The 56,573-nt window shown below is 65.3% G+C and carries 54 protein-coding genes and 3 rRNA genes (2 of these 57 running past the window's edge); 21 read left to right on the top strand and 36 right to left on the bottom strand.

Annotated elements, in window-relative coordinates; translation table 11 throughout:
• On the top strand, positions 1 to 233 hold the 3' end of the coding sequence (locus LH390_RS10955) for a septum formation family protein (RefSeq protein ID WP_227281289.1). Its footprint begins 805 nt before the window's first position; 233 of the gene's 1,038 nt are visible here — the last part of the coding sequence; its start codon lies off the left edge, out of view; it ends in the stop codon at positions 231 to 233.
• Between the two features lie 30 nt (positions 234 to 263).
• Positions 264 to 611: a metallopeptidase family protein gene (locus LH390_RS10960; protein ID WP_227281288.1), complete on the top strand. Its 348-nt coding sequence runs from the start codon at positions 264 to 266 to the stop codon at positions 609 to 611.
• 86 nt (positions 612 to 697) lie between these two features.
• Here the strand turns inward: LH390_RS10960 and LH390_RS10965 are convergent, their stop codons facing one another.
• The 3 genes from LH390_RS10965 to pheA form a co-directional block, all read right to left on the bottom strand.
• A complete protein-coding gene (locus LH390_RS10965) occupies positions 698 to 1,018 on the bottom strand; it encodes a DUF2853 family protein (RefSeq protein ID WP_227281287.1) in 321 nt (106 codons plus the stop codon).
• A 106-nt stretch (positions 1,019 to 1,124) separates the two neighbouring features.
• Positions 1,125 to 1,805, bottom strand: a complete 681-nt coding sequence (locus tag LH390_RS10970; protein ID WP_227281286.1) for a histidine phosphatase family protein — start codon at positions 1,803 to 1,805, stop codon at positions 1,125 to 1,127.
• The gene (pheA, locus tag LH390_RS10975; RefSeq protein ID WP_227281285.1) at positions 1,805 to 2,674 is read right to left on the bottom strand and encodes a prephenate dehydratase; all 870 of its coding nucleotides are present in this window, start codon (positions 2,672 to 2,674) and stop codon (positions 1,805 to 1,807) included. Before pheA ends, LH390_RS10970 begins: the two co-directional genes overlap by 1 nt.
• 24 nt (positions 2,675 to 2,698) lie before the next feature.
• Here pheA and LH390_RS11600 point away from each other — a divergent pair, with 24 nt between their 5' ends.
• The 3 genes from LH390_RS11600 to LH390_RS10990 are packed head-to-tail and all read left to right on the top strand — an operon-like array spanning position 2,699 to position 6,210.
• The gene (locus tag LH390_RS11600) at positions 2,699 to 4,021 is read left to right on the top strand and encodes an amidase family protein (protein ID WP_283095032.1); all 1,323 of its coding nucleotides are present in this window, start codon (positions 2,699 to 2,701) and stop codon (positions 4,019 to 4,021) included.
• Positions 4,021 to 4,761, top strand: coding sequence for a CPBP family intramembrane glutamic endopeptidase (locus LH390_RS10985; RefSeq protein ID WP_227281284.1), 741 nt, complete (start codon positions 4,021 to 4,023; stop codon positions 4,759 to 4,761). Before LH390_RS11600 ends, LH390_RS10985 begins: the two co-directional genes overlap by 1 nt.
• Before the next feature lie 30 nt (positions 4,762 to 4,791).
• Positions 4,792 to 6,210 carry an LCP family protein gene (locus LH390_RS10990; protein WP_399524867.1) on the top strand — a complete coding sequence of 473 codons (1,419 nt, stop codon included), beginning with the start codon at positions 4,792 to 4,794 and terminating at the stop codon, positions 6,208 to 6,210.
• On the opposite strand, the gene LH390_RS10995 is transcribed toward LH390_RS10990, so the two are convergent.
• The 3 genes from LH390_RS10995 to LH390_RS11005 form a co-directional block, all read right to left on the bottom strand.
• Positions 6,207 to 7,133 (bottom strand): DUF5926 family protein, encoded by a 927-nt coding sequence (locus LH390_RS10995; protein WP_227281283.1) that lies wholly within the window; start codon positions 7,131 to 7,133, stop codon positions 6,207 to 6,209. The two genes, LH390_RS10990 and LH390_RS10995, sit on opposite strands and share 4 nt — an antisense overlap.
• A gap of 23 nt (positions 7,134 to 7,156) precedes the next feature.
• The gene (locus tag LH390_RS11000; protein ID WP_311516940.1) at positions 7,157 to 7,897 is read right to left on the bottom strand and encodes a glycerophosphodiester phosphodiesterase family protein; all 741 of its coding nucleotides are present in this window, start codon (positions 7,895 to 7,897) and stop codon (positions 7,157 to 7,159) included.
• Positions 7,898 to 8,099: 202 nt separating this feature from the next.
• Positions 8,100 to 9,044 (bottom strand): L-lactate dehydrogenase, encoded by a 945-nt coding sequence (locus LH390_RS11005; RefSeq protein WP_227281282.1) that lies wholly within the window; start codon positions 9,042 to 9,044, stop codon positions 8,100 to 8,102.
• 242 nt (positions 9,045 to 9,286) lie between these two features.
• Between LH390_RS11005 and LH390_RS11010 the strand changes: the two genes are divergently transcribed.
• Positions 9,287 to 10,012 (top strand): HAD family hydrolase, encoded by a 726-nt coding sequence (locus LH390_RS11010; RefSeq protein WP_227281281.1) that lies wholly within the window; start codon positions 9,287 to 9,289, stop codon positions 10,010 to 10,012.
• Here the strand turns inward: LH390_RS11010 and msrA are convergent.
• Entirely contained in the window at positions 10,009 to 10,680 is a 672-nt protein-coding gene (msrA, locus tag LH390_RS11015) for a peptide-methionine (S)-S-oxide reductase MsrA (protein WP_227281280.1), read from the bottom strand. The genes LH390_RS11010 and msrA overlap by 4 nt on opposite strands.
• A 299-nt stretch (positions 10,681 to 10,979) precedes the next feature.
• On the opposite strand from msrA, the gene LH390_RS11020 reads away from it, so the two are divergent.
• A complete protein-coding gene (locus tag LH390_RS11020; protein WP_227281279.1) occupies positions 10,980 to 11,582 on the top strand; it encodes a superoxide dismutase in 603 nt (200 codons plus the stop codon).
• Between the two features lie 98 nt (positions 11,583 to 11,680).
• On the opposite strand, the gene LH390_RS11025 is transcribed toward LH390_RS11020, so the two are convergent.
• The gene (locus LH390_RS11025; RefSeq protein ID WP_227281278.1) at positions 11,681 to 12,268 is read right to left on the bottom strand and encodes an LURP-one-related/scramblase family protein; all 588 of its coding nucleotides are present in this window, start codon (positions 12,266 to 12,268) and stop codon (positions 11,681 to 11,683) included.
• Positions 12,269 to 12,394: 126 nt separating this feature from the next.
• On the opposite strand from LH390_RS11025, the gene LH390_RS11030 reads away from it, so the two are divergent.
• The 4 genes from LH390_RS11030 (at position 12,395) to LH390_RS11045 (ending at position 16,899) form a co-directional block, all read left to right on the top strand.
• Positions 12,395 to 13,531, top strand: coding sequence for an MFS transporter (locus LH390_RS11030; RefSeq protein WP_227282687.1), 1,137 nt, complete (start codon positions 12,395 to 12,397; stop codon positions 13,529 to 13,531).
• Positions 13,532 to 13,677: 146 nt separating this feature from the next.
• Entirely contained in the window at positions 13,678 to 15,330 is a 1,653-nt protein-coding gene (locus LH390_RS11035) for a cupredoxin domain-containing protein (RefSeq protein ID WP_227281277.1), read from the top strand.
• 184 nt (positions 15,331 to 15,514) lie between these two features.
• Positions 15,515 to 16,147: a DUF6474 family protein gene (locus LH390_RS11040; protein WP_227281276.1), complete on the top strand. Its 633-nt coding sequence runs from the start codon at positions 15,515 to 15,517 to the stop codon at positions 16,145 to 16,147.
• A 413-nt stretch (positions 16,148 to 16,560) separates the two neighbouring features.
• The gene (locus LH390_RS11045; RefSeq protein ID WP_227281275.1) at positions 16,561 to 16,899 is read left to right on the top strand and encodes a histone-like nucleoid-structuring protein Lsr2; all 339 of its coding nucleotides are present in this window, start codon (positions 16,561 to 16,563) and stop codon (positions 16,897 to 16,899) included.
• Positions 16,900 to 17,037: 138 nt separating this feature from the next.
• Here the strand turns inward: LH390_RS11045 and LH390_RS11050 are convergent, their stop codons facing one another.
• The 5 genes from LH390_RS11050 to LH390_RS11070 all read right to left on the bottom strand — a co-directional run bounded on the left by LH390_RS11050 (position 17,038) and on the right by LH390_RS11070 (position 21,504).
• Positions 17,038 to 17,688: a LuxR C-terminal-related transcriptional regulator gene (locus LH390_RS11050; protein ID WP_227326824.1), complete on the bottom strand. Its 651-nt coding sequence runs from the start codon at positions 17,686 to 17,688 to the stop codon at positions 17,038 to 17,040.
• A gap of 112 nt (positions 17,689 to 17,800) precedes the next feature.
• Positions 17,801 to 19,060, bottom strand: coding sequence for a sensor histidine kinase (locus LH390_RS11055; RefSeq protein ID WP_227337373.1), 1,260 nt, complete (start codon positions 19,058 to 19,060; stop codon positions 17,801 to 17,803).
• 109 nt (positions 19,061 to 19,169) lie between these two features.
• Entirely contained in the window at positions 19,170 to 19,823 is a 654-nt protein-coding gene (locus LH390_RS11060) for a TetR/AcrR family transcriptional regulator (RefSeq protein ID WP_227281272.1), read from the bottom strand.
• 326 nt (positions 19,824 to 20,149) lie between these two features.
• Complete coding sequence (locus LH390_RS11065; protein ID WP_227281271.1) at positions 20,150 to 20,416, bottom strand: GlsB/YeaQ/YmgE family stress response membrane protein; 267 nt, start codon at positions 20,414 to 20,416, stop codon at positions 20,150 to 20,152.
• Positions 20,417 to 20,592: 176 nt separating this feature from the next.
• Positions 20,593 to 21,504, bottom strand: coding sequence for a universal stress protein (locus tag LH390_RS11070; RefSeq protein ID WP_227281270.1), 912 nt, complete (start codon positions 21,502 to 21,504; stop codon positions 20,593 to 20,595).
• A gap of 124 nt (positions 21,505 to 21,628) precedes the next feature.
• Between LH390_RS11070 and LH390_RS11075 the strand changes: the two genes are divergently transcribed.
• A complete protein-coding gene (locus LH390_RS11075; RefSeq protein ID WP_227281269.1) occupies positions 21,629 to 22,672 on the top strand; it encodes a pseudouridine synthase in 1,044 nt (347 codons plus the stop codon).
• On the opposite strand, the gene LH390_RS11080 is transcribed toward LH390_RS11075, so the two are convergent.
• The 6 genes from LH390_RS11080 to LH390_RS11105 form a co-directional block, all read right to left on the bottom strand.
• Entirely contained in the window at positions 22,669 to 23,157 is a 489-nt protein-coding gene (locus LH390_RS11080; protein ID WP_227281268.1) for an NUDIX hydrolase, read from the bottom strand. The two genes, LH390_RS11075 and LH390_RS11080, sit on opposite strands and share 4 nt — an antisense overlap.
• Positions 23,158 to 23,307: 150 nt before the next feature.
• Positions 23,308 to 23,426: ribosomal RNA gene (rrf, locus tag LH390_RS11085) — 5S ribosomal RNA — on the bottom strand.
• Positions 23,427 to 23,523: 97 nt separating this feature from the next.
• Positions 23,524 to 26,623: ribosomal RNA gene (locus tag LH390_RS11090) — 23S ribosomal RNA — on the bottom strand.
• Between the two features lie 6 nt (positions 26,624 to 26,629).
• Positions 26,630 to 26,863, bottom strand: a complete 234-nt coding sequence (locus tag LH390_RS11095; protein WP_227288208.1) for a hypothetical protein — start codon at positions 26,861 to 26,863, stop codon at positions 26,630 to 26,632.
• Between the two features lie 10 nt (positions 26,864 to 26,873).
• A 16S ribosomal RNA gene (locus LH390_RS11100) occupies positions 26,874 to 28,402 on the bottom strand.
• The 16S, 23S and 5S rRNA genes sit together here, the layout of an rRNA operon.
• A 451-nt stretch (positions 28,403 to 28,853) precedes the next feature.
• Positions 28,854 to 29,228, bottom strand: coding sequence for a GntR family transcriptional regulator (locus tag LH390_RS11105; protein ID WP_227281267.1), 375 nt, complete (start codon positions 29,226 to 29,228; stop codon positions 28,854 to 28,856).
• A 270-nt stretch (positions 29,229 to 29,498) separates the two neighbouring features.
• On the opposite strand from LH390_RS11105, the gene LH390_RS11110 reads away from it, so the two are divergent.
• Positions 29,499 to 30,995, top strand: coding sequence for an NYN domain-containing protein (locus LH390_RS11110; RefSeq protein WP_227281266.1), 1,497 nt, complete (start codon positions 29,499 to 29,501; stop codon positions 30,993 to 30,995).
• Positions 30,996 to 31,047: 52 nt separating this feature from the next.
• On the opposite strand, the gene LH390_RS11115 is transcribed toward LH390_RS11110, so the two are convergent.
• Together LH390_RS11115 and trxA are read right to left on the bottom strand one after the other, a co-directional pair.
• Positions 31,048 to 31,923 (bottom strand): PspA/IM30 family protein, encoded by an 876-nt coding sequence (locus LH390_RS11115; protein WP_227281265.1) that lies wholly within the window; start codon positions 31,921 to 31,923, stop codon positions 31,048 to 31,050.
• A gap of 178 nt (positions 31,924 to 32,101) precedes the next feature.
• Positions 32,102 to 32,494, bottom strand: coding sequence for a thioredoxin (gene trxA / locus LH390_RS11120; RefSeq protein ID WP_227281264.1), 393 nt, complete (start codon positions 32,492 to 32,494; stop codon positions 32,102 to 32,104).
• Between the two features lie 367 nt (positions 32,495 to 32,861).
• On the opposite strand from trxA, the gene LH390_RS11125 reads away from it, so the two are divergent.
• Positions 32,862 to 35,126, top strand: a complete 2,265-nt coding sequence (locus LH390_RS11125) for a heavy metal translocating P-type ATPase (RefSeq protein WP_227282686.1) — start codon at positions 32,862 to 32,864, stop codon at positions 35,124 to 35,126.
• On the opposite strand, the gene LH390_RS11130 is transcribed toward LH390_RS11125, so the two are convergent.
• From LH390_RS11130 to LH390_RS11175, 10 genes are all read right to left on the bottom strand, one after another.
• The gene (locus tag LH390_RS11130) at positions 35,113 to 35,955 is read right to left on the bottom strand and encodes a PadR family transcriptional regulator (RefSeq protein WP_227288230.1); all 843 of its coding nucleotides are present in this window, start codon (positions 35,953 to 35,955) and stop codon (positions 35,113 to 35,115) included. The genes LH390_RS11125 and LH390_RS11130 overlap by 14 nt on opposite strands.
• Before the next feature lie 186 nt (positions 35,956 to 36,141).
• Entirely contained in the window at positions 36,142 to 37,584 is a 1,443-nt protein-coding gene (dnaB, locus tag LH390_RS11135; protein ID WP_227281262.1) for a replicative DNA helicase, read from the bottom strand.
• Positions 37,585 to 37,707: 123 nt separating this feature from the next.
• Complete coding sequence (locus LH390_RS11140; RefSeq protein ID WP_227281261.1) at positions 37,708 to 39,573, bottom strand: glycoside hydrolase family 15 protein; 1,866 nt, start codon at positions 39,571 to 39,573, stop codon at positions 37,708 to 37,710.
• Positions 39,574 to 40,371: 798 nt separating this feature from the next.
• A complete protein-coding gene (rplI, locus tag LH390_RS11145) occupies positions 40,372 to 40,824 on the bottom strand; it encodes a 50S ribosomal protein L9 (RefSeq protein WP_227281260.1) in 453 nt (150 codons plus the stop codon).
• Between the two features lie 71 nt (positions 40,825 to 40,895).
• Positions 40,896 to 41,504: a single-stranded DNA-binding protein gene (locus LH390_RS11150; protein WP_227281259.1), complete on the bottom strand. Its 609-nt coding sequence runs from the start codon at positions 41,502 to 41,504 to the stop codon at positions 40,896 to 40,898.
• 182 nt (positions 41,505 to 41,686) lie between these two features.
• Positions 41,687 to 41,983, bottom strand: coding sequence for a 30S ribosomal protein S6 (gene rpsF / locus LH390_RS11155; RefSeq protein ID WP_227281258.1), 297 nt, complete (start codon positions 41,981 to 41,983; stop codon positions 41,687 to 41,689).
• 122 nt (positions 41,984 to 42,105) lie between these two features.
• Positions 42,106 to 42,297, bottom strand: a complete 192-nt coding sequence (locus tag LH390_RS11160; RefSeq protein WP_227281257.1) for a hypothetical protein — start codon at positions 42,295 to 42,297, stop codon at positions 42,106 to 42,108.
• Complete coding sequence (locus LH390_RS11165; RefSeq protein WP_227282685.1) at positions 42,294 to 43,805, bottom strand: glycosyltransferase family 87 protein; 1,512 nt, start codon at positions 43,803 to 43,805, stop codon at positions 42,294 to 42,296. The genes LH390_RS11160 and LH390_RS11165 overlap by 4 nt, the downstream gene beginning before the upstream one ends.
• A 144-nt stretch (positions 43,806 to 43,949) precedes the next feature.
• On the bottom strand, positions 43,950 to 46,211 hold the full coding sequence (locus LH390_RS11170) for a transglycosylase domain-containing protein (protein WP_399524984.1): 2,262 nt from the start codon (positions 46,209 to 46,211) through the stop codon (positions 43,950 to 43,952).
• Between the two features lie 167 nt (positions 46,212 to 46,378).
• A complete protein-coding gene (locus tag LH390_RS11175) occupies positions 46,379 to 46,750 on the bottom strand; it encodes a DUF5318 family protein (RefSeq protein ID WP_227281256.1) in 372 nt (123 codons plus the stop codon).
• A 592-nt stretch (positions 46,751 to 47,342) separates the two neighbouring features.
• Between LH390_RS11175 and LH390_RS11180 the strand changes: the two genes are divergently transcribed.
• From LH390_RS11180 to LH390_RS11205, 6 genes are all read left to right on the top strand, one after another.
• Entirely contained in the window at positions 47,343 to 47,906 is a 564-nt protein-coding gene (locus LH390_RS11180; RefSeq protein ID WP_346344287.1) for a MarR family winged helix-turn-helix transcriptional regulator, read from the top strand.
• Positions 47,903 to 48,865 (top strand): universal stress protein, encoded by a 963-nt coding sequence (locus LH390_RS11185; protein ID WP_227281255.1) that lies wholly within the window; start codon positions 47,903 to 47,905, stop codon positions 48,863 to 48,865. The genes LH390_RS11180 and LH390_RS11185 overlap by 4 nt, the downstream gene beginning before the upstream one ends.
• Before the next feature lie 40 nt (positions 48,866 to 48,905).
• A complete protein-coding gene (locus LH390_RS11190; protein WP_227281254.1) occupies positions 48,906 to 49,577 on the top strand; it encodes an SDR family oxidoreductase in 672 nt (223 codons plus the stop codon).
• A gap of 12 nt (positions 49,578 to 49,589) precedes the next feature.
• Positions 49,590 to 50,081 carry a hypothetical protein gene (locus LH390_RS11195; protein ID WP_227281253.1) on the top strand — a complete coding sequence of 164 codons (492 nt, stop codon included), beginning with the start codon at positions 49,590 to 49,592 and terminating at the stop codon, positions 50,079 to 50,081.
• A 194-nt stretch (positions 50,082 to 50,275) separates the two neighbouring features.
• Positions 50,276 to 50,515, top strand: a complete 240-nt coding sequence (locus tag LH390_RS11200; protein ID WP_227281252.1) for a hypothetical protein — start codon at positions 50,276 to 50,278, stop codon at positions 50,513 to 50,515.
• 94 nt (positions 50,516 to 50,609) lie between these two features.
• Complete coding sequence (locus LH390_RS11205) at positions 50,610 to 50,849, top strand: hypothetical protein (protein WP_227281251.1); 240 nt, start codon at positions 50,610 to 50,612, stop codon at positions 50,847 to 50,849.
• A gap of 95 nt (positions 50,850 to 50,944) precedes the next feature.
• On the opposite strand, the gene LH390_RS11210 is transcribed toward LH390_RS11205, so the two are convergent.
• The 4 genes from LH390_RS11210 to dps form a co-directional block, all read right to left on the bottom strand.
• Entirely contained in the window at positions 50,945 to 51,262 is a 318-nt protein-coding gene (locus LH390_RS11210; protein ID WP_227281250.1) for an antibiotic biosynthesis monooxygenase family protein, read from the bottom strand.
• Between the two features lie 28 nt (positions 51,263 to 51,290).
• Positions 51,291 to 52,778, bottom strand: coding sequence for a DUF1846 domain-containing protein (locus LH390_RS11215; RefSeq protein WP_227281249.1), 1,488 nt, complete (start codon positions 52,776 to 52,778; stop codon positions 51,291 to 51,293).
• Positions 52,779 to 52,931: 153 nt separating this feature from the next.
• A complete protein-coding gene (locus LH390_RS11220) occupies positions 52,932 to 53,348 on the bottom strand; it encodes a DoxX family protein (RefSeq protein ID WP_227281248.1) in 417 nt (138 codons plus the stop codon).
• Positions 53,349 to 54,257: 909 nt separating this feature from the next.
• Entirely contained in the window at positions 54,258 to 54,749 is a 492-nt protein-coding gene (gene dps / locus LH390_RS11225) for a DNA starvation/stationary phase protection protein Dps (protein ID WP_227281247.1), read from the bottom strand.
• Positions 54,750 to 54,946: 197 nt separating this feature from the next.
• On the opposite strand from dps, the gene LH390_RS11230 reads away from it, so the two are divergent.
• The gene (locus LH390_RS11230) at positions 54,947 to 55,792 is read left to right on the top strand and encodes an Fpg/Nei family DNA glycosylase (protein WP_227281246.1); all 846 of its coding nucleotides are present in this window, start codon (positions 54,947 to 54,949) and stop codon (positions 55,790 to 55,792) included.
• Here LH390_RS11230 and LH390_RS11235 read toward each other — a convergent pair.
• Positions 55,789 to 56,573, bottom strand: the 3' portion of a protein-coding gene (locus LH390_RS11235) for an aldo/keto reductase (protein WP_227281245.1). 91 nt of this gene lie beyond the right edge of the window; the window shows 785 of its 876 coding nt (coding positions 92-876); the start codon falls outside the window, past its right edge; the stop codon is at positions 55,789 to 55,791. The genes LH390_RS11230 and LH390_RS11235 overlap by 4 nt on opposite strands.

The following is a 56,573-nucleotide window of genomic DNA, read 5'->3' on the forward strand; positions in this document are numbered from 1 at the left end:
CGGACTATGTGGGTTCCGAGGAAAGCCTGTCCAAGACCAGCCTGATTCCCTATTGGTCTACCATCAGCACCGAGTCGTGGGAGGGCGGCAGCCACTCCGTCAACTGCTCGCTGATCAAACCCAACCATGAGGGCAAGGGCTTCGCGCAGCTCGTCGGGCCCGCCACGGGGGATTTGCTTATCGACGGCCACCCTCCCGAGCCTGAGCACCCGGATCCGGCACCCAAGCACTAACTGTCGCACGGCCGACGTCGGAAAGGCAGCATGTACGAAGTCAGCGTGGAACGCTTCGAAGAGATGGTCAACGACGCCTTGGACACCATCCCCGAGGAGTTCGCCCGCCACATGCGCAACGTGGCCATCCTGGTGCGCGACTACTGGGAGGAAGAGCCCCATACCCTTGGGCTCTACCAGGGGATTTCCTTAACCGACCGCCAGTTCAACACCGGCGGCTTCCTGCCGGACACCATCTTCATTTTCAAGCGCGCCCTGGAAAACTACTGCTCCTCCGAAGAGGAGCTGGCCCGCGAGGTGCACGCCACCGTCATGCATGAGGTGGGCCACTATTTTGGGATGAGCGAACACCAGCTCCACGAGCTCGGCTGGGGCTAGCCACAGCAGGACAGCAGACAGCACACAGCGCGCCCGCGTGGCAGGCTGTGCGCTGTGTGCTGGTTTCTTAGGGTTCTTCGTGGGGTCTACTTGAACACGGAGAGCTTGTTAAAGTGCTCGGCAAGCAGGTAGTAGACCGTCAGACGGTTCTTGCGGTTTTCTCCGGCCAGCTTCTTGCCCACCGCCTCGATTCCGGCGTCCAGCTCGGCCTCGGACAGGGAAAGGCCCAGCTTCTTTTTTAAGAAGCTCTCCCGGACCGTCGCCAGCTCCTCAGGGTCAGTAAAGGAGACCAGGGAGGCGTCCGGCTTGCTGAGCACCAGGCGGTAGGTGTTGTAAAGGTTATCCACAACGGCCTGGTCGGCGTTGGGGGCGTACTTCTTGAGGTCCTCGCGGGGATCCTGTGCCACGGTGAGTCACTCCTTATCACGGTCTTGGCGGTTGGGGGATGAAAAGTACCGCTGCTTCGAACATAGGCCTACCCGGCGCGCGACGCCATGCCAGACCCATTGGGGTTTACTGTGAGTCTGGCGCGGCGGGGTAGGCGCCGGCGGCGCCGTCGTCTCCCCAGCGCTCAATCCCCCAGCGCCCAAAGTCGGCCGTGCCGGGGGTGAGGATGATAAAGCGGCAGTTGGTCAGCGGGTGGCTGTAGGCAAAGTCCGGGTCGCAGCCGGTGGCCAGGGCGGCCGCCACGCGGATGAACCCGCCGTGGCTGACCACCAGGGCGTCGCCGGAGGTACCCGCCGCGACTGCCCCCAGGGCCGTGCGGGCGCGCTGGGACACGGCGGCCAGATCCTCCCCCTCGGGCATGGCGGCGGCGGGGTTGGCGGCGATGAGCTCGCGCAGGAGGGATTCGTAGGTGGTGTGGGCCGCGGCGTCGGTACGCATCTCGAGGTCGCCGACGTTGACCTCGTGGAGGCCTGGGGCGACGGTCACCGGGACGGCGCGCGGCGCCCAGCCGCGCTGCTGGTGGTAGGTCTGGGCGGCCAGCATCGCGGTCTGTTGGGCGCGCAGGGCCACCGAGCAGGTGATCGTGGCCAGCTCCACGGCGGGCAGCTGGGCAAGTTCGCGGCCCACGGCGCGCGCCTGCTCGCGGCCCTCATCGGTCAGCTCGGCGCCGGGCGGGCGGGTGTCCAGGGCGCGGATGACGTTGCTGTAGGTGCGCCCGTGGCGCAGCAGGATGATGCGGCGGGCCATTAGCGCTGGTCTCCCGTGGCCACGGGCCAGGATCCGAGCACCGCGACGCGCTGCGCGTACCCGCTCAACGAGGCCAGCGCGGCAGCAAAACCCGCATCCGATCGGTGGCCGGCGAGGTCGATGTGGAAGCGGTAGGTTCCCATCCCCGTGCGGGTGGGCCGGGAGACGATGCGGGTGAGATCCACGCCGCGCTCGGCGAACTCGGCAAGTGCGCGCGCCAGCGATCCGGGCTCATTGCGCACCTCAAAGAGCAGGGCGGTGCGGTAGTCCACCCCGGGGCGGGGGGTGTCATCAGCGGTGTCGGGGGTGGCGGGGTCCGCGGCGCGCACGGCGATGAAGCGGGTGCGCGCGGCGGCAACATCCGCCACGCCGCTGGCCAGGGTGGTCAGGCCGAACAGCTCGGCGCAGGCGGCCGGGGCGGCCGCGGCGTCCGCCTCGCCTTCGGCCACCAGCTGGGCGGCGGCCGCGTTGGAGGAGGCGGGCAGGAACTCGGCGTCGGGCAGGTGCTCGCGCAGCCAGTCACGGATCTGTTGGTGGGCGACCGGGTGGGTGGCCACCGTGCGCGGGGTGTCTGCCCCGGGGCGGGTGAGGATGGAAAACGCGATGGGCAGGTCGGTCTCGGCGACGATCTCCACGCCGCCACCGGCAAGCGCATCGAGCGTTTGGGCCACGGGGCCGTCGACGGAACTTTCATCGGCCAGGCAGGCCCCCACGCACGTCCCGGCGCGCACGAGCGCCACGCAGGCGGCGGGCGAGTCCGCGGGGTGAAAGTCTACGTTCGGGCCCCATACCCCGGCGCGGGCCAGGGCGGTGGCCGCCTGGTAGGTGAAGGTGCCCTGGGGGCCCAGATAGGCGACGCTGACAGTCATGGTGCTCCAGCCTATCCTGGCGTCATGTTTTCCGCGCGGGCCACAACTGCCTCCCCCGGGTGCTGCCCGGGTCCTGCCGCCGCACATGCCCCGACTGGCACCCCGACTGGCAACCCGGCCGACACCCCTTCTGCTGCGGCGGCGGTGGAGGCCTTTGCGGCGCGGGTGGACGCGGCGGTGGCGCGCCTCCAGGCGGCCGCGCCCGAAGAATCGGGGACCCTGACCCCCGCTGCGCTGGGCTTGTGGGATCTGCGCCTGGAGCGGGCGCGCCGGCGCGCGGAGGCGCTGGATCGCCTGCCGGCGTGCGCCCGGGGCCGCCTTTTTGGGCAGGTCATCCCGATCAAGGATCTTCACGACGTCGCGGGTTTTGTCACCACCGCGGGCAACACCGCCCGCGCCCGGGTGGCGGGCACGACGGATCCGTGGGTGCGCGCGCTGCTGGCCCAGGGGGCGATCGTGCCGGGCAAGTCCGCCACCGGAGAGGCCGGGCTGAGCAGCTACTGCGAGCCCGTGGGGGTCCGGGCCCCGGTCAATCCGCTGCGCCCGGGAAGAACGACGGGCGGGTCGTCCGGGGGTGCGGCGGCGCTGGTGAGTGCCGGGGTGGTGCCGGTGGCCCACGGGTCCGACGGGGGTGGTTCGCTGCGGGTGCCGGCGGCCGCCTGCGGGGTGGTGGGGTTCAAGCCGGCGGCGCGCCCGGGTGCGGGCCTGGCGGTGCAGGGTTTCATCACCGATTCGGTGGCCCGCGCCGGGTGGGCGTTGGGGTTGGCCGAGGGTCCCGTGCCGCGGCTGCGGGTGGCGCTGCTTACCCGCGGGTTGTGGGTGGATGAGCCGGCCGCGCAGCGGTGGGCGCGGGGTGCGCGGGAGGCGGTGCGGCGGCTGGCTGCGGCGGGCCATGAGGTGGTGGAGGTTTCGCGCCCGCCGCAGGCAGACGAGCTGTTTGCCCACTTTTGTCGGGTGCTGCTGGGCGGGGCGGGGACGGTGGCGCCGGGGGCGTCGGAAAGCGCCCTGGTTGCCGCGTTGCGACGCCGCGGCCGCGCGCGCCCCGCACCCCCCTTCCCGCAGGTCACCTCCCCCTGGCGGGCGGACGTGCTGCTCACCCCGACGCTGGCCTTCGACCCGCCGCCGGTGGGCCACTTCGCCGCGCTGCGCCCGCGGGAGGATTTCTGGGAGCAGACCCGCTGGACGCCGTGGGCGAGCCTGTTTAACCTGCTGGGCACCGCGGCGGTGAGCGTGCCAGTGCGCGCCGACGCCACCGTCTCGGTTCACCTCGGGCTGCTGCACCGCGGGCTTGCCGACGCCACCCTGCTCACCCTGGCGCGCTGCGTCGCCGCCCCCAGGTGGCGCTGATGGCCACCCTCGCACACCGCCGCCGACTCGTCTGCGAGGTTGCGCTGGTCCTCGCGCTGACCTTCGGTGCCTCCGGGCTGCGCAGCCTGCTGCGGCTCATCGCCGCGGTGGCCTCCCCCACCCCGCTGGCCCAGCAGCAGGTCACCCTCAACGCCACGCAGGCAACCAACCCCTGGATCGACGCCGGCCTGCAACTGGTGGGCGCCGGCGTGCTCATCGCGTGGGGCGGGCTGGCCGTCTACCTCCTGGCCATCGACGGCATCGCCCTGCGCCGGCCGCGGTGGCGCGACGCGGGCGTGGGCGCCCTGCTGGCCGCGGTGATCGGCGTGCCCGGGCTGGCGCTCTACCTGCTCGCCTGGCACGCGGGACTGTCCCGGGAGGTGGTGGCCAGCGGGCTAGACAGCGGCGCGCGGGCCATCCCCCTGCTGCTGGTGTGGGCCGGGGCCAACGCCGCCGCCGAGGAGCTGGTGGTGGTGGCCTGGCTGAGCACCCGGCTCGGCCAACTGGGCTGCCCAGGGTGGGCGGTGATCGTCTGCTCGGCCCTGCTGCGGGGCAGCTACCACCTCTACCAAGGGTTTTCTGCCGGGGTGGGAAACGCGGCCATGGGGCTGCTGTGCGCCGCCTACTATCGCCGCACCGGACGCGTCGCCCCGCTGATCTGGGCACACTTCCTCCTGGATACCTGCGCCTTCGTGGGCTATCACCTGTTGGCTGGACACACCAGCTGGCTGCCCGGGTGACCACCCGCCCCACCCGCTACCCTTGATCCCATGAATCACACCGGCCACGAGGATCCCCGACGCCGCGAGCGTCGCACCAGCCCGCCGCGCCCGGCAACCCCCGGCGGGCCCGGCGAGGATGTCCTGCGCGGCCGCGACGGCAAACCCTTACTTGACCGCTACGGCCGGCCCGTGCGCCGACGCACCCCGCCCCCGCGCCCCAGCGCGGCCAGCCAGCCCCGGCGCGCCGAGCGCCCGCGCGCGCCCCAGCCCCGCGACTACGGCGACCGGGACTTCGCCGGCGGGCAGCAGCGCGGCGGCCCGCAGCAGTACATTCCCCCGCGGCCCTCCGCGCAGCCGGCGCACACCGCCTACCTGGACCCGCGCTCGGCGGCCGGGAACCCGCCGGGCGGCTATGGCGCGCCCCCGCAACCCCCACAGCAGCCGCAGCAGCCGTACCGCCCGCAGGCGGCACCATCGGCTCAGCCCGCCCAGCCGTGGCAGGACGCACCGCCCGCCCAGCCCCCGCGTGCCCCGCGCACCCGGCGGGCCTCCGGGTCACGCCGACGCCCCCGCCGCGGCTGTCTGGGATGTTTCGGCTGGCCGCTGGCCATCCTGCTGGTGGTGGCCATCGTGGGCACCCTGTGGGCCGATAGCGCGCTGACCCGCACCACCGCCAAGCCGGACCAGCAGATTCACGCGACGTCAGGAACGAACTGGCTGCTGGTGGGCTCCGACTCGCGGCAGGGCTTGAGCGAAAAGGACGTCCAGCGCCTGGGCACCGGCGGCGACATCGGCGTCGGGCGCACCGACACCATCATGCTGCTGCACATCCCCACCACCGGCAAGGCCACGCTCGTCTCCTTGCCGCGCGACTCCTACGTGGAGATCCCCGGCTACGGCATGAACAAGATCAACGCGGCGTTTACCTACGGCGGCGCCCCCTTGTTGACCTCCACCGTGGAGGGCGCCACCGGGGTGCACATCGACCACTACGCGGAGATCGGCATGGGCGGGCTGGCCAAGGTCGTCGACGCCATCGGCGGCGTGCGCGTGTGCCCCACCGAGGACATCGCCGACCCCCTGGCGCAGCTGGACATCACCGCCGGGTGCCAGAAGGTCGACGGGCCCACCGCCCTGGGCTACGTGCGCACCCGCGCCACCGCGATGGGCGACCTCGACCGGGTGGAGCGCCAGCGCGAGTTCTTCGCCTCGCTTCTCGACGCCATCACCTCACCGTCCACCCTGATCAACCCCTGGCACATGTTCCAGCTGGTGCGCACCACCGCCGCCTCCTTCACCGTGGGCAACTCTGACCACGTGTGGCACCTGGCGCGCGTGGCGCTGGCCATGCGCTCCGGGGTGGAAACCCAGACCGTGCCCATTGGCGGCTTCGCCGACTATGACGTGGGCAACGTGGCCCTGTGGGACGATGCGGCCGCCGAGGCCCTGTGGGCCTCCCTGCGCTAGCGGATAGTCACCTCGCGGGACTTGATGTTTTGCAGCTGGCGGCGCTCCTGCGCACTGAGCGTGGCGCCGCCGGCCACGGCCGCAAGCTCCCCGGCCACCGCCTCGGCCACGGCCTCCAGGGCCGGGCCGTAGCTGTCATGGGAGCGCTGCGGGTCCAGGTCAAAGACCGGCACCACCACGCCGTGGGTGCGAAACACCCCGGCAAACTTGGTTTCCTCGCCCAGGTGAAGGTCCCCGCGGGCGGCCACCCGCGCCAGCGCCGTGAGCAGGGTGTCCTCCGGCTCCTCGGTGGGCAGCACCCACCGGATGTGGGCCTTATCCCCGCCCGGGTAGACCCACCACACCGCGCCCGGAACCTCGGCGGGCACCTGGTAGGAGGGCACCACCGAATCGTTGGCGGCCTGGAGGCCACGCGCGGTGGCGGGATCCGCGGCGGAGGCGCCGGAGGGCAGCCACCACGTGAAGTCTTGGTGCTCGTGCACGGTGGGGGTGGCGGAGGCGTCGATAAGCTCCGTCAGCGCGGGGGCCTCACCGGCCGGGGCCGCCGGCAGCGTCTGCCCATCCTCGGCCTCCAGGGCCCACGCCACCGCGGCGGCCAGATCCCGGGCCGGGGTGGACGAACGGGTGGGTAGCTGCAACGCCACCAGCGCCTCATTGTCGCGCACCACCGCGGCCGCCGCCCCCGGAAGGACGGTGACCACCCGCAGGGTGCGCCCACCAGCTGCCGGCTGCGCCAGCGCGACCTCGGCGGTCGCCGAGGGCACAAACTCCTGGAGGGCGATCAGCTGCGCCTCCGCGGCAAGCCCGGCGTAGGGGCGGGGCTCGCCCTCCAACGCCGCGCGCTCCGCGGCGCGCCGGGCCAGCTTCGCCTGGCGGCGGCTCATTCCTTCGGGCAGGTCCTCATGCTTTTTCTTCTTGGCCATGCCCTACAAGATACGTCAGGGGCCTAGGGGGTCGCCGCAGCGGCGCCCAGCACGTCAAGCGCGCGTTCCGGCTCATTGGTGGCCATCAGCTCGACCCGGTTGTCGCGGCACCACTGCATATCCTCCGGGTCATCCACCGTGAACACGTAGGTGGGCATGCCGCGCTTGCCCACCAGGTCGGGGTGCATCTTGGCGCGCAGCAGCGACAACCCTAGGGCGGTGGGGTGGCCAAAGCTGGGGTCGAGCGGGCGCAGGAAGCGGGTCCACGTGCGCCGCAGGTAAACGCGGTCAATCTGGGGGGCGAGCTGGTACATCCGCATGAGCGACGCCCCGGAAAAGCTGATGACGTGCACCCGCGGGTCATCGACCATGCCGTGGTAGATCAGGGTGCGCAGCAGCTGTTCTTCCAGGATGCGCCCGTAGCGCAGCGGGTGTTTGGTTTCTATGTAGATGTGGCGCTGCCCGGGCGCCTGGGCGATCATGTCCAGCAGGTCGTTGAGCGGCACCACCTGCTGCGGGTCCAGCTCCGCGCCGAAGTTGAGCTCCTGGAGCTGCGGCAGGGTGTGGGTGGACACCCGCCCGGAACCGTCGCTGACGCGGTCCACGATCGGGTCATGGATGCACACCAGTTCCCCGTCGCGCGACAGGCGGATGTCACACTCCACCCCGTGGATGGGCAGCTCGAGTGCGGCCGCAAACGCCGCGGTGGTCATTTCCGGGTAGCGCCCGGAATAGCCCCGGTGCGCAACAATCTTCACGGTCACGGCCAGCCCCTTCTTTTCTGTGGCAACCTCTGCGGAACGTGTCCTGGTCCTACCTTAGGTCCCCGGCCGCGCGGGCGGGGAGTCAATCGGGGCGCACACGAGCGCGGCTGTGCCTGCGGGCGGGGGCGCGGGGGCGTCGATAAGCACCCCACCCCGGCACGACGGCGCGTGGCGGGGTGGGATGGGGGTACGAAGCTACGGGTTAGAAGAAGCGCTCCATCACTTCGCGCAGGGTGGACACGGAGTGGGCCAGGCGCTCCTGCTCGTGGGCGTTGAGCTCGAGCTCGACGACGCGGCGGATGCCGTTGCGGTTAACCACGGCGGGGGTGCCAATGTAGATGTCTTCCTGGCCGTACTGGCCGTCCAGGTAGGCAGACACCGGCAGCGCCAGGTCCTGGTTGCGGATGATCGCGCGGGAGATGCGCGCCAGGCCCATGCCGATGCCGTAGGACGTGGAGCCCTTGGCGTCGATGATGTGGTAGGCGGCGTCGCGGGTCTTTTCAAAGATCGCCTCCAGGCGGTACTCCAGATCCGGGTCCTTCTGCAGCATGCGGCGCATGGACACGCCGGCGATGGTGGCGGAGGACAGCACGGGCAGCTCGGTGTCGCCGTGCTCGCCGATGATGTAGGCGTGGATGGAGGAGGGGGCGGTCTCGTAGAGCTCGCCGAGCATGTAGCGGAAGCGGGCGGAGTCGACGATGGTGCCGGAGCCGATGACGTGCTCGTGGGGCAGGCCGGAGTACTTCCAGGTGGCGTAGGTCAGGATGTCCACCGGGTTGGAGGCGACCAGGAAGATGCCGTCGAAGTCATTGGCCATGACCTCATCGACGATGGACTTGGTGATCTTGAGGTTCTTTTCCACCAGCTCCAGGCGGGTCTCGCCGGGCTTCTGGGCGGCGCCGGCGCACAGGACGACGATGGCGGCGTCGGCACAGTCGGCGTAGGTGCCCTTGGTCACGCGGGTGCGCGAGCTGGCCCACACGACGCCGTGGTTGAGGTCGGCGACGTTGCCTTCCAGCTTCTTTTCATCAATATCGATGATGGCCAGGTGATCGACGGTACCCTGGTTGACCAGCGCGTATGCGTAGGCGACTCCCACGTCGCCGGCGCCGATGAGAACAATCTTGTTACCTACGGAGTGCTTCATCTCTACCTCTCCCTCGTCGAGGCCCTGCGGCCCCAGCTCGACCGGAACGATCCCCTTCGAGCCGTGTGGACGTGTGGGGCCGCTCCTGCTTTCCTCTCCCATTATGCCCGATTATGTTTGATTACGCCCGTTAGCGTGGCTTATGTGATTGTTCTCACAATCCAGCAGCGCTCCCCCGCTTCTCGACGCCGACTCCCCCACCCACCGCACGCCCCGCACCGACCCCCTTATGCTGGGCAGACATGGCCATCCTCTTCGACCTCGACGGAACCCTGCTCGACCACGAACACGCCGCCGCCGCAGCCATCACCACATGGGCCGCCGCCATGGACGCGCCCGCCCCGCCCGCCGGGCGCACCCTGGCAAGCTGGTGGCGCGAACTCGAAGACCTCTGGTTCGAGCGCTTCGAGCGCGCAGAGACCACCCACCAAGGCCAACGCGTGGGCCGCACCCGCGACTTCCTGAACCGCCCCGACCTGAGCGCCGACGAGGCCCTGCACTACTACGACGGCTACCTCTCCACCTACCGCGACAACTGGCTGGCCTACCCCGACGCCGCCGACGCCCTGCGCCGCGCCCTAGCCACCGGCGACAGCGTCGGCGTGCTCACCAACGGCGCGCGCGAGATGCAGGCAGCCAAGCTCGCCACCACCGGACTCGACCTGCCCGGCGTCACCCTCCTGCCCACGGTGGAGTGGGGGCTGACCAAGCCAGACCCCCGCGCCTACCAGCGCGGCCTTGCCGAGCTCGGGATTTCCGGGGAGCCGGAGGCGGCCACACCCGCGGTGATGATCGGCGACAATTTTGCCAACGACGTCGCCGCCGCCCGCGCCGCGGGCCTAGCCGCGGTACTGGTCACGCGCGGGCACGCGCCCGTCCCGGACGGCGAACCGGCGATCACCAGCCTGGACCAGCTCCAATTCAGCCCCGGCGCGGCACGCATCACCGACGCGCCCGCGCAGGCTTAAGGCCGGGGGCAGGCCACCCCGGTGGAGTGCTCCGGGCAGTAACCCTGCGGCACCTTGTGCAGGTACTGCTGGTGGTCCTCCTCGGCCAGGTAAAACTCGCCGGCCGGGGTATCCGCAAGCTGGCCCACCCGGGTGGTCACCGCCGGGTATCCCGCCTGGGCCAGCGCGGCGGCGTAGGCGTCCACCACCTGCTGGGCGCGGCGGGCATCCTCCTGCGCGTCGGGGCCGACGGTGAGGATGACGGAACGATATTGCGTGCCCACATCCGCCCCCTGGCGGAACCCCTGGGTGGGGTCATGGGCCTCCCAGGCGGTGGCCACCAGCTCCTCCAGGCTGATGCGCTGGGGGTCATAGACCACGCGGACCACCTCCGCATGGTTGGTGGACCCGGTGCATACCTCCTGGTAGGTGGGGTTGGGGGTAATCCCGCCGGCGTAGCCCACGGAGGTGGACAGCACGCCGGGCAGGTTCCACAGCAGCTTTTCCGCGCCCCAGAAGCAGCCCATGCCCAGCAGGATGGTGGCCTGCCCAGGGGCCCAGGGGCCGGTCAGGGGCGTGCCCAGGACGGCGTGGGGTGGCGGGTCGGCGAGGATGGGCTCGGCGCGCCCGGGAAGGGCGTCGGAAGCCGCGACGAGGGCGGGGGTTGGGCGGTCGAAGAGCCAGGGCATGGGGTCACCACCTGTGGGGTAGACAACGGGGTTCGGGCTGTAGGCTTCGGGCGCGCGGCGCGGGGCGCCGGGTGCGCGTGGGGCCCCAGGCTACTCTTGATTTCCGATGTCCTGGAGGAATGTTCTTTTCCCATCCGCCGCATGTGGGATAATCAATTTCGCCTTTTCCACACTCAGGATTTTGCTTTATAAAACTCCAGAGTTCGTATTCTAGAACTCTTTTAGTTTCCTTGAAACTTTGCGCAAACTACCTATCATGGGTCGAAGTACACCAACACGTACTCACGGAAGGAAAACCCATGGCTGTTTACGAACTCCCCCAACTCGATTACGCCTACGACGCCCTCGAGCCGCACATCTCGGCCGAGATCATGGAGCTTCACCACTCTAAGCACCACCAGACCTACGTCGATGGTGCCAACGCGGCCCTGGAATCCCTGGAAAAGGCCCGCGAGGAAGGCTGCGACCAGAACACCATTCGCGCCCTGTCGAAGAACCTCGCCTTCAACCTCGGCGGCCACACCAACCACTCCATCTTCTGGAAGAACCTCTCCCCCAACGGCGGCGGCGAGCCCACCGGCGAACTCGCCGAGGCCATTGCCCGCGACTTTGGCTCCTTTGACAAGTTCAAGGACCACTTCACCAACGCCGCCCTGTCGCTGCAGGGCTCCGGCTGGGCCGTCCTGGGCTATGACCACATCGCGCAGCGCCTGGTCATCGAGCAGCTCACCGACCAGCAGGGCAACACCTCCATCAACCTCACGCCCATCCTCATGCTGGACATGTGGGAGCACGCCTTCTACCTCCAGTACAAGAACGTCAAGGCGGACTACGTCAAGGCCGTGTGGAACGTCTTCAACTGGGAGGACGTAGCCGAGCGCTACGCCGCCGCCCAGAAGTAACTCACGCTGCGTGCGTTCACGCACCCCGGCTGCCGCCCCCGAAAAACGATGGGGCCCGGCGGCCGGGGTGCCGCTTTTCTCTGTGGGCCCCGCCGGGCCTAGGAGTTGTTGTTCTTCTTCGCGCGCAACAGGTCAAGGGCCACCACCGTGCCCAGCACGGCGGCGCGCAGCTTCGCCAGGGTGTGCGGGTCGAAGGAAAGCGCGTAGCGCGAGTGCCCCAGCAGGCCGCGGCCCAGCCCGGCCCACTGCCGGGAGATGGTGGCTATGGGCGGGTGGGTGTCATCGCCACGGGTGACGGTGAAGTCAAAGCTGAATACCTTGCCGCTTAATGTCAGGGTGGTGCCGTCGGCGAGGCTGGCGTTGAGACCGTCGGAAAAGAATGCGTACCGGCGATCGAGGTGTGCCAAGGGGGCGCCGGCGGCGTCGCTTAGCTCATAGGTGTCGTGCAGGAAGTTGGGGGTATCGCTGATGTGGACCACCGTGGCGCCGGTGTCATCGCAGATGGTCAGCTCGCGCGCGCCGAGGAATGCGCGCCCCAGCGCCGAACCTTCCGTGACCACCGTGCCCACAACGGTCTCGGAGGAATCGGTGATCTCAAAGTTGTTGGAGGCCATCGCGCTGACTTGCTGGAGGATGAGCTCGTCCGTCCGCAGCAGCCGAGGCTGGGCGTGTGCGTGAGTGTCCATGCACCCACTAACTACCACGCGGATTGCCGGCCCGGAGGCGACCGGGTGCCCCCGAGGTCTACGGTAGGTGTCGTGCCACCTGCTTTGACTCGATCTGATCCTCAGTATCGGCGGGCCGCGCTGGCCATGCTGGCCGCCGGCCTTGCCACCTTCAACGCCCTCTACACCACGCAGGCAGTGCTGCCGACGTTCGTCGACGAGTTGGGGATTTCCCCCTCTACCGCCGCGCTGACAGTCTCCGCCACCACCGCGATGCTCGCCGCGTGCATCGTCCCCGCCTCGGTGCTCTCCGAGCGCTGGGGCCGCGGCCGCGTGCTCATCATCTCCGCGCTGCTGGGAACCGCCATCGGGCTGGCCCTGCCGTGGGTGCACTCGCCCGGCGCGCTCATCGCCGTGCGCGCCGTCCAAGGCGCCCTGCTCGCCGGCGTGCCCGCCGTGGCCATGACCTGGCTGTCCGAGGAGATCCACCCGCGGGACCTGGGGCGCGCGATGGGCATCTACATCGCCGGCAACACCGTCGGCGGTTTGAGCGGCCGCCTCATCCCCGCAGGTGTCCTCGAGATCGGGTCTTGGCGCTGGGCGCTAGGCACCTCGGCAGCCGTGGCGCTGGCCATGGCGATCATCCTCGCGCTCACGCTGCCGCGGCAACGCAACTTCCACCCCAAGCGCCTCCACCTGCGCCACGAACTGCGCGCCATGATCAACCACTGGTCACACCCCCGGGTCGCCGTCCTCTTCGCGGCCGCCTTCGCCGGCATGGGCACGTTCGTCTCCGTATACAACTACATGGGCTTCCGCATGGTTGAGACCTTCGGGCTCAGCGAGGGCCTGGTGGGCCTGGTCTTTGTCATGTACCTGTCCGGCACCTGGTCCTCCGCGCGCGCCGGGGCGATTGCCGAACGCATCGGCCGCGGCCCCGCCATGACCGCCGGAGCGGTAGGCATGCTCCTCGGCGTGCTCCTACTCGCCCCAGCACACCTGGGCTGCGTCCTGGCCGGACTGTTCCTCTTCACCGCCGCATTCTTTGTGCTGCACTCCACGGCGTCGAGCTGGATCGGCATCTCCGCCACCCGCGACCGCGCCGAAGCCTCCAGCATGTACCTGCTGAGCTACTACCTGGGCTCCTCGGTCGTCGGGTGGGCCTCCGGCCTGGTGCTGGGGCGCTGGCACTGGTGGGGACTCATCATCTGGCTGTGCGCGTGGTGCCTGGTGCTCATCTGCGGCTCCGGCGCGCTCACCGCAGTCTCCCGGCACCGCAGCTAGCTTATCGACGCCCCCGCGCCGCCGCCTGCCCGCCCGCACGGGTGCAGGAAGGGAGGGGGCGGGGGCGTCGAGAAGCGGGAACGCTGGGGTGCTGGGGGAATTAGTCCGATTATTGCCGGATCATTATGGCGACTACCCTCATGACCATGGCAGACGTCGCAGCACCCGAGTCCTCCCGCCGCTCCTGGCACCGCCGAGCGAGCCGACCGGTGACCATCTGGATGGTGATCTTTGTCCTGGTGGGACTGTCCCACGTGGGCATACCCAACTACAGGTGGGTCCTCATCCACATCTTCACCCTCGGGATCGTGGCCAACTCCATCGTCGTGTGGTCCCAGCACTTCACCGAACGCTTCCTCCACCACCGACTCGACGACTCCGCACGCCCCGCACAGCTGCGCAAGATCGCCCTGCTCAACGTCGGCGCCGTGGTCACCCTAGCCGGCCAAGTCGCCCAGGACATGCTGGACTGGCACTGGATAATCACCCAGGTCGGCGCGACGCTCGTGGGCCTGGCCATGGCCTGGCATGCGGGATCGCTCATCGCCCAGCTGCGCGCCGCCGGACCCGAAGGCCGCGCCGCGCGCCTGGCGCCGGCCGCCGTGGCCTACGTCTTTTCCTCGCTGTGCCTCGTCGCCGGAGGCACACTGGGGGCGCTGCTCGCCCGCTGGGACACGGGCACCCTGCACGACCAGCTCATGCAGGCCCACCTGATAGTCAACGTGCTCGGATTTGTGGGCCTCGCCGCCGCGGGCTCCCTCCTGGTGCTCTTCCCGGCGATGTGGCGCTCCAACGCCTTCTTCCCCCGACCCCAAATGGTCTTGGTCACCATGGCCGCCGCCGTCACCGTGGCAGCCGTGGCTGCTTCCTGCGGCTGGGCAGCCGTCACCGCGGCCGGATTGGCGGTCTATGGTCTGGCTTGGTTAGCGTGCGGAGTTCACTGGACACGCGTGGCACTGCGGGCAGGAGCGCAGAAGGCAAATTATGCGTCACTGTCCGCCCTGTTTGCCGTCGCCTGGCTGGTCGTATTGGTGGCCATTTTCGCCGTGAACGTGGCCCGCGAAGGCGCCCACGCCCCGCTGCCAACCACCGCACTTCTGGTGGGCTTCGGCGGGCAATTATTGCTGGGTGTGATGAGTTATTTGTTGCCAACCACGATGCGCAGGCGCAGCGCATTTGGGTTGCGCGAGACCTATCGCGCCGGTTTGTTGCGAGTCACGCTGATTAATGGGGGTTTGATTGTGTGGCGGCTAGCAGATTATTCATGGCTGAAGGTCGCCGCATCCATTGTCTGTTTTGCCGCCCTGGTGGCCTTTCTGCCTTTGCTTATCCGCGCAGTTCGCGCCCAGACCCGCCCAGGCGCCCAAGCAGGCGCGGATGTCCGACCGGAAATCCCGAGCGCCCGCGGGGGGAGCGGACAGGTCGCCCTGGGCCTGGCACTGCTCGCCCTGCTCGTCGCCTGCTTCGGCGGACTCACCGGCCCCAGCAGCAACTCGGGCCCGGCCGCAGGACCCGCCGGCAACGGCCCCAAGCAGGTCATCGACGTCACCGCCGGCGACATGGTCTTCGAGCCCGCCAGCGTCCACGTCGCCCGCGGCACCCACGTGGTGGTCAAAGTGCGCAACACCGACAAAACCGTCCACGACCTGCGGTTACGCAGCGGCCTGGACACCGGGCGGATCAACCCCGGCAAGACCGTCGAGCTCGACGCTGGGGTCATCGACGAGTCCCTCGCCGGCTGGTGCACCATCGCCGGACACCACACCCGGGGCATGACTTTTGACATCATCGTGGACTAGCGCGGCCTCCGTGCCCGTATCCAGCCGACCCACCCGCCGGCATCCACTGGCCGCTTCAACCCTGCCTGCGCCAGCCCGGAAGGTATGGTTAAGGGCGATACGGTGACCTTCGCCGTGGCCGGGTAATTTCCCGCCACCGGGCCACATGCCGGCATAGCCACACTCAGACAAGGACAGGAAGACCATGGGAATCCTCTCACTGCTGCGCAAGAACCGCCGCCGCGCCAAAGCCGAGATCAAAGCGGCGAGCACTCGCGCTAAGGCGGAAGTGAAGTCACGCTCCAAGGCGCACGCCCGGCAGGCGAAACTCTTAGCCCGCCAAGAAAAAGGCTTACTTAAAGCTGAACAAAAAGGATTGAAAGCAAAGCGCAAGCACGAGCGCGCAATGGCAAACACCCGAGTTGCCGAACTGAAAGCCGGACGCTTTAATGCCGGTAATGTGCGACGTTGGCTGGGCGCTGCACGCTTGATCACCCCCATTGCCCTTCCCCTGGTTTACCGACTGATCACCATGGGACAAGAACGCGTCAATGAGGCCCGCGCCCACAAATACGGGGTCAGCGCAGATCAACTGGCCGCGTTTGCAGGCCACGGCGCACCCCAGAAGGCACGGATCGCGGGAATCAGGAACTCTTTGGACAAAGCGACGCTTCCCGCGGGCTTCATCAAGGACGTCAAAGCGCGACTCGCAGAACTTGATGCGGCCACTGATAACGCCGAATACATGACTGCGCAGCAACGACGCCGCGCACACGAAGGCATCTCGCGCGACATCGACCAGCTTACTGGCCAGATTCAGGACAAACTACGGGGCTAATTAGCTCCCTTCCGGGGCACCGAAGAAGGGGTATCCGTTACCCCCGTTACTACCCCAGTGGGAGTTAGTCGGCGTAGTCGGTTGCGCACATCACGGGGGCGATTCCAGGCTTCTGCTCCCTTAGGTCCCCCCGAAACGGGGGGACCTTCTTCATACCCCCATTGTGTAGACTGTAAGGCAAGGGTTTAGTCCAAAAAACACTTCCTACCAGGGGTTAAGTCAATTCGTTATCAAACTGAGTCCTTATTCACCCCTCATGTAAACAAGGCATGGGGCAACCGTGTTAATTAAATCTTGGCGATTCGTTAGTCAAGAATAGAAGATCGATGTACCATAGCGGCCAGCAGGAGGTCACGGTTAATGGGGCGTACCGAGCCACCGTGACACAGTAGGATTCAGAAGGAACGACAATCATGGCACGTAAGGAAATCACTCAGTACTTCGACGACCTGGACGACACCCCGCTGGAGGGCAACGAGGTGAACGTCATCCGCTTCGGCTTCGACGGAACGGATTACATCATCGACCTCTCCAGCGAGAATGCGGATAAGTTCCGCGCCGCCCTGGCCCCCTACCTCAAGGTGGCCCGCAAGCACACCAATCACGCATCTGGACGCCGCAACTCCGGCGCTGCCCGCAACAGCCGTGCCCGTGAGATCCGCCAGTGGGCGCAGGACCAGGGCAAGAACATTGCCAACCGCGGCAAGATCCCCTCTGAGGTCATCGAGGCCTACAACCAGGCACATCAGTAAGCCATAACGCCCGCTAGGGCGCAGGCACACACGCGAGGGCCCCTCCTGATGCACAGGAGGGGCCCTCGCTGCCGCCACGGTCTGCCATGGGATGGCCCCGCGGTCCGGGGCTCTTTCCGGGGGAGCGCTGATGCGAGCCTAGATCACGCCCTGGTCGCGCGCCGCCGCCACCGCCGACGTCCGGGAGCGCACGCCCAACTTGTCATAAATGTGGACAAGATGAGACTTGACGGTCGCTTCTGAAAGCATCAATTCCTGACCAATCTGCCGGTTGGAATTGCCCTCTGAGACTAAAGTCAGCACTTCTAGTTCTCGCGGGGTCAGAGAAGTGCGCGGGGTACGCACACGAGTCATCAACCGATCCGCCACCATTGGCGATAACGCGGAGTCTCCCTCCGCCGCGGAACGAACCGCCGCAATAAGTTCAGCCGGCGGCGCATCCTTGAGCAGATAACCCACCGCGCCGGCCTCAATCGCACCGAGGATATCGGCATCCGTATCGTAGTTAGTGACCACCAAAACCTTCGGTGGGTGCGCCATCGCAGATTTAATTGCGCGCGTCGCCTCCGCCCCAGTTGTCACCTTGGTGCCCTCTACGCCCGGACCGAAACGCAGATCCATGAGGATGACGTCAATACCGCCCGCGTAGGCGGCGGAAATCGCAGCGTCAGCTGTGGCCACCTCCCCAATGACTTCGATGTCCTCAGCGCTGTCAAGAATGGCGCGCAGACCCATTCTCACGATTTCATGATCATCGGCGAGTAGTACGCGGATGGTGTTCCTGGCCATGAACCGGCGTCCTTTCCTTGGCTTGATGCGCTACCTTCAGCGCGGCGGTTCTCATCCATCTTAGGCGGCAAAACTTTATTACTGTCACCTAACTCGCAGTTCAGTGTAGCGACTATCCAACCGCCTGGGAAGACCCCTCCCCCAAAGGTACGCACACGGAAATGGCCGTGCCGGACCCCGGAGACGATTCGATGATGAACTGCCCACCAATCTCGCTGGCGCGCCGCCGCATGGCCGAAAGGCCCACATGGCCCAATCCGGCCGGGCGGGCCTCCACCTGTTCGGGATCAAACCCGCATCCATTATCCACAACATCCATACGCACCTCATCGGGGGCATAACTGACCGTAATGCGCCCACGCGTTGCGCCCGAATGTTTGACCATATTGCCCACCGCCCCCTGGGCAATGCGCAGCAGGGCGGCCTCGATCTTCATGGGCAGGGCGAACTCCTCACCCTCCGAATCGACCTCAATATCCACCTCCGCGGTGGCACCGAAACTATCCGCGGCACGCTGGAGGGCATCATGCAGGGAATTCTTCTCCAACGCGGCCGGCTGCAACGCCGCGATCATCGCCCGGGCCTCGCCCAAATTGTCTGACGCCGTCTGCCGAGCCTGATCGATGCGGCGGCGCACGGGCTCCGTCGCGGCGTCGGAAAGGTGCAAAGCCGCCAGGTCCCGCTCGGCGGCATGCAGCAACATCTGGATGCTGGACAACCCCTGGGCGACCGTGTCATGAATCTCATGGGCGATGCGCTGGCGCTCAGCGGCAATGCCGGCCGCATGCTCCGACTGCGCCAGCTGACCCCGCGTGACCATCAGCTCATCAATGAGCACCTGACGCTCCTGGCTGACCTGCCACAACTTGCTAAACGAATAGTAGATGGCCACCATCACCAGCGCCGAAATCGCCGGGCCCATCACCCCGCCAACAGTCAGATCCGGCAGCTGCACCGCAAACGAAACCAAGGTGGACACCACCACCGCGATGACACCCCGGTAATCGTCAAGCACCCGCAAATACACGTAATACAGCGGCAAGATGAGATAGATGCCAATATCCGTCACCGGCACCATGGCCAACCACAAGCCACTCAGGCAGGCAATCCACGCCCACTGCGCCGGCGGCGCCCACTGCTCCCACAGGTTCGACCCAAAGAAATAGATAAACCCAAACATCGCGCTGAGCAGCAGATTGAGCACCGCGTTGGACAGGTCCAGGCGCAGCGAGGACGCAATCACCACCACCAGAATCACCGAGGTGAGGATGTGAATGCCGTTTTGCAGACTCGCCTCGCCGGGACGAATGTGCCCGACCTCCGCACGAGGGGCGTCGTCAGCCATCACATCCGGGCCATGGGAAGTATCCATGGCCTTTAAGTCTAGCCTTCCCCGCCCGCCCGGCCGCATCCCCCAATTCGCGCGGCCCGCTCTGCCTTCCGACCTAGGTCTTGGCCTGGGTCCCGCCCTAGATCCCGCCCTAGATCGAGTAGTCCGCCGGCGGGGTGGACAACACCTGCCGCGCCAAATCCCGGGCGGTGACCAACGGGGCCGTATCCCGCATCAGCCGGGATCCCGCGATGCCACCGTCGAGGAAGATGAGCAGCTGCGCGGCCTGCGTCGCGCTGGGGTACCCATTCTTCTCATTGAGCAGCGCAGTGAGTGTGTCTTGACACCAGCGGCGGTGGGCCATGACGGCGTCGACGATCCCCTGCTCCGCATCGGTCTCCGGCTTGGGGTATTCGCTGTCCGCATTCTGGAAATGCGATCCGCGATAGTTCTGTGCCGGAAGTTCCTCAATGCACTGGTCAAAGAAGGCCAGGATTTTCTCCTCAGGAGCATGTAATCCGGCGACGCGCTGCGCCCAGGCTTCCCGCCATTGTTCATCGAGGCGCTGAACATAAGCCATAACCAATGCGTCTTTGGACCCAAAGAGTGAATATAAAGACGCTTTGGCTACGTCTGCTTCCCGCAGTATGCGGTCAATGCCAATGACCCGAATGCCCTCAGTAGTAAACAGCTGGGTGGCGCTGGCCAGCAGGCGCTCCCGCGGGCTGGGCCGCGACCGCCGCCGCGAGCCCGCTTTGGCGGCTGCTCGCTTGCGGGGCCCTGTGGTGGAGCTGCTGGTGGTCACTGGCCCTGACCGTCCTTTCCCGTCGGGTTATTGCTTATCGACGCCACGGCGCCGGCGCTGGTGCACCCGCACACGGTGCGCGGGCGGCACAGGCATCGGTTGCGCGGGCGACCTGACGGGGCCGCCGGCGAGCGTGGCAGTGCACACGCCCATAATAGACAACCCGGTCCGTTTGAACTAGTTCGGCCAGACTACGTGTGCGGATTCCACCCCTGCACAATGCACAAACGCCCACGGGGGCTGCCGTGCGGCATGCCCGTGGGCGTGCGAGTGACACAGTCCTAGCCGTGGGACCCAGCAGGATCCCTTGGCCCAGGAGAGGTGTCTTACTTCTTCTTGGTGAAGAACTGGTAGATGGTCAGCAGGATCACCGCACCCAGGAGGCAGGTGAGGAAGCTGAAGAACTTCCCGGCGCCTTCAACGTCTACGCCGAAAGCTCCGAGTAGGAAGCCACCGATCAAACCGCCGACGACGCCAACGACGATGTTGAGCAGCAGGCCCTGCTGGGCGTTGGTGCCCTTGATCATGGATGCAACCCAGCCGGCGAGGCCGCCGATGACAATCCAGCCGATGAGACCGAGTCCAAGTGACATTGTTTTCTTCTTTCTAGTTCACAGGCCGTCCGACGCGACCCACTCAATAACCTAGGGTAGGCAGTTATAGGCGCGCGTCAAGGTTCGCCAATGGTGCCAGCCATTTTTTAATGGAATTGTTATCCCCGTACTGGCAGAATGCTGCGAATCTGTGGCCTATGCCACCGGCGGAAGGGTTACTTCTTTACTTGTTCCGGTCGCACAACCATCATCGGGCAGGGCGCGGATTGCAGCAGGGCGCGGGAGGTAGATCCCAAAAGCATGCCCTTGAATCCACCGCGACCGTGGGAGCCAACAACGAGGAGCTGGGCGCCGTCGGCAGCCTCAACGAGGGCGCGCACCGGGCGATCCCTGGTGATGACCTTCTTGACGTCGACGTCGGGATGCTGCGCGATGAGCGGCTCGAGGCGCTCGGCAAGCAGTTCTGCCTGCTGCTGCTCCACTTCCTCCCATTGCTGCTGGGCGGCCGACAGCCCGGCGAGCGAGGCCTGGACCTGCATGTCCATCCAGGTGTGCACGGCGACCAGCTCCGCGTCGCGGACATCAGCCTCGGCGAAGGCGATTTCCGTCGCCTTCTCAGAGACCTCGGAGCCGTCCACGCCGACGACGATGGGGCCGTACTTTGTGGTCTCATCCACCAGGTTGTCCTCGCGCACCACCACGACCGGGCAGGATGCGTGAGAGACCACGGCGGCGGAGACGGAGCCCATCACCATGCCGGACAGCCCGCCCAGGCCGCGCGAGCCCATGACAATCATGGTGGATTCCTTGGACATTTCCAGGAGCATGTCAATGGGCGAGCCCTCGGCGATGGTGTGGCCGATCTTGAGCTCGGGGGCGATTTCCCGCGCGACGGTCTTGGCCTCTTCGATCTTCTCCATGGCGTCATCCTGGAGGTCATCGAAGAGCTCCTGCGGCGGCACCATGCCCTCGGCGTAGAGGTATTGCGGCATGGTGTAGCTGGTGGCAAGACGCAGGGGCACGTCGCGCTTGTTGGCGGTATTTGCTGCCCAGCGGACTGCTTGCTTGGATGCGTTGGATCCGTCGACTGCTACGACGATGATGTCCTCAATGTCATGGGTGCTCATGAGCGTCCTACCCTTTCTTGATGGCTGGTGTCTTTTTCCGTCATTGCCGCGTCGGTGCGGCGCAGCGCCATCACGCCTGCCATACTACCCCGATTTTGTCACCCCTACCCCCTATGATGGTGGGATGGTCGCAGCAGAATCCGAGGTCACGCCGCCTTCCGCGAGGCTTCCGGGGGAGGGTTGTGCGCGCCGTACTCGTCGCGGCCGCAGCGCGCCGCTGCCCGTGCGCGACGGCCTCAACCCCAGCAGGGTGCGCACCGGCGACGAACCCATGCGCGCCGGTGACGTTCTGCTCCACGTCATCTCTACCCAGCGCCGCCGGCACCCGCACGACGGCCCTGAGGCCATCGCCGCTCGCTTCGCCCGCGGGGAGGTTCGTCTGCGCGATGGGCGCCCCCTAGCGCCGGACGATCTCCTCGACCCGGGCACTGACCTGTGGTTTTACCGCATGCCCGCGCCAGAAACCCCGGTGCCGGGGCGTTGCGAGGTGATCTTCCAGGATGACTCCATCATGGTGATCTCCAAACCCGCCTTCCTCGCCACGATGCCCCGCGGCGCCCACATCACCGAATCGGTCGTCGTGAAGCTGCGCAGCCGCCTTGACGAGCCCGAGCTCGCCCCCGCCCACCGCCTGGACCGCCTGACCAGCGGCCTGCTCCTGTTGACCCGCCGCCGCGAGGTCCGCGGCGCCTACCAAGAACTCTTCGCCTCCCGCACGGTGACCAAGACCTATTGCGCGATCGCCCCGCTTCTCGACGCCCCCCGCCTCCCGCTCCACTGGACCGAACCGCTCCGCAAAACTCGCGGGGACCTGGCGGCCCGGATCGACGAGCAGGGTGCCGCCTGCCACACGGAGGTCGCCGACTGCGCTGCGCTTCCGGCGCCTGTCTGCCGAGGACTGACCGCACGATACGGGCTTGACCCGGGGATTCGGCTGGGCAGCTACACGCTGCTGCCGCACACGGGGCGCACCCACCAGCTGCGGGCGCACATGAGCGCCCACGGGGTACCAATTCTGGGCGACCCCCTCTACCCCGTGGTGCATGACGACGCCCCGGATGACTTCACCCGACCGCTGTTACTGCACGCCGAAAGCCTAAGCTTCCGCGACCCGATCAGCGGCACAATGCGCTCTTTCACCGCGACCCCGGAGTGGGCTGTGTCCTAGTTGTCCTGCTGAGAGGGCGCAATGACGGCCCCGTTTTCTGCGGCGGGCGCCGCCGGGAAGGGGCGCAGCCGACGCACACCGGGGCGCAGCTTGCCGAACACCTTGTTCACCAGCGGGGAGAGGATCCTGCCTTCTTCCGGGGCGGCGGTTGCACCGGGGTAGGCCCAGATCAGGGCGTCAATATCGTCGTAGGGAAGGGCGAGCGCCCCGCCGGAGCCGAGGAAAACGGTGGCGTCAATATCAGTGGTGGGGTCCTCGTAGGCATCGGCGGTGAAGGTTCCCAGCTTGGTTAAGGTGGCCGCGTTGAGGTGGACGCCTACTTGGCGGGCGCATTCGTTGACTACGACCTCTGTTGCGTCGCCACCGGCGGGCAGTTCGCCGCCGGGAAACTCGTAGACCTTTGTTCCTGTTTTACGTACCAGGAGGTAGCGACCATAGCCGTCTGGGATGGCTACGCAAGCCAGGGATAGTGTCTGATCAGACATGGGAATTTACCCTTCATCACCGTTAACAGAATCGAATATAAGTGTAGCAGCGGTGTGAAGTTTCTGGGTATGCGAAAGTGGTCTGTGTGTAACACCAGGGCACAACACCCCGGCCTACACACAGACCACAAACACAAACATTAAGTTAAAGGCCGGCAGCAACCTACTCTCCCACACCCTCCCGAGTGCAGTACCATCAGCGTGAAACGGGCTTAGCTTCCGGGTTCGAAAAGGGACCGGGCGTGACCCCGCCACCATCAACCACCGACACAACCAAAAAACAACCAACCAGCACAAGCCAACAAGCCATGCCAGACACTGCACAGTGGACGCAAACACCCATAATACTCTTGCACAACAACAACGATTGTTGTGTTACTCGGCGAATTAGTACCAGTCACCTCCACCACTTACATGGCTTCCAGATCTAGCCTATCAACCCCGTCATCTACAGGACACCTCAAACGAAACCTCATCTCAAAACAGGCTTCCCGCTTAGATGCTTTCAGCGGTTATCCCTCCCGTACGTAGCCAACCAGCCCTACCCTTGGCAGAATAACTGGCACACCAGAGGTACGTCCGTCCCGGTCCTCTCGTACTAGGGACAGCCTTTCTCAAGTTTCAACGCGCGCGGCGGATAGAGACCGAACTGTCTCACGACGTTCTAAACCCAGCTCGCGTGCCGCTTTAATGGGCGAACAGCCCAACCCTTGGGACCTACTCCAGCCCCAGGATGCGACGAGCCGACATCGAGGTGCCAAACCATCCCGTCGATATGGACTCTTGGGGAAGATCAGCCTGTTATCCCCGGGGTACCTTTTATCCGTTGAGCGACACCACATCCACAAGTAGGTGCCGGATCACTAGTCCCGACTTTCGTCCCTGCTCGAGCCGTCACTCTCACAGTCAAGCTCCCTTATACACTTACACTCAACACTTGATTGCCAACCAAGCTGAGGGAACCTTTGGGCGCCTCCGTTACCATTTAGGAGGCAACCGCCCCAGTTAAACTACCCACCAGGCACTGTCCCCAACCCAGATCATGGGCCAAGGTTAAGATGCCCGATCCGACCAGAGTGGTATTTCACTTGCCGACTCCACACCAACTAGCGTCAATGCTTCAAAGTCTCCCACCTATACTACACAAATCGAACCAAACACCAATACCAAGCTATAGTGAAGGTCCCGGGGTCTTTTCGTCCTGCCGCGCGTAACGAGCATCTTTACTCGTACTGCAATTTCACCGGGCCTGTGGTTGAGACAGCAGGGAAGTCGTTACGCCATTCGTGCAGGTCGGAACTTACCCGACAAGGAATTTCGCTACCTTAGGATGGTTATAGTTACCACCGCCGTTTACTGGGGCTTAAATTCTCCGCTTCGACCCACAAGGGATCTAACAGGTCCTCTTAACCTTCCAGCACCGGGCAGGCGTCAGTCCGTATACATCAACTTCAACGTTTTCGCACGGACCTGTGTTTTTAATAAACAGTCGCTTCCCTCTATCCTCTGCGCCCACACACAGCACAACCACCGCACAGGATGATGCACCACACATGGGCCCCCTTCTCCCGAAGTTACGGGGGCAATTTGCCGAATTCCTTAACCACAGTTCACCCGAACGCCTTAGTATACTCTACTCGACTACCTGTGTCGGTTTAGGGTACGGGCCGTACATGCACTCGCTAGAGGCTTTTCTCGACAGCACAGGATCACTGACATCACCTAAAAAAGGCTACGCATCACGCCTCAGGTTTAACATGGCACGGATTTACCTACACCACACCCTACACGCTTACACCACAATCCAATAAGTGGCCCAGCTACCCTACTGCGTCACCCCATCACTTGGCTACTACCAGATCAGGCCCTGCGCACCACCACCAACAACACACACCCAAAAAGGGCATGCGACAAAGCCAGTGACAGCAGGCAGTTAGTATCCCTGATTCACCATGGACGCACACACACGGGTACGGGAATATCAACCCGTTAACCATCGACTACGCCTGTCGGCCTCGCCTTAGGCCCCGACTCACCCTGGGAAGACGAACTTGACCCAGGAACCCTTAGTCATACGGCGGGTAAGATTCTCACTTACCACTCGTTACTCATGCCTGCATTCTCACTCGCACACACTCCACACCACGCTCACACGGACGCTTCAACACATGCACGACGCTCCCCTACCCAACAAGCCAAAAGACTTGCTGCCGCGGCTTCGGCGGTGTACTTCAGCCCCACTACATTGTCGGCGCAGAACCACTCGACCAGTGAGCTATTACGCACTCTTTCAAGGATGGCTGCTTCTAAGCCAACCTCCTGGCTGTCTTCGCGATCCCACATCCTTTTCCACTTAGTACACCCTTAGGGGCCTTAGCCGGCGATCTGGGCTGTTTCCCTCTCGACCAATGGAGCTTATCCCCCACAGTCTCACTGCCATGCACCACTTAACCGGCATTCGGAGTTTGGCTGATGTTGCTAAGATGATAGTCCCGCTCAACCAACCAGTAGCTCTACCTCCGGCAAGCTAACACAACGCTGCACCTAAATGCATTTCGGGGAGAACCAGCTATCACGGAGTTTGATTAGCCTTTCACCCCTACCCACAACTCATCCCCTCAGTTTTCAACCTAAGTGGGTTCGCGCCTCCACGACGTCTTACCATCGCTTCACACTGGCCATGGGTAGATCACCCCGCTTCGGGTCCAGAACATGCCACTAAAAACACCCAATTAGGATTCGCTTTCGCTACGACTACCCCACACGGGTTAACCTCGCGACATGCCGCTGACTCGCAGGCTCATTCTTCAAAAGGCACGCCATCACCCCACAGTCAAGGCTCTGACGGATTGTCAACACACGGTTTCAGGTACTATTTCACTCCCCTCCCGGGGTACTTTTCACCATTCCCTCACGGTACTCAATCCGCTATCGGTCACACTGAGTATTCAGGCTTACCGGGTGGTCCCGGCAGATTCACAGCAGATTCCACGAGCCCGCTGCTACTCGGGTAAACACATTAGCGCCACACATGATGATTCACGTACAGGACTCTCACCTACTCCGGCAGGCCATTCCAAACCACTTCCGCTTCACCACGCACAAAAACGCCGACAGGCTGACAGACCCATCACACATGCACCCACAACCCCACACACGCAAACCCTGCCAAGTATCACACGCATGCAGTTTAGCCATTCGTCCGCGTTCGTTCGCCACTACTAACGGAATCACTATTGTTTTCTTCTCCTACGGGTACTGAGATGTTTCACTTCCCCGCGTAACCCCCACAACCACTATGAATTCATGGAAGGGTGACCACCAACAACGATGGCCGGGTTTCCCCATTCGGACATCCTCGGATCAACGCTTAGTTGCCAACTCCCCGAGGCTTAACGCAGACTCACACGTCCTTCATCGGCTCAGTATGCCAAGGCATCCACCGTGTGCCTTAAAAAACACAACAAACAATTTACACAAGAATAAAGATGCTCGCGTCCACTATACAGTTCTCACACAACCCATCAACCTGCAACCAACCACCACGAAAACACGGCAGCCAGCCTACTGGCCGATCAACGACACCACACACAACAAGCATGCCATGCCAGACACCCAACAACGCACCAACATACAACACGATTTTGCCATCACCATCCCACAGACGTGGCATGCGATCCACCCAGAAAACAAAATAAATAAACAAAACTCCTTAGAAAGGAGGTGATCCAGCCGCACCTTCCGGTACGGCTACCTTGTTACGACTTCGTCCCAATCGCCGATCCCACCTTCGACCACTCCCCCCAGAAAACTGGTTGGGCCATGGGCTTCGGGTGTTACCAACTTTCATGACGTGACGGGCGGTGTGTACAAGGCCCGGGAACGTATTCACCGCAGCGTTGCTGATCTGCGATTACTAGCGACTCCGACTTCATGGGGTCGAGTTGCAGACCCCAATCCGAACTAAGGCCGGCTTTAAAAGGATTAGCTCCACCTCACGGTCTCGCAACCTACTGTACCGACCATTGTAGCATGTGTGAAGCCCTGGGCATAAGGGGCATGATGATTTGACGTCATCCCCACCTTCCTCCGAGTTAACCCCGGCAGTCTCTCATGAGTCCCCACCACAACGTGCTGGCAACATAAGACAAGGGTTGCGCTCGTTGCGGGACTTAACCCAACATCTCACGACACGAGCTGACGACAACCATGCACCACCTGTACACCGACCACAAAGGGAAGACACATCTCTGCGCCGATCCAGTGCATGTCAAACCCAGGTAAGGTTCTTCGCGTTGCATCGAATTAATCCACATGCTCCGCCGCTTGTGCGGGCCCCCGTCAATTCCTTTGAGTTTTAGCCTTGCGGCCGTACTCCCCAGGCGGGGCGCTTAATGCGTTAGCTACGGCACGAAAGTCGTGGAAGACCCTCACACCTAGCGCCCACCGTTTACGGCATGGACTACCAGGGTATCTAATCCTGTTCGCTACCCATGCTTTCGCTCCTCAGCGTCAGTAACTGCCCAGTAACCTGCCTTCGCCATCGGTGTTCCTCCTGATATCTGCGCATTCCACCGCTACACCAGGAATTCCAGTTACCCCTACAGTACTCAAGTTATGCCCGTATCGCCTGCACGCCCGGAGTTAAGCCCCGGAATTTCACAGACGACGCGACAAACCACCTACGAGCTCTTTACGCCCAGTAAATCCGGACAACGCTCGCACCCTACGTATTACCGCGGCTGCTGGCACGTAGTTAGCCGGTGCTTCTTCTCACGGTACCGTCACAAAAAGCTTCGTCCCATGCGAAAGGAGTTTACAACCCGAAGGCCGTCATCCCCCACGCGGCGTCGCTGCATCAGGCTTGCGCCCATTGTGCAATATTCCCCACTGCTGCCTCCCGTAGGAGTCTGGGCCGTATCTCAGTCCCAATGTGGCCGTCCACCCTCTCAGGCCGGCTACCCGTCGCCGCCTTGGTAGGCCATTACCCCACCAACAAGCTGATAGGCCGCGAGCTCATCCCTGACCGCAAAAGCTTTCCACCACCGACACTAAACGATGGTCCTATCCGGTATTAGACCCAGTTTCCCAGGCTTATCCCAAAGTCAAGGGCAGATCACCCACGTGTTACTCACCCGTTCGCCACTCGAGTACCCCCTGCAAGCAGGAGGCCTTTCCGTTCGACTTGCATGTGTTAAGCACGCCGCCAGCGTTCGTCCTGAGCCAGGATCAAACTCTCCACAAAAGGCTCGTGAAAAGCCAAAACCTAGCAAAAAAGAAAAACTGACAAGAAAAATAATCAAAACAACAATCATCACTGCCAGCCAACAACAACCACCACAACCAAATTGTGGCACTTATTTAACGTGGCCGTTACACCACGCTGGCACACACCAACCAACCCCACCCATACAAAGCAGAGCCAGCTGAAACAATGACAACAAAATCAAAAAAGTACATTGGTACGCTATTGAGTTCTCACACAACACACCCACAACCCTCCACACACCAGCACAACCGGAATGCAAAGACAAGGAGTAATGATGGCCAGCGTCTTGTTTTCCTATCGCCACACTCACCAACTACTGGCGGGGGCGCTGTCGGTCGCGCTGACTCGAACTAATCTACACACACCCCACCAACAACACAACCCCCCAGCTCACACCACATTTTCCCACCACCACACCCCGCCGCAATCACGAGTACAAACCGCGACTCTCGGCGACTCGCTCCACCAGGTCGTGCAGGCGGCTGCGGTCAATATCCAGGCGCGCTGCCTCGTCAATGAGCGGGGCGACGTAGGCCGCGGCGAAGTCCGCACGGCGCCGGGCCAGGATCATCTCGCGCGCCTCCGGGGTGACAAACATGCCCACCCCACGGCGTTTGGCCACCACCCCGGCATCGACAAGCAAGGCCAACCCGCGGCGCGCCGTGGCGGGGTTGATCTCATGGAAGGCGGCAAGCTCAGTGGTTGACGGCGCCTGCTGGCCGGGCTTGAGGGCACCTTCCACGATCGAGTCCTCCACCAGGGTGGCTATCTGCCGGTAGAGCGGGGCGGCTGATTCATCCATGCGGTTCTTCCTGTCCGGGGTGTGTGGACGGCCCACACTAGGCTCGCTGCTTAGTTACTCATGTAACTAACCGCCTGGCCCAAAGTCAACGCTGCTGGGCGTTCTCTGGGCGTGGCCACCCGACACAATGCGCGCGGGGGTGCGCCGGGGGCGTCGATAAGCAAGGCGCTGACCTGCACGTTCGCGCCAACATCGACGCGAGCGTAGTGGATGATGCATCCTGGACTAGCAACGCACTCAACGCGTATTAGACGAACGGAATTAGTAGCCATGCTTGAACGAACATTGGTATTTGTAGACACCTCCTACTTGCTAGCGAGCTTTTATAACAGCTGGGAGACCGGCGCACGCGCCCAATTAGAGATCGACCTGCCCGAAGTGGTCTCGGTCCTTGGATCGATGATCGAAAACCAGCTTGACCAGCCGATTCACCGACAGCTCTGGTACGACGGGATCCCCGATTCCGGCCCCCACCGCTACCAACGCGCGCTACGCACCTGCGACGGCGTCCAACTGCGCGCAGGCCAGCTCATCGAATGGGGCGAGCGGCGCACACAAAAGGCCGTGGACACCCGACTCGTGGCGGACATGGTCATCTCCGCCTGCCAACACCAGTGCTCCGACATGGTGCTCGTCTCCGGCGACGCGGACATGATCCCCGGCGTGGACGAAGCAACCAAGGCCGGGGCGCGCGTCCATCTCTACGGCTTCGGCTGGGACTCCATGTCCTCCGCGCTACGCCACGCCTGTGACACCACCACCATCCTCGACCCGCGCGAAGACTTCGCCGACTCCATGCAGCTAGAAATCCTCGAAGGGCCGCTGCCGCCCATCATTCGCAACAAACCCCTCGGCGATACCGAGCCGCCGGAGGAACCCGGCCGCGCGCTCATCCCCGAAAACGCCACCTACGGCTACAGCAAGACCGGCACGCATGGCGGCCATGGCAATCACGCTGGCCCCGGCCAGGGGGGCAACCCCCACGCCGACCAGCGCGCCACCGAGGACGCACAGTCAACACAGACTCACGACGCCCCCGAGACCGCGGCCTCCACCGAGGCGCCCACCGCAGCCGACACCGCGAGCGCAGCCCCCGCAACACCCGGCACGTCCGACGCCCCAGCCGCCTCCGAACCCGAGGCGCTACGCACCCCCACCGCCGACGACGCCGAAAGCCCAGCCCCCTCCGCCTCCAGCGCGCCGGCGACCAGCGCCCAGGACTCCCGCGCCCAGGCGCAACAGGAAGCCACCCGCACCGAGCACCTTGACCAGGCCGGCGCCGGGTCGCGCAAGCCAGAAACCGCCCGCAGCATCGGCGATTCCCCCGCCGACGCCGACGACTTCGAGGACATCGAAGACCTGGCCACCGCGCCGACGCACCGCACCAAGACTGGCCACAAGGCCTCCGGCCGGGGCAACCGCCCCGCCCCCAAGCCGTCCATGATGGCCCCGAAGCGACGCCTGCGCTCCCGCTACGTGCCGCTGCCCAACGAGGTGTGGGCCTCAGCCGGCTACCAAACCCCCTATGACGTCGGGCAACAGTACGCCACCTGGTGGTACGAGAACGCCGCCACCACCGAACAGCGCGACCAGGCCCATCTGCTCTCCGGCGGCGGGCTACCCCCGGACGTGGACCGGCCGCTGCTGCAATTCGCCTGCGAGACCCTCCACGAGTACACGCTGTCTGAGACGCAGCGCGTCAACCTGCGCGACGGGTTCCACGCCGGAATCCGCGGGGTGCTCATCAACATCCGCAACCGCGACTAACCCCCCCCCGCTCCGGGAAAGGAGCAGGGGGCGGGGGGCAGCGGGCGGGCCCTTACTTTTCTGGCGTCTCCGCGTCCTGGGCGGCGTCGGAACGCGGGGCATCGGCCTGCGGGGCGTCGGTAATTACATCCGCCTCGGCCGGCTCCTCGGGGGCGGCGTCCTTCGGTGCCTCTACTGCGCGCGCCTGCCCGGAGGTGAGCTCACCACCGGCCTCGCCACGCATCTGGGCGCGGATCTCCTCCAACCGGGAGGCGGCCTTCAGGTCGCGGCCCGCCGTGGCGATCTCTGCCATGCGTGAGCCCACGGAGTTTTCCGTGAGCTCCTGGGCGCCGAGCGCCGTGGCATAGCGGCGCTCGATCTTCTCCCGCACGCCATCGAGGGTGGGCACGGAGTCATCGGCAACCGACAGGGAGTCCAGTGCCTGATTGGAGGCCTCCTGCATCTTGGTCTGGCTGACCTGGGAGCGCAGCTGGTCAATCTGGCCCAGCTGTTCCTTGAGCCGGGCCTCCGACTCCTGCTGCTTGCGCTGGGCTGCCTCGGCCGCCTGCTTGGCCTGCTGGTGCGCGGTGGTGGTGTCCGCGATCTCCTGGTCTACGGCCACCAGCTGGCTGGCAAGCACTTCCGCGGTGTTGGTGTACTGCGTGGATGTGGCCGCGTCTCCCTGCGCTGCCGCCTTGTCCGCAAGGGTGAGGGCCTGGCGGGCCTGGTCCTGGAGCTTGTCCTGCTCCTTGAGGAGGCGGTCGAGCTTCATCTCCAGCTGGTGGCCGTTGCCGATGATCTTGGCTGCCTGCTCGGTGATCTCCTGGTGCTGCTTCTTGGCGGCCTCGGTGGCCTGCTGGATTTGCACCAAGGGATCGGCGTTCTCATCGATCTTGGTGTCCAGGGAAGACATCAGGTACTTCCAGCCTTTGGAGAAGGGATTAGCCATGGCGAACGCTCGCTTCCTTAAAGATCGCGTGGGGGCGGGCAGGGGCTGCACCGCGCCTGTCTCACCGGCTACTCTACGGCCAATTGTGACGGTGCGCCGGGCACATGCACGCACGCCCCACCCCGGCGCGGCGCAGTGCCGGCGGGGTGGGGCGTGGAAGCAGGGAGGAACCGGTGGCTTATTCGCTGGCCTCGGCGGCGGCATCCGCATCCGCGTTGGCCTGGTCTACCTGGCGGCGGACCTCATCCATGTCCAGGTTCTTGACCTGGTTGATCAGGTCGTCGAGGGCGGCGGGCGGCAGTGCGCCGGCGTCGCGGAAGACCATGATGCCGTCGCGGAAGGCCATGAGCGTGGGGATCGCCTGGATTTCCAGGGCGGCAGAGACCGCCTGGTTGGCCTCGGTATCCAGCTTGGCAAAGGTGACGTCGGTGTGCTGTTCAGAGGCCTTGTCGTAGGTGGGGGCGAAGGCGCGGCAGGGGCCGCACCAGCTGGCCCAGGCGTCCACGAGGACGATGCCCTGTCCGCTCACGGTCTGCTCGAAGGTCTCATCCGTGACATCAATGGTGGCCATGTGGTGCTCCAATCGTGTTGCGTCGTGTGTCTTCGTCGGTCGTGCTACTAGCTATTGCTTTTGTATTCGTGACATGTGCCGCCCCAGGCTTTGTGGTGTCCGCTGGGGCGCGGCGGGCCCATAGCCCTTCCGCCAAGCACCAACCGTCCACGGTAGCGCGGTATTCCCGGCGGGGTCCCGCGCGGCGCACTCGCGGGGCATCGGGCCTTGTCAGATACCCCCTGGGGGTATAGACTGTGGCGTTATGAGCACCGCGCTAGACCACCCGCAGGACCCGCAGGCCGCGCCTCACAACGCGCGCACCGACGCACGCACCGACGCACGCACCGACGCGCAACCCCAGCACATCCAACTCGGGGTTACCGGCATGACCTGCACCTCCTGTTCGGCACGCGTGGAGCGCAAGCTCAACAAGCTCGACGGCGTCACCGCGACGGTCAACTTTGCCACCGAGACCGCAGACATCACCGTCGCCCCGAGCCCCGACGGGCCGGATGCGGGTGCGCTTATCGACGTCGTCCGTGCCACCGGCTACGACGCCTACGCACTGGCCGGGCCGTCCGAGCCTGCGGCCGCAGGGACCGCCACCACCGCAGCGGATGCGCCAAGCGCGGGGACGGGGGGCGTCGATAAGCAGCATGCGGACCCGCTGACCCAGCGGCTGATCGTGTGCGCGCTGCTGGCCGCCCCCGTGCTGGTGATCTCCATGATCCCCGCCCTCCAATTCAGGCACTGGCAGTGGCTGGTCTTCGCGCTGGCCTCGCCGGTGTTCTTCTGGGGCGGCTGGCCGTTCCACCGGGCGGCGGCGATCAACCTGCGCCACGGCGCGTTCACCATGGACACGCTCATTTCCCTGGGCACGACCGCCGCCTACGTGTGGTCCTGCGTCGCGCTGTTTTGGGGCAATGCCGGCGAGCCGGGGATGGTCATGCACATGTCCCTGTCCGCCCACGCCGCGGCCGGGATGGATGAGATTTACCTCGAATCCGTGGCCGTGGTGATCACGTTCCTGCTGCTTGGGCGGTGGTTTGAGCGGCGCGCCAAGTCCCGCTCCTCGGCCGCCCTGCGCGCCCTTTTGGACCTCGGCGCCAAGGAGGCCAGCGTCATCCGGGCTGATCGGGAGGTGCGGGTGCCCATCGGGCAGCTGGAGGTCGGAGACATCGCCGTGGTGCGCCCCGGGGAGAAGATCCCCTCCGACGGCACCGTCACCGACGGCCACTCGGCGATAGATGAATCGCTGCTCACCGGCGAATCCGTGCCCGTCGACGTCAGCCCCGGCGCCACCGTCACCGGCGCCACCCTCAACACCTCCGGGCGGCTGCTCGTGCGCATCGATCGCATCGGGGAGGCCACCACGCTCGCCCAGCTAGGCCGGCTAGTCACCGCCGCGCAGGCCGGCAAAGCGCCCGTCCAGCGGCTCGCCGACCGCATCTCCCAATACTTCGTCCCCGCAGTCATGCTCATCGCCGCCGCCACCCTCGGCGCCCACCTGTGGGCCGGATCCGCCACCGCCGACGCCTTCGCCGCCGCCGTCGCCGTGCTCATCATCGCCTGCCCCTGCGCCCTCGGCCTGGCCACCCCCACCGCGCTACTGGTGGGCACCGGCCGCGGCGCCCAGTTAGGCCTGGTCATCCGCGGGCCCGAAGTCCTCGAATCGACCCGGCGCGCCAACACGGTCGTCATGGACAAAACCGGCACCATCACCACCGGCGTCATGGAACTCACCGGCATCACCCCGCTTATCGACGCCCCCGCCCCCACCGACCTGCTCGCCCTCGCCGCCGCAGCCGAACAGGGCAGCGAACACCCCATCGGCCGGGCCATCGTCACCGCAGCCACCGACACCGCCACCGACGCCGGCGCCCCCCTGCTGGAAGCCACCGCCTTCAGCGCCACCGCCGGCCAGGGCGTTCGCGCCACCGTCGACGGCCACGACATCAGCGTCACCCGACCCCCCGCCGACTGGGACCACCCCGCCCTGCGCGCCGCCACCGACCGCGGCGAAACCGCCGTCCTGCTGCGTATCGACGCCGCCGACGCCGCCCTGCTGACCATCAGCGACACCGTCAAAGACACCTCTCGCGCCGGAGTCGACACCCTGCGCGCACTGGGGCTCGAACCCTACCTGCTCACCGGCGACAACCCCGGCGCAGCCCGCAGCGTCGCCGCACACGTAGGAATCGACCCCAGCCACGTCATCGCGCAAGCCACCCCCGAAAGCAAAGTCGCCCACATCACCGCCCTACAAGACCAAGGCAAACGCGTCGCCATGATCGGCGACGGAGTCAACGACGCCGCAGCCCTCGCCGCCGCCGACCTCGGCCTCGCCATGGGCGCCGGATCCGACGTGGCCATCGAGGCCAGCGACATCACCCTCATGCACAATGACCTGCGCTGCGCCGGCGACGCCATCGCCCTTTCCCGACGCACCCTGCGCACCATCCGCGGCAACCTGTTCTGGGCCTTCGCCTACAACGTGGCACTCATCCCCGTCGCCGCGGCCGGCCTGCTCAACCCCATGTTCGCCGGAATCGCCATGGCAGCATCCTCCGTCTTTGTGGTCAGCAACTCCCTGCGCCTGCGCACCTTCCGCGGCACCACAGGCACGGGCGCGGCCGCTACAGCTGCTTAAGGCGCTCCTGCGCCTCGCGCAGCACCGCGACGGCTTGCTCCAGCTGCGCCTCATCGAGAGCCTGCACCAGGTGGCCCAGCTTGCCCAGCTCCACGAAAGCCGCGCGCAGCTGCTCCGGAACCTGCGGGTCCTGCGCCGGGCCCTGTGCCGGACCTTGTGCCCACGGCGGGCCCGCCGGCCCTGCCGGCTGGTGTGCATCCTCCGGCTGCGCGTAGGCATCCAGGATCTGCGACCACTGCGCACTATTGTCCTCGGCGAGCTGGCGGCCCTCGTCGGTCAGCGTGGCCATCTTGCGCCCACCCTCAGCCGAGATGGTGATCATGCCCTCATCCTCCAGCATGCTCAACGTGGGGTAGACGGTCCCCGGGCTCGGGACCCAATTACCGCCCGTGCGCTCCTTGATCTGCGTAATCAACTGGTAGCCGTGCATCGGCTCCTGCGCCAGCAACGTGACAATCACCGCGCGCAAATCTCCGCGCCCGGCGCGCCCGCCACGCCCGCGGCCACGACGGCGAGAATGCGGATGCGGGTGCGGATGGCCATGTCGGCGGCCCTGGGGGTGGGCATGGGGACCCGGGTGGGGGCCCGCCTCGGGGCCGAAGCCCGGCGTGGGGGCGGACCCGAAACGCGGATCCCAACCCCAGCCGCCCTGGGCGGGGCTGTTGTCGGGTCCGGGGCCGTGACCGTGATTGTGATTGTGATTGTGGCCGGGATTGTGGCCGGGGCCGCCCCGGCGCATTCCGCGGCGGGCGTGGGGACCGGAGCCCCCCGGCCCGGAGCGGTGGAAGGGCCCGGAGAAGTCTGCGGGCCAATCGTTGAAGCTTTCCATGGTGGCATCACTTTCTGTTCTCGTGCGCGGCGGGCTGATCCCATCGCGCGTGATGCTACCAACGATATAGTAGCGATATATCGTTGCGCAAACTAGGGTGGGGAATAGTATTATTCCGCCAGGTAAACGCTTGTATCGCTATCTCTATCGCAGATGTATCGCTATCTCCTTCGGCGATGCAGGTAGCTACCCGCGCGCCATATCCACAAACCGGGAATATTTCAGCTGATGGGCCACCGTCACGGTATCGATGGGCCCGCCACGGTGCTTGGCCAAAATGATGTCCGCCTCACCGGCGCGCTCATTGTCCCGGTCCTGCGAATCCGGCCGATACAACAGCATGACCATGTCCGCATCCTGCTCCAGCGAACCCGACTCGCGCAGGTCCGCCAGCTGCGGGCGCTTATCCGTGCGCGCTTCCGGCCCACGGTTGAGCTGAGAGATCGCCACCAGCGGCACATCCAGCTCCTTGGCCAACAGCTTCAGCGAGCGGGAGAACTCAGAAACCTCCTGCTGGCGCGACTCCACCCGCTTGCCGGAGGTCATCAGCTGCAGGTAGTCCACCACGATGAGCTGCAAGTCATGCTTCTGCTTGAGGCGGCGGGCCTTGGCGCGAATGTCCATCATCGTCATGTTGGAGGAATCGTCAATGAACAGCGGCGCCTCAGAGATCTGGCCCACCCGGTTAGCCAGCTTTTCCCACTCCGCGTCATCCATCTTCCCGGAGCGCATGTCAGACAGCCTGATCTCTGTCTCTGCGGACAGCAGCCGCATGGTGATCTCCGTCTTGGACATTTCCAGAGAGAAGATCACCGAGGCCTTGTCATGCTTGATGGAGCAGGAACGCACAAAGTCCAGCGCCAGCGTGGACTTGCCCACGCCGGGGCGCGCCGCCACGATGATCATCTGCCCGCCGTGCAGGCCCTGCGTGAGGCTATCGAGGTCAATAAACCCCGTGGGCACGCCTTGAGCCAGGCCGCCGTGCGAAGAGATCATGTCTATCTCATCGAGGGTGGGCTGCAGGATATCGGCCAGGACCTCATAGTCTTCGGCGGACTTGTCCCGGTTGATGGCAAAGACTTCCTGCTGGGCCATGTCCACCACGGCATCTACTTCAGCGCCCTCAGCACCTTCATAGCCCAGCTGCACCACGCGCGTGCCGGCGTCGACAAGCCTGCGCAACGTCGCCTTTTCCTCCACGATTTCCGCGTAATAGCGGGCATTCGCGGCGGTAGGAACCGAGGCGATGAGCGTGTGCAGATACGGCGGGCCGCCCACCCGGTCCAGCTCGTTGCTGCGCTCCAGGCGCGCGGCGACGATGACCGGGTCGATCTCCTTGCTTTCCGCAAACAGATCGATGATGGCCCGGTAAATCAGCGTGTGGGCGGGGTGATAGAAGTCATCCGGGGTAAGAATCTCAATGATGTCCAGCACCGTCGTGGGGCTCAGCAGCATGGCGCCGAGTACGCCCTGCTCCGCCTCCCGATCGTGCGGAGGCTGACGGAAACCCGGGCTCGCCGCACCCCGGTTCGACCCCCGACCGGCGTACTCGCCCGGGTCCTCTGGGGCCTCCGGCGGCGGCACGTAGCCATCATCATCAAAACTGACCCCAGAGATGCCGGTACTCATCGTGCCTCCTGCGCCCCTTCCTCCAGCTCGCGCACGCAACCCACGCGCCCTTTAGATCCTAGCCCCCGCTCCCACCGCTGCTAGGCATCCTGCAGGCAGGCGGGGGTGGGGTGGGGACAACTCCTAGCTATCCACAGCCTGCGGCTTTTCGGAGGCCCGGGCGATCGCATCCGCCGCCCTGATGAGGGCAAGATGGGAAAACGCCTGCGGGTAATTGCCCGCCATCCGGCCGGTGGCCGGGTCATACTCCTCGGCCAGCAGGCCCAGATCCGAGGCGAAGCCACACAGGGCGTCGAAGGTGCGCTGCGCATCAGCCAGCCGCCCGGACGCCGCGTACTGCTCCGCCAGCCAAAAGGCGCACATGACAAACGGGTACTCGTCGCCCTCCAGGCCGTCGATGCCCTTCTGGGTGCGGTAGCGGTAAACCAACCCGTCCCCGGCAACCAGGTCGCGCTCGATGCGCGCCACCGTGCCCAGCATCGCCGGATCATCAGCGGCAACGAACCCCGTCTGGGGCAGCTGCAGCAGGGACGCATCTACCTCGGTGGACCCGTAGGTCTGGGTGAAACAGTTCAGCTCCCGGTTGAAGCCGCGCTCCCAGATCTCCGCGTGCAGGCGCTCCCGGTACTCCCGCCACACCTCCACGTCACCGCAGTAGCCGTGCTCCTCTACCGCGCGGATGCCCTCATTAAACGCCGCCCACATCATCACCCGACCGTGCGTGAAGTAGTGGCGCTCCCCGCGCATCTCCCAGATGCCATGATCGCGCTGCTCAACGTGCTCCATGCAGTAGGCCAGCAGCTGCTCCTGGAGGCCCCACGTGTAGGGCGTGTCCGCGTAGCCGGCATCGCGCAGCGCCGCCAGCGCGAGCATCACCTCGCCGACCACATCGGCCTGGTACTGCGCCGCGGCACCGTTGCCCACCCGCACCGGGCGGGAGCCCTCATAGCCGGCCAGGTGCGTCAACTCCCGCTCGGGAAGCTCTCGACGCCCATCCAGCCCGTACATGATCTGCAGTTTCGACGGGTCGCCCGCCACCGCCCGCAGCAGCCAGTTACGCCATCCGGTCGCCCCCTTGATCAGGCCATGGTCCACCATCACCTGCACCGTCAGGGAGGCATCACGCAACCAGGTGTAGCGGTAGTCCCAGTTGCGGGTGCCGCCGAAGTCCTCGGGTAACGACGCCGTCGGGGCCGCCACAATGCCGCCCGTCTCATTGTCCGTCAGCGCGCGCAGCACCAGCAGGGACCGCTCCACGAAGGGATGCTGATCGGGGCCGCCGACGTCGAGAAGCTCCACCCAATCACCCCAGAAGTCCTCCGCCTCCGCCAGGGCCTCATCGCAGTTGATGGGATCCGGGATCGACTCCCACGGCTTAAACCACGTCAGGGACCAATCCGCCCGCTCCCCGGCGTGCAGCGTGGTCGTGCCAGACAGCTGATCAAAGACGCCGCCGGAAGGATCCTCCTCCGGGTCCGCCAAAGAATCGTCATACTCCAGGCCCGGGCCGTAGAGCACGATCCCATCCGGGCCGCCCGTGCACACCAAGCCACTGTGCGCAGCGCCCTCACTCGGCTCCAGCGGGCGCAGCCACGGACGCACCTGCCCGTAGTGGAAGCGGATGCGCATCTCCTGGCGCACCTCAACAGTGCCGCTGAGGCATTCCACGCGGCGGATGAGATCCGCCTCCCCATTGTTGGGGGTCATGAAATCCAGCACCCGCGCTGTGCCTGTGGGGGTGGACCACTGGGTCTCCAGGATGAAGGTATTTCCCACGTAACGCCGGGCCGTTACTGTACCGCCGGGGCAGGATAGCTTCCAGCGGCCATCAGCCTTGTGGCCCAGAATCGCGGAAAACAGCGCCCCCGAGTCAAACCGCGGCAGGCACAGCCAGTCGATGGACCCGTGCCGGGAGACCAGGGCAGCGGTGTGTTGGTCGGACAGCAGCGCGTACTCTTCCAGCGGCGTGCTTGCAGGCTTAGCGGTCACACTTACTCCATGTGTTTGTTATTGCGATGGTGATTCGGGTTGCGGGGGCGCCGCGACTTCGGGCTGTACCGCGACAGGTCTGTCCCGGCCGCGGCGAAGCGACAGGCCGAGCGGCCCGCCGCGGGTGCCCCAGGGGAATAGGCCGTGCGGACCTGTCCCCAGGCCCTCTCCGGCCCCGTGCGCGGCGCGGTTATCCACAAGCCCTGTGGATAACGTGGTGGGTGTGTCCCCTTTCGGCCCATTACCGGGGCAAAAAGGTCCACCCCGGCTCCGGACGGGCGATTCGGGCGCCATGCTACCGGCGGCGCGGGGGTCCACACAAATCTATTATCCATGCAGGTCAGGGGCATACCGCGACCACAGCCAGTGGATCCACGTATGCGCTGTATGTTCCCAGGGCACTACCGGACCGCGCAACGCCATGACCGGCACAGACGGTGCGTAGTGCGGGCAGCAGCAGCCCTACCACTGGGCGGGCGGGGCGAACTTATCCCCAGTTATCCACAGTTATTCACAGTTGTCCACAGCCATCCCCAGCTGTCCACAGTGGCCTGGATAGCGGGGGTGCGAAGGCCGCTCAGTGGACGGCTGCTCAGTGGATGGCTGTCCGCGGACCGCTGCCTGCGCACGCGGCATCCGGACGCAACAACGGCCCCTGTCCCTCACGTAAGCTGCGCGGGCGCGGGGCGCCGACACGGCTCGGTAGGGCAGAGGCCGCTGTTGTGCTGTTGTCGTTGTGGCCGCTGGCGCCTTGTGCTTTAAGGCGCGCGGCCGCCGTCTGTGACGTAAAGCGGGGCTTTACGCGGAGACGACCTCAAAGTCCACATTCGCTGCAACGTCCTTGTGCAGCTGAACCTTGACGCGGTACTTGCCGGTCGACTTGACCAGGCCCTTGGGCAGCTCCACGGAGCGCTTGTCCACCTTGGGACCGCCAGCCTTGGCGATCGCGGCGACAATGTCATCGGCCTTCACGGAGCCGAAGAGCTTGCCCTTCTCAGAGGTGCGCATAGAGATGGTCACACCGGTGAGGGCGTCGAGCTGCTGGCGCACCTCGTGCGCGTGGTCCAGGTCGCGGATCTCGCGGGCCTGCTGGGCACGCTTGATGCCCTCGATCTGCTTCTCGGCGCCGCGGGTGGCCACGATGGCCAGGCCGCGGGGAAGCAGCAAGTTTCGTCCGTAGCCGTCTTTGACCTCCACGATGTCGCCTGCGACACCGAGGTTGTCAACGGCAGCGGTGAGGATCAGCTTCATGATCCCTGCCTTTCGTTGTCTTTGAAGAAGTTCTGCCTGGTGCGTGGTTCGCGCATGAGATGCGCGTGGGATCAGAAGGGGGGTTCGTCGTCGCCCGCGCCGAAACCGCCGGCCGGGGGAGCGGAGTTCCAGGGGTCATTGTCGGGCCCCTGGGATTGGCCGCCGCCGAAACCGCCGTGGTTATTGTGCTGGCTGGGGGCTTGGGACTGCCCGCCACCAAAGCCGCCTTGGTTCTGGTTGGGCTGGGACTGCCCGGATTGGCCGCCGCGGTTCCCCGATCCGCCACCGAAGCCGCCGCCCTGCCCGCCTTCGCGGGGGTTGCGGTTGACCTGGGCTGAGGCGTAGCGCAGTGAGGGCCCGAGGTCATCGACCTCGATCTCATAGACGGTACGGTTCTCGCCTTCACGGTTTTGGTAGGAGCGTTGGCGCAGCCGGCCGGTCACGATGATGCGCATGCCCTTGGTCAGGGATTCTGCGACATTCTCCGCGGCCTGCCGCCACACGTTGCAGGTCAAAAACAGCGCCTCGCCGTCCTCCCAGCGGTTTTCTTGAGAGTTAAACCGGCGGGGGGTTGAGGCGATACGGAAATTTGCTACCGCCGCACCCGAGGGGGTGTAGCGCAGCTCGGGGTCGTTGACGCAGTTGCCAACGACCGTGATTGTGGTGTCTCCCATTGCCATGGCTTGAAGGTGCTGCCTTTCTGCTCGCTGTGGTGGTCCGGGTTGGGGTGGCGGCATACTGCCGCCGGGTTGTGTCCCCCACACCGATCCCGTACTGGTTGGTCAGGTCCCCCCTGCTGGCCGGGGTGGCGTTGGTGCGCCGGGTCCGGGCCTAAAGGGTCTGTACCGCCCAGTATCCACGGTTACTTGTCGGTGCGCAGAACCTTGGTACGCAGAATGTTGTCGTTGAGGTTGAGAAGGCGGTCGACTTCCTTGACGGTGTCTGCCTCGCATTCGAGGTTCACCACCACGTAGACGCCCTCTTCCTTCTTTTCGATCGGGTAGGCCAGGTGGCGCTTGCCCCAGACATCTACCTTCTCGACGGTGCCCTTTTCCTTGCGGACCACGTCAAGGAACTTCTCCAGGGACGGGGCTGCGGTGCGCGCATCCTGGGACGGATCCAGGATGATCATGATTTCGTAGTGACGCACGGACCTCATCACCTCCTATGGTCTAGTAATTGAAATAGTGTCGGCCACGCCCCATCATGAGGCATGGCAGGAGGGTCGTTGCGTCAAGCAACTTTTCCAAGATACCCTATTGGGCCTGCTGAAACAATCCTTCAGGCCGGGGTGGAGGCGACGAACACCGCGACGATGAGCGGCACCACCGTGACACACACGAACGCGATCGCCCCGAGCACCGCGGTCAGCGCCACCGGCCAGCGCATCCGGAAGGAGACAAAAGCCCCGGTAAACGCCGCAAAGCCGAGGAAAACACTGGCGATCGTCCACCACACAGATGCCGTCATCATCGCGCCGGCTCCGCTTCCGCAACCTGCGCGTCCACCTGCGCGTCCGCCTGTGTCGTGGGTGCTTGTCGACGCCCCCGCAGCCGCCACCACCACGCAGAGTCCTGTTGTCCGAACAGCCCCGCCAGCGGATCCGCACCACCGTGCGCATCGTAGACCTTGTCCGGCACCCGGCCCAGGATCTGCGCCACCACGATGACCATGAGCGCGATGACCAGGCCGTCGCGAACGGTGACCACGCTGTCGAGCAACCACGCCGGGATCTTATCTTGCTTATCCGCGCCAATGAACATCATGGTCGCCGGGTAGACAAGCATCTCCGTGGCCATCCACACCAGCAGCAGACGCCACCGGGGCACGGCCAGCACGGCGGGGACCACCAGCCACAGGGAATACTGCGGGGACCACACCTTATTGAACAGCAGGAACGCGGCGAGGATGAGGAAGATGAGCTCGGCGACGCGGGGGCGTCGATAAGCCATAAGCCCCAAGACCCCCACCGCTATGCAGGACGCCGCGAAGAGGATGAAGGTCAAGGAATTGAGCGTCTCCACCCCAGGAATCACCCCAAAAGTGCGGTGAATGACCTGGTAGATGGAGTTCCAGGAGCCGGTGCGATCGCTGTTGAGGCGGAGGAACTCGCGCCACGCCTGCGGGTAGGCCACCGCGATGGGCACGTTGACCACGGCCCACGACGCCGCGGTGGTCAGGCACATGAGCAGGAAGCCGCGCCACTTGCGGCTGCGCACCGCCAGCACCGCATACGCCCCCAACGCAAACAGGGGGAACATCTTGAAAGCCGCGCCCAGGCCGAACCACATCCCGGCGCGCAGCGGGTGGCCCCGCTTGACCGCCAGCATGCCCAGCGCCAGCAGGAACACCGGCGGAATATCCCAGTTGGTAAAAGCGTGCACAATCACCACCGGGGAGGCCGCGATGAGGACCACATCCCACACCCGGTTGCCCGTCAGCTCCACCACGATGCGGATCGTGGCCAGCCACATCAACGACATCACCAGGGCGGTGAGCATGAAGTACCACACGCCGTCGGCGATCACCACGTGCGGCAGCGCATCAACCAGCGGGTACGTCACGCGGGAGATCCAGGCCACCGCGCCCTGAAACAGCCCAGCCAGGGCCGGGTACTCCATGTAGCGAGTCGCCCCATCACTGACCCACGAAAACGCGTACGGGTTTCCCCCCTGATCCAGGCCGCGGCCATGAAACAGCGGCGTGATGTCGTTGTAGCAGGCAGACATGTACTGCCGATTGCCAGACCAATTCAACACCGCGCCGCTCGACTTGGCGGTACTGACCAGGCAGTTCGCCTTGGCCAGGTAGCCGAAAGACAAAGTGGTCAACGCCGCCAACAGCAACACGCGCAGCGGAGTCCACCAGCGCTGGGAGCCCACCACCGCGAAACGGCCCAGCGGCCCACCAATGGCCTCGATGAAACCCCGAGCCACCGGCTCGGTGCGCGCGGGCGAGACCCGCAACTGCGGGTGGCCCATGGGTAGGGTGGGCGACGACACTGACGGGGCAGTAGAGCCGGACGACTCAGCCATGGGGCGGGACTCTCCTCTGGTGGGTGTAGTGCGCGCACCGGCGCGGTGCGCGAGCGGGCAGCGGCCGCCAGGCGGCCGGAGGTCTGGGGGCTAATTGACGATCATGACGTCCCCAGGGACCTCCACATCCGGAAGGATCTGCACCATCTCATTGCCGCCCGGATCCGCCGGCGCCGGAATCTCCGGTGCCGGGGCAGGAGCAGGCGCCGGGGCGGGCGCCGGCGCGCCCGGCTGCTCCGCGGGAGCCTGGTTAGCCGGCCGGCCGGTCTCCGCAGGCTTCGGCGCGTTGGGGTTCGCACCACCCACCGCGTTTTGCTCCGCCTCCTGGCGGGGAGCCGGCTGGGTGGCGGCCGGCGGCACATAACCCCCGCCATAGCTGCCGGTGCCCCAGGTCACGGGCCCAGCGGGGGAGAACTGCTCAAAGTCCTTGCCCTGCAAGGCGCCATCCAGGATGGCCTTCCAAATGTCAGAGGGCAGGCCCGAACCATACATCAGGCCGCCCCAGGCGTTAAGCAGGGGAGAGTTGTCATCCGAGCCGACCCACACCGCGGTGGCCAGCTGCGGGGTGGAGCCCACCATCCAGGCGTCCTTGTTGTAGCCGGTGTCGCCCAGCTGGGTGGTACCCGTCTTGGAGGCGGAGGGGCGGCCTCCGGCCAAGACGTGCCCGTTGGAGTAGGCGGCGATGGGCTGCATGGCGTCGATGACGTTATCGGCCACGGTGGCGTTGACGCGACGCTCGCCCTCATTGTCCTTGTGCTCATAGAGCACCTCGCCGTTGACATCCTCGATCTTCTGCACGAAGTGGGTCTGGTGCCACACGCCATGGTTAGTCAGCGTGGCCACGGCCACCGCCATGTCGAGGGGGCGGGACTGGTACTGGCCCAAGACGATGCCCTCGAAGGGCTGGGCGCCGTTTTCCGTCAGCGTTTCCGGAAGGCCCGGCAGCGACTTGGCGATGCCCAGGGCGTGGGCCATGTCCGCCGTGTCCTGGGTGGTGTTGGTCAGGTCCTGCTGCAAACGGATGAAGCTGGTGTTGTGGGAATACTTCAGCGCGTCGCGGATGGAACAGAAACCGCAATCAAAGCCAGCGACGTTGGTCACTGTGATCCCGCCAGGCAGGGTCACCGGCGCCGAGGAGTACCCGGTGGTCAGGGGGATGCCCTGCTGCAAGGCGGCGGCCAGGCCGAAAATCTTGAACGTCGATCCGGTCTGCAGGGCGGCGTTGGCGTAGTCCCAGCCGGCGGCGTCCTCACCGCCGTAGTAGGCGCGCACGGCGCCGCTGGCCGGCTCCACGGACACGGCCGCGGTACGCACGTTGTCGCGCTCGCCGGCGACGTTGTTGTGCACGGCGTTGACCGTGGCCTCCTGGGCCTGGTTATCGATGGTCGAGGTGATCTTCAACCCGCGGGTGGTCACGTCCGTCTCCGTGATGCCCAGGCTATCCAGCTCGGCCATGACCTGGTTCTTGATCATGCCGTTGGTGCCCGACGCCTCGGTGTAGGCGCTGTATGAGGAGGGGTCCACGGTCTCCGGGTAGACGGCGTGAGCACGCTCCTCAGGGCTGAGCTTGCCCGTATCCACCATGCCGTCGAGCACGTAATTCCAGCGCGCCTCCGACTCCGCCCGGTTAACCCAGGGATCCAGCTGGCTGGGCCGCTGGATCGCGGCGGCCAACACGGCGCCTTCCTCCGGAGTCAGGTCACGGGCGGGCTTGCCAAAGTAAGCATTAGCGGCCGATTCCACGCCGTAGGCGTTGCGGCCAAAGTAGACAGTGTTGAGGTAGGCGGCAAGGACGTCTTCCTTGGACCACTCATTAGCCATCTTGGTGGAGTAGACCAGCTCACGGACCTTGCGGTCGATGGAGTGCTCATTGCCCACCAGCACGTTCTTGACGTACTGCTGGGTGATGGTCGAACCGCCACCCGCAGAAGAGTTACCGGTCAGCTGGCCGATGACGGCCCGGCCAAAACCGGTGATGGAGAATCCGGGGTTGGTCCAGAACTCGCGGTCCTCGGCCGCGAGCACGGCGTTGGCCAGGGACTCCGGGATCTGGTCAAAGGGGACCTGCTGGCGGTTACCGTCCGGAGGGACGATGCGCGCCAACTCCGTGCTGGAATCCGAGGCATAAATAGTGGACACCTGCTTGGTGGCCAGCTGGTCCGGCTCGGGCACATCCGCCATAAGGTAGGCGACCATGAAGCCGAGAATCGGCCCGATGATAGCTAAGGCAAGCAGCGTGAGGAAGGTCCACAACACCGGGCGCTTGCGCCGCTTAGTGCGTGGGGCATCATCAGGCGTACCCGCCGAAACCGCCGTTGCGTCGTTCGGGTTGACTTCGTCGTTTGTAGACACCAACTGTCCCCATCATGTGATTGACCATCCTGCACTGTGGCTGCCCTCCGCGCGTGCCCGTTTGACAGGCACACCCGAACAGAGCCATTCAGGTGCAGATTACCTTGCTCTTGCGCCCCAGGTCTAACACGTGGCAGACCTTGGCGCAGGTTGTCCTACTACTGTGGCTATTCTGCGGCGGCGATGCTAGCCGTGGCGGAGCTGAGAAGGAAGTTCCATCGGCAGTCGGGGCAGACTTCTACTCGGTGCACGGTGAGGGGGCCGCGTGTGGCAACGATAGTCGCAATTTCTTCTTCCGTCCGTGCACTGCCGGAGCGTTTCCCCAGCGCATCGCCATGTATCCAGCGCATCCAACGCAGGCGTTGAGAACCACACACGGGGCAGGGCCGCGGGGCGGGGGAGCCGTGAAAATCGCTGGCGGCCACGAGGATAAACTCCGCGTCGCAGACCTCCTCGCGGGACACCTGTCCCGCCCGGTACCGGCGCAGGAGGTCCCTGCGGCGCAGTTCGTGGCTAACCTCCTGGCTGTAGACGATCATCCGACCGATGATAGCCCGACCAGCGGCCGCCTTCGCGCGGCCTAGGCACGAGCCAACCAACACCACGCCGCTTCCACACGCCGCAGCACCGCCCGGGATGTTGCTTATGCCGCACATACTGCGGGCGATGTCTTCACGGATTTTTTCGGCTCGGCGTTTCCGCAGGTCAGAATTTAGTTTCCACGGCAGGTTACGACATGTTCGAATAAACTGCCGCCGCAACAGCCGCAGCACCCGGCCACAACCGCAGCACCGCGCCGCATGTCGCCTGTGCCGCACGTACCGCGCGCGATGTCTTCACCGATTTTTTCGGCCCCGCATTTCCGCAGGTCAGAATTCAGTTTCCGCGGCAGGTTACGACATGTTCGAATAGCAGCCAGCCGCGCGCCGGCCGTGCCGCGTATCGACGCCGCCCCGGCGCACCGCGCGCCGCGTCACGCACGGCACCGCACCCCCAGGGCCGGCGGCAAAGCAACCCCCGGGCTGCGGTGCGCGGGGTGCGCGGGGCGGGGTACGGGGGCGTCGATAAGCGTGGGTACCCGCCCAGCGGGAGGGCGGTCACGCGGTGGACAGCGATGACTATGCTAGTGGCATGACCGCGCCTTCACCTGAGGAGCTAGCTAAAAGGATTCGCCCGTCCCTGACTAGGCTCTATGTACTGTATTTTCGGATCGCCGCCCAGTCTGACCTGACGGGCTCCCAGCTGTCCCTGATGTCCCGGATGCAGGAACGCGGGGCGCCGCGCATCAGCGAGCTCGCCCACGAGGAAGGCATCCGGCTGCCCACCGCCTCCAACGCGCTTCACCAGCTCGAGGAGCGCGGCCTGGTGGCGCGCATTCGGGACAAGAGCGACAAACGCGGCATCCGCGTGAAGCTGACCAAGCTAGGGGAGCGCGAGCTCGCGCGAGTCGGCGAGGAGCGGGACCGCTACGTCACCCAAATGCTCAAGACGCTGGACCCTGAGCTGCTGAAATACGCCGACAAGGTCACCGAGATCATCACCGCCCTGGCCGACGCCTACGATGACGCCTTCGCCGCCGAACTCGAATCGGAGGCAAAGAAGCGCAGCGCACACGCGCGCACCTCCACCGCACGCACCGCGCAGGAGACCCCGGCCCAGCAGGAAGCCCCGGCCCAGGAGGCCCCCGCACAGTGACCAACCCGCAGCCCGCGCCGGCCCAGCCCACACCACCTGAGTGGTCGGATCCTGCGCGCCTCCTGGTCGCTTGGCGCCCTGGGGAGCGGCGCGACGCCTTGGAGTACGCGGCTTGGCTGGCGCGTACCGCCCCGGCGCGCGTGCGGGTGGCCACCACTTTTGTGCGCCCGTGGCCGGCGACGTCGTTGAAGAAGCTCGGTGGGAAGTATCGCAAGTGGTATACCCAGCAGGCGCATGCGTGCCGCGCTGCGGTGCAGAAGGCGTTGCGTGCGGCGGAGTTGCCTGAGCAGTGTTGGGATGAGTCGGTTTCCGCGTTCGTTGATGGCCCTTCGGAGCATCAGTTGTTGGCGGGCGCGGCGGAGAAGTTTGGTGCTGACCTTATTGTGTTGGGGTCTCAGGCCGCGGCGCCGAAGGGCCACATCTTGGCCAGCACGGCCGCGGATGCGCTGCTGCATTCGTCCACGCAGCCGGTGGCGTTGGCGCCGCGGGGTTTGAAGGTGGCCAAGCGTGGGGTGCGGCGGGTGACGTTTGCTTATCTCAACCCGGATCATGATGAGCGGGATCCGGCGTTGTTGGCTGCGGCGCAGCGCGCCCACGCGTGGGGTTTGGGTTTGCGCATCGTGGCGTTTTCTCCGTCTGGCATTGCGGATAAGCCGGGCGGGGATGCCTTTGAGCTGGGCCAGGAGCTTTTCGATGACTGGCGGGAGCACTCCCTGGCCATGCTCGACCGGGCCCGCGACTACGTGGCCGGCCAGTTTCCGGACATGGAGCTGGAGTCCACGGTGGCTACCGGCGATGGCTGGGAGGGCGCGGTTGAGGCGTTGAAGTGGAAGAAGGGGGACGTGCTGTGCCTGGGTTCTACACCTGTTGGGCCGTTTCAGCGCGTCTTCGTGGGCACGGAGGCCACCGAGTTTTTGCCCCATGTCCCGGTCCCGGTCATCGTCTATCCCACGCCCTGAACACCCGATATTCGAGGACGACAGTAAGAAGGAGAATCCCATGCCCGTAGCAGTGGTCACCGGAGCGAGCGGCGGCGTCGGCCGCGATGTCACCGCCCGGCTTATCGACGCCGGTTGGCTCGTCTTCGCACAATTCCGCACCGAAGGCGCCGCCGACGCCGACCTGCCGGCCACCTGGTGGCAGGCAGACTTCGCCCAACCGTTGGGCACCGTGCGGGCGGACCTGGAGTCCCTGGGGTTGCCCGACCGGGTTGATGCGCTCATCCACTGCGCCGGGGTGTGCCCCATTGGCACCACCGCCGAGCTGACCCGCGGGCAGGTCGAAGAATCCCTGGCCGTTAATCTTCTGGCCCCCATGGAGCTGACCGCCCAGCTGCTGCCGCGGCTTCGCCTGGCCGGCGGGCACGTCATCTACGTCAACTCCGGTGCCGGCCTGCACTCCCATCCGCGCTGGTCCGGCTACTCCGCCGCCAAGCATGCGGCACGGGCCTGGGCCGACGCCCTGCGCGCCGAGGAACCCGACATCCGGGTGACCTCCGTCTATCCGGGGCGCATCAACACCGACATGCAGCGCCGCCTGGTTGCAGACCTGGGCGAGAAGTTCACCCCGGAGCGCTACCTGTCGGTGGCCACGGTCGCCGGGGCGATCGTCCACGCCGTGTCCACCCCGGCCGACGCGCAGCTTCCTGACATCTCCCTACGCCCCCGCTAGGCTTCCACAACTGTGACTACTCCCACGCCCCCAGAACACCCCGAAAACGACCTCCACGACGACGCCGACTTTTACAACAAGCGACCCCCCGAGCCGCACAGCCTCGAAGAGCTTGCCGACGCCACCGACCCCGAGGTTCAGCTCGCCCGCAACAAGGCCTCCACCCGGCAAGCATTGTGGTGGCTGGGCATCGTGCTCCTGGGATCCCCGATCATCTCCGCCCTGCTAGCCGCCCTGTGCCGCATGATCGGCGGACCGCTGTGCGAAACCGGCGCCAACACGTGGCTGTGCTCCCGCACGGCGGAAATCTGGTGGGCCCTGGGATCCTGCGCCCTGCCCACCTTCGGGGCGATCGGCTGCGGGGTCATGATGGTGATCAAGCTGCAGCGCTACACCCGCTGGCGCGCCTGGATGGGCGTGTTCTGGGTGCTGGTGCCCTACGCCATGCTGTGGATGGTCAGCGTGCTGCAATTTGCCATCCTCGGCTCGGAGAAGATGGGCTAGGCGTCCACCACACGGACCTGGCGGCGGGGCGTGGGCACCCCGGCACGACGGCAACCATGCACAAAAGCTGTATGCGGATTACCATAGGCTGCACTGCGCCCCTCGGTGTGGGAGGCCCCGGAACAAGAACCCGGTGAGGCCCCCGGTGGGGGACTCTGAATCTGTACGCCAACAACAGACGCAAGGATGGACCAATGTCACGCACTCAGCTGATCACCATCTCGCTCATCCTCGTTGCGGCCTGGATCATTTTCACCGCCGCCACGGCGAACAACGTGTACCTGCTGCACACCTACGCGCACACGCCGGGTAACCCAGATACCATCCCGCTCAACCACATCGATGGGGCCTACAAGTACGGCATCTGTGCCATCATCAGCAGTGCACTGTTGGGCGTGTGGACACTCTTCCTGTCCCTGCGCAAGGACCAGTAGTCATGCAGAAAAAACACACCGCGGATACGCCACGGACAGGTCACGGGGCCTGCACTCATGCGCCCGGTGGGGAAACAACCTCAAGGTCTCAGCGATGACGCGCGTCAACATCATCACCATCACGCTAATTCTGCTTGCGGCGTGGATCATCTTCACCACGGCCGCGGCGAACAACGTCTACATGATGCACCTCTACGCCCACACGCCGGGTGGCCCAGATACCGTCCCGGTCAACCACATCGATGGGGCCTACTCGTACGGCGTCCGCTCGCTGATCTCTAGCGCTGTGCTGAGCCTGTGGGTCTTATACCTGGCGCTGCGCAAACGCCGCTAGCCACCAGCGTCACCAGTGGCAGGCCCGCACAGGAAACGGCCACCGCAACTCGGGTCGCGGTGGCCGTTTTGTTGTTCACAGGCTTTCTGGCCGGGCTACTCGCGCGAGTCCAGCACCACCTCGAACTCCAACAGCTGGGCCTTGGTGGCCGCGGGGGCGGGGCGCTCGCCTTCGGGCTTGTCATGGCCGTGGGTGGCGGGGGCCTCATTGTCGCGCCAGTTGGCGTAGGACTCCTCGTCCTTCCACCAGGTGACCACAAAGTAGCGGTCATCGCCGGCGACGGGGCGCAGCAGTTGGAAGCCTTCAAAACCGGGGGAGGCGTCGACCGCGTGCTTGCGCTGGGTGAAGCGCTGCTCGACAACCTCACCTTGGCCTTCGGGCACGGTCAGGGCGTTGATCTTCACGATGCTCATGGCCGCCAGACTACCCGCGCCCGGCCACCTAGCGCTTACGGTAGAACGCTTTGCGTTGATACTTCGGCTCGCTGGTGACCAACACGCCGAGGTTGCGGAAAATGCCCTCGTCCACCGACCCCAGGATGGTGGTGGTGTGGCAGTCGCAGCCAGCAAGGTTCTTCAGCTGCGCCAACGCCCGGCGCGCTTCCTCCGACTCCGCCGCGGAAACGGACAGGGCGATGAGCACCTCATCGGTATGCAGCCGCGGGTTTCGGGAACCCAGGTGCTGGGTTTTCAGCGTCTGGATCGGCTCGATGGAGGCGGGGGAGAGCAGCTTGACGTCCCGATCAATGCCGGCCAGCGCCTTGAGCGCATTGAGCAGCATGCCCGAACAGCACCCGAGTAGTTCGGTCGTTTTGCCGGTGATGAGGCGGCCGTCGGGAAGCGCAAGGGCAGCGGCGGGCTGCCCGGTAGACGCGGCAAGCTCCACCGCGGGAGCAACCACGGACCGGTCGGCCGTGGTGGCGCCAGCGCGACTCATCACCAGGGCGATGCGCCCGGAGATCACCGGATCAGCCTCAGTGCGGCGCTCATCCACCAACGCCTTGTAATAGCGGCGGATGATCTCCTGGCGGGCCGCCTCACGGCACACCTCATCATCATCGATGCAGTAACCCGCCATGTTCACCCCCATGTCCGTGGGGGACTGGTAGGGGCTGCCGCCGGCAATGGTCTCCAGCATGGAACGCAGCAGCGGGAACACCTCCACGTCGCGGTTATAGCTGGTCACGCGGTCCCCGTAGGCCCCCAGGTGGAACGGGTCGATGACGTTAATGTCCTCCAGGTCCGCGGTCGCGGCCTCATAGGCCAGGTTGACCGGGTGCTCCAGGGGCAGATTCCAAATAGGGAAGGTTTCAAATTTGGCGTATCCGGCTTTCCCGCCGCGCTTGTATTCGTGATAAACCTGGCTCAGACAGGTGGCCAATTTGCCGGAGCCGGGCCCCGGTGCGGTAACAACCACCAGGTCACGGGTGGTGTGCACGAAATCATTGCGGCCAAAACCGTCATCGCTGATAATGCGCGCGGTATCGGTGGGATAACCGGGAATAACACGGTGTCGAGCCACGGTAAGCCCCAGCTTTTCCACGCGCGCAATGAAATCGAGCGCCAGGTGATTGTCATCTTCAAGCTGGGTGACCACCACATTATTCACCACAAATCCGCGCTCCCGGAAAACATCCACCAGGCGCAGCGCGTCCTCTTCATAGGGAATACCCAAATCGGCGCGAACCTTTTGGCGCTTGAGGTCCTTCGCATTGACGCACACCAGGATTTCCACCTGGTCAGCGATGTTTTCTAGCATCGCAATCTTATTGTCGGGGGTGAACCCGGGCAGCACGCGGGAGGCGTGGAGATCGTCGAAAAGCTTTCCCCCCATTTCCAAATATAGCTTGCCATCAAGCTCCGCGCGCCGTTGCGAAATATGGTGCGACTGTAGCTCGATGTACTTCTCACGATTAAATCCGTGCGGCATGGCGGCTCCCCTGAATGCGTAGCTTAAGAGCGCCCGCGTGCCCACGAACGCTTCACGACGCCGCCATTCTACCGGTGCCCACCCCCATCACCGGCCCCCGCCACCACACACCGCGCCACGCCGCGGCGCGATGCCACACTGAATTATGCGGCACTAGGCCTCGACGGTCACATCCCGATGCTTCTGCGTCAGAATCCGATCAATAGAAATCGTGCCCGCCCCAATGAACACCAACAGGAACAACGCCCAGCACAACAACGCCGAAGCCACACCGCCGTTTTCCTGCGGAGTCAAACCATCTGGCTGGTGCATCCAGAAATACGCCACCGCCATGGAACCGGCAGACACAAACGCGGCCGACCGCGTAAACAGGCCCAGCACCAACAGCGCGCCGCCGACGAGCTGAATCACCGCGGCCCACCAGCCCGGCCAGGCGAATAGCTCCGGGGCGTGCTCCGGGGCGGGCCAGCCGAGCAGCGCGCCGGTGCCGTAGAGCATGAAGATCAGGCCGATGGCGATGCGGTACAGGGAAATGACAAGGGGAGACAGCTTCTCCAGAGTTGTTGACATGGCACCTATTTTGTTGGGCGGCGGCACGGCTGTCAAGAGCGACACCACGCCACGCGCGGGCGCGCAGGTCACAGGGCCGGCCTGTGAGAAATCACACAGATAGGCGGCGCCGGTTTGTGACGGGCGGGCCTGCTGTAGGCGCGTGCGGGGCCCGGGTTGCCTGCGGCGCGCATGTTTTCTTAGCTACACATACCGTCGGCGATGTCTTCACCGATTTTTCCGACGCCGCATTTCTGCAGGTCAGATTTTACTTTCCACAGCAGGTTACGACATGTTCGAATACCGGGCGACCGCACACCGGCTGTGCCGCATATCGACGCCGCCCCGGAACACCGCGCGCCACGTAACGCACGGCGCCGCAGACACTAGGTCGTCCGATGTCTTCACCGATTTTTTCGACGCCACATTTCCGCAGGTCAGAATTTAGTTTCCGCGGCAGGTTACGACATGTTCGAATAAATCGCCCCCGCCGCACGCCCAGCAACCGACCGTAGCTACAGCACCAGCGAGCATGCCGCCCGCACCGCACATACCGTCGGCGATGTCTTCACGGATTTTTCCGACGCCGCATTTCTGCAGGTCAGATTTTACTTTCCACAGCAGGTTACGACATGTTCGAATACCGGGCGACCGCACACCGGCTGTGCCGCATATCGACGCCGCCCCGGAACACCGCGCGCCACGTAACGCACGGCGCCGCAGACACTAGGTCGTCCGATGTCTTCACCGATTTTTTCGACGCCGCATTTCCGCAGGTCAGAATTTAGTTTCCGCGGCAGGTTACGACATGTTCGAAAAATCAGCCACCGCAGCACCCGACAGCACCCAGCCACAACCCCCCAAACAACAACAAGGGGCAGCCCGCCTCAGCGCGGACTGCCCCGGTCCTGCCACAGGCAGGCGTTGGTCTTAGATGTTGCCGTTCTCATCCTGCAGGTGAGAGCGCAGGAACCACTGGAACTGCTCCAGCTCGCGGGACTGACCCACGTAGATGTCTTCGGTCATGGCGTCGATCTCGCCGGCCTCGGCCTGGGCGTCGCGCACGCCCTCGATGACCTTGGTGTAGACGTCGTTGAGTGCGGCGATGTGCTGCTGGGTGGTGCCGCGGTTGAGGTCGTAAGCCAGGGGGGTGCGGCCTTCGACGTGGCCGGCGGGGGTGCCAATGGGCTCGCCACCGAGGGCGGCGATGCGCTCGGCAAGTTCGTCGGCGAAACCGCGGACTAGTTCGACCTGGGGGTCGAGCATCTCGTGGACGGCGATGAAGTTTTCGCCGACGACGTTCCAGTGCGCGTGCTTGAGGATCAGGTGCAGGTCGTTGTAGTCGGTCAGGCGCTCCTGCAGGGCGTCGATCAGCTTCTTGGCGTCGTTGGGGTTGATTCCGGGAATGGTGAAGTTGCTCATGGCTCCGATGATACCTTCTTTTTATGAGTCCGCCAGTATTCTTAGCGTTATCTTTATAATTCCAGGATAGGCTGCGCTAGTGCAGGTCAGGGCAACTTTTGCGGCCTTTACGCACATCATGGTACGCCTATCAGCCCGAGCACAACCCGACGCGCGCGGCCTGCCGTCTCAGGCCCGCTGCTGCTACAGTGCTCCCCATGCCAGAAGGTCACGTCATCCATCGCCTCGCCCACGCTCTGACCTCCACGTTTGGCGGCCATCCGGTCACCGTGACCTCCCCGCAGGGGCGCTTCAGCGCGGAGGCCGCCACGCTGAGTGATCACACGCTGGAAAAGGCCGAGGCGTGGGGCAAACACCTGTTCCTCACGTTCGATTCTGCGGCGCCGGAACACGTTGTTCATATCCATTTAGGTCTCATCGGCAAACTGCGTCTCCACCCCCTCGCCCCGCCGCGGGGGGCCGTGCGGATGCGCATCACCGATGGCACTACCGCCGCCGATCTCCACGGGCCGCAGTGGTGCCGGCTGATCACGGAGGAAGACATGGATGGCGTCATCGCGCGCCAGGGGGCTGATCCTTTGCGTGCCGACGCCGCCCCTGCCGCAACCTTGGCCCGCACCGTCGCCTCCCGCAAGCACATCGGAGCGCTGCTGATGGATCAGCATCTTTACGCGGGCGTGGGCAACATTTACCGCGCTGAGGCGCTTTTCCGCGCCGGGATCTCCCCTTTTCAGCAGGGCAATCAGCTCACCGACGCGGAGGCCCGCGCCCTGTGGGATGACCTGGTGGATCTCATGGCCGTGGGCGTGGAGCGCGGGCGCATCGACACGGTGCGCCCCGAGCACACCCCGGAGGCGATGGGCCGCCCAGAGCGTATCGACGACCACGGCGGCGAGGTCTACGTCTACCGCCGCGCCGGCGCGCCCTGCCTCATCTGCGGCACCCCGGTACGCCAGCAGACCATGGAGGGGCGCAATCTGTTTTGGTGCCCGCGCTGCCAGCGGCTGAAAAAGCGGGTGGAGCGGCGCGCGCGCAAGGCCTAGCGCTGCCCGCGGCCCACCCCGTAGACGGGGAAGCGGGCCGACTGCCCATAATCGCGAATGTCCAGGCGACGCAGCACGTCCATGTCCGCATCCGCGATGGTGAATTCCACCTGCGCGTTGGCCTTCATGTGGTCGGGGTCCGCGGACTTGGGCAGGGCAATGCAGCCCAGCTGGAGGGCGTAGCGGATGCACAGTTGCGGCACGCTCACCCCGTAGGTGGCCGCCAGCTCCCGCAGCGTGTCATTGTCCAGGATCTCCCCGTGCCCCATGGGCGAATAGGCCTGCACCGCAATGTCGTGGGAGTGGCAGTAGGAGATGACGTCATCCGGGGTGTTTCCGGCGTGCACCAAGAACTGGTTGACCTGCGGGGCAACCTCGGCCTGCGCGCACAGCGCATCGATGTCGGCGGGCAGGAAGTTGGACACACCAATCGCCCGCAGGTGGCCCGCCTGGTAGGCCTTCTCCATCGCCTTCCACGCGGCCGCGTTGCCCGCGGCGTAGTCCCCGCCGCGGAAGTCCTCCCACGGCTGCGGGGCATGGATGAGCATGAGATCGATATACCCGATGTCGAGGGTGCGCAGGGAGCCCTCGATGGCGGCCACGGCGGCGTCGTAATCCTTGATCTCCGCAGCGAGCTTGGTGGAAACAAAGACCTCCTCGCGCTTGAGGCCGCTGGCGCGCACGCCGGCGCCCACGCCGGCCTCATTGCCGTAGGCCTGCGCGGTATCCACGTTGCGGTAGCCCAGCTTCAGCGCCGCGCTGACCGCGTCGGCGGCCTGCG

Source organism: Corynebacterium uberis, from assembly GCF_020616335.1.
Classification (GTDB): Bacteria; Actinomycetota; Actinomycetes; order Mycobacteriales; family Mycobacteriaceae; genus Corynebacterium; species Corynebacterium uberis.

Coding starts and splice junctions, on each gene's coding strand:
- LH390_RS10960 (WP_227281288.1), top strand. CDS start 264: ATGTACGAAGTCAGCGTGGAACGCTTCGAAGAGATGGTCAACGACGCC.
- LH390_RS10970 (WP_227281286.1), bottom strand. CDS start 1,805: ATGGCCCGCCGCATCATCCTGCTGCGCCACGGGCGCACCTACAGCAAC.
- pheA (WP_227281285.1), bottom strand. CDS start 2,674: ATGACTGTCAGCGTCGCCTATCTGGGCCCCCAGGGCACCTTCACCTAC.
- LH390_RS11600 (WP_283095032.1), top strand. CDS start 2,699: ATGTTTTCCGCGCGGGCCACAACTGCCTCCCCCGGGTGCTGCCCGGGT.
- LH390_RS10985 (WP_227281284.1), top strand. CDS start 4,021: ATGGCCACCCTCGCACACCGCCGCCGACTCGTCTGCGAGGTTGCGCTG.
- LH390_RS10990 (WP_399524867.1), top strand. CDS start 4,792: ATGAATCACACCGGCCACGAGGATCCCCGACGCCGCGAGCGTCGCACC.
- LH390_RS10995 (WP_227281283.1), bottom strand. CDS start 7,133: ATGGCCAAGAAGAAAAAGCATGAGGACCTGCCCGAAGGAATGAGCCGC.
- LH390_RS11005 (WP_227281282.1), bottom strand. CDS start 9,044: ATGAAGCACTCCGTAGGTAACAAGATTGTTCTCATCGGCGCCGGCGAC.
- LH390_RS11010 (WP_227281281.1), top strand. CDS start 9,287: ATGGCCATCCTCTTCGACCTCGACGGAACCCTGCTCGACCACGAACAC.
- msrA (WP_227281280.1), bottom strand. CDS start 10,680: ATGCCCTGGCTCTTCGACCGCCCAACCCCCGCCCTCGTCGCGGCTTCC.
- LH390_RS11020 (WP_227281279.1), top strand. CDS start 10,980: ATGGCTGTTTACGAACTCCCCCAACTCGATTACGCCTACGACGCCCTC.
- LH390_RS11025 (WP_227281278.1), bottom strand. CDS start 12,268: ATGGACACTCACGCACACGCCCAGCCTCGGCTGCTGCGGACGGACGAG.
- LH390_RS11030 (WP_227282687.1), top strand. CDS start 12,395: ATGCTGGCCGCCGGCCTTGCCACCTTCAACGCCCTCTACACCACGCAG.
- LH390_RS11035 (WP_227281277.1), top strand. CDS start 13,678: ATGGCAGACGTCGCAGCACCCGAGTCCTCCCGCCGCTCCTGGCACCGC.
- LH390_RS11040 (WP_227281276.1), top strand. CDS start 15,515: ATGGGAATCCTCTCACTGCTGCGCAAGAACCGCCGCCGCGCCAAAGCC.
- LH390_RS11045 (WP_227281275.1), top strand. CDS start 16,561: ATGGCACGTAAGGAAATCACTCAGTACTTCGACGACCTGGACGACACC.
- LH390_RS11050 (WP_227326824.1), bottom strand. CDS start 17,688: ATGGCCAGGAACACCATCCGCGTACTACTCGCCGATGATCATGAAATC.
- LH390_RS11055 (WP_227337373.1), bottom strand. CDS start 19,060: ATGGATACTTCCCATGGCCCGGATGTGATGGCTGACGACGCCCCTCGT.
- LH390_RS11065 (WP_227281271.1), bottom strand. CDS start 20,416: ATGTCACTTGGACTCGGTCTCATCGGCTGGATTGTCATCGGCGGCCTC.
- LH390_RS11070 (WP_227281270.1), bottom strand. CDS start 21,504: ATGAGCACCCATGACATTGAGGACATCATCGTCGTAGCAGTCGACGGA.
- LH390_RS11075 (WP_227281269.1), top strand. CDS start 21,629: ATGGTCGCAGCAGAATCCGAGGTCACGCCGCCTTCCGCGAGGCTTCCG.
- LH390_RS11080 (WP_227281268.1), bottom strand. CDS start 23,157: ATGTCTGATCAGACACTATCCCTGGCTTGCGTAGCCATCCCAGACGGC.
- LH390_RS11105 (WP_227281267.1), bottom strand. CDS start 29,228: ATGGATGAATCAGCCGCCCCGCTCTACCGGCAGATAGCCACCCTGGTG.
- LH390_RS11110 (WP_227281266.1), top strand. CDS start 29,499: ATGCTTGAACGAACATTGGTATTTGTAGACACCTCCTACTTGCTAGCG.
- LH390_RS11115 (WP_227281265.1), bottom strand. CDS start 31,923: ATGGCTAATCCCTTCTCCAAAGGCTGGAAGTACCTGATGTCTTCCCTG.
- trxA (WP_227281264.1), bottom strand. CDS start 32,494: ATGGCCACCATTGATGTCACGGATGAGACCTTCGAGCAGACCGTGAGC.
- LH390_RS11125 (WP_227282686.1), top strand. CDS start 32,862: ATGACCTGCACCTCCTGTTCGGCACGCGTGGAGCGCAAGCTCAACAAG.
- LH390_RS11130 (WP_227288230.1), bottom strand. CDS start 35,955: ATGGAAAGCTTCAACGATTGGCCCGCAGACTTCTCCGGGCCCTTCCAC.
- dnaB (WP_227281262.1), bottom strand. CDS start 37,584: ATGAGTACCGGCATCTCTGGGGTCAGTTTTGATGATGATGGCTACGTG.
- rplI (WP_227281260.1), bottom strand. CDS start 40,824: ATGAAGCTGATCCTCACCGCTGCCGTTGACAACCTCGGTGTCGCAGGC.
- LH390_RS11150 (WP_227281259.1), bottom strand. CDS start 41,504: ATGGCAATGGGAGACACCACAATCACGGTCGTTGGCAACTGCGTCAAC.
- rpsF (WP_227281258.1), bottom strand. CDS start 41,983: ATGAGGTCCGTGCGTCACTACGAAATCATGATCATCCTGGATCCGTCC.
- LH390_RS11160 (WP_227281257.1), bottom strand. CDS start 42,297: ATGATGACGGCATCTGTGTGGTGGACGATCGCCAGTGTTTTCCTCGGC.
- LH390_RS11165 (WP_227282685.1), bottom strand. CDS start 43,805: ATGGGCCACCCGCAGTTGCGGGTCTCGCCCGCGCGCACCGAGCCGGTG.
- LH390_RS11175 (WP_227281256.1), bottom strand. CDS start 46,750: ATGATCGTCTACAGCCAGGAGGTTAGCCACGAACTGCGCCGCAGGGAC.
- LH390_RS11180 (WP_346344287.1), top strand. CDS start 47,343: ATGACCGCGCCTTCACCTGAGGAGCTAGCTAAAAGGATTCGCCCGTCC.
- LH390_RS11190 (WP_227281254.1), top strand. CDS start 48,906: ATGCCCGTAGCAGTGGTCACCGGAGCGAGCGGCGGCGTCGGCCGCGAT.
- LH390_RS11200 (WP_227281252.1), top strand. CDS start 50,276: ATGTCACGCACTCAGCTGATCACCATCTCGCTCATCCTCGTTGCGGCC.
- LH390_RS11205 (WP_227281251.1), top strand. CDS start 50,610: ATGACGCGCGTCAACATCATCACCATCACGCTAATTCTGCTTGCGGCG.
- LH390_RS11210 (WP_227281250.1), bottom strand. CDS start 51,262: ATGAGCATCGTGAAGATCAACGCCCTGACCGTGCCCGAAGGCCAAGGT.
- LH390_RS11215 (WP_227281249.1), bottom strand. CDS start 52,778: ATGCCGCACGGATTTAATCGTGAGAAGTACATCGAGCTACAGTCGCAC.
- LH390_RS11220 (WP_227281248.1), bottom strand. CDS start 53,348: ATGTCAACAACTCTGGAGAAGCTGTCTCCCCTTGTCATTTCCCTGTAC.
- dps (WP_227281247.1), bottom strand. CDS start 54,749: ATGAGCAACTTCACCATTCCCGGAATCAACCCCAACGACGCCAAGAAG.
- LH390_RS11230 (WP_227281246.1), top strand. CDS start 54,947: ATGCCAGAAGGTCACGTCATCCATCGCCTCGCCCACGCTCTGACCTCC.